Origin of the sequence: Streptomyces sp. NPDC058880, from assembly GCF_042742535.1 — a bacterium.
GTDB lineage: Bacteria > Actinomycetota > Actinomycetes > Streptomycetales > Streptomycetaceae > Streptomyces.
In genome coordinates this window covers 1-55,425 of sequence record NZ_JBHYMC010000024.1, presented here as the reverse complement: position 1 = coordinate 55,425, position 55,425 = coordinate 1, and the positions used below count along the sequence as shown (strand labels likewise).

Below are 55,425 nucleotides of genomic sequence, written 5' to 3'. Positions count from 1 at the left end.
GAAGGGGTCACCCACTTCCGGCTCGCCGTCGCCCATCTCGCGGCGCGCCGGCCCACCCTGGCCGCGGCGCACGCCGAGCAGGCCATCGCACTGCGCGGCATCGGCGGGGAGTGGCGGCGCGCGACGGTGCTGACGGTGCTGGGCAAGGCGCTGCGGCGGCTGGGGCAGACGGACCGGGCGCGGGCGTGCTGGCGGGACGCGGAGGCGGTCTTCCAGCAGCTCGGTTCGGCCGAACTGGCCGAGGTGCAGACCTTGTTGGCCACAGAGATTGCCGCCTGACCTGCGAAGACGCCGGTTGAACGAGGCGTTCATCGTTCGTTTATCGCCGAACGGCACGATAGGTGCATCGACCCGGTGCGTCGGGGGACATCCGGGCCGTTTGGAAGGATCACCCGTTCGGCGGTCATCGGGGGAATCGCCGAACGGGTCCCACCCATCCATCAGGAGAACCGATGACGACGAACGAGAACATCCTGCCGAACGACGGCACCGTCAAGCCGCTCGACAACCACGCCTCGGGCGCCGAGATCGAGACCCTGGACAACCACGCGTCGGGCATCGAGATCAAGCCGCTGGCCGACGACCCGTCCGAGGGCGAGGAGATCCGGACGCTGGACAACCACGCGTCCGGTCCGCGCCCGTAGGCAGCACACGACGTACGGGGGAGCCCACGGGGGAAACGGGGGCTCGGGGGAACAACGGGGGAACGGCGGTCGCGGTGGCCCGGAGGGGGAGCCACCGCGACCGCCGCACACGTATGCCGGGACGGATCCGGGCGGGCATAGGCTGGAGGCGTGTTCTCCTCCTACGGGCCGAGCGTCCGCGAACTGGCAGTGCAGGGCCTCTCCTCCGTCGAGCGGGGCTACGACCTGCTCGCACCGAAGTTCGACCACACCCCCTTCCGCACGCCGGACCGGATGCTCGACGCCGTCGAGGAGACCCTCGCCCAGCGGGAGGGCGGTTTCGGCGCCGGCCTGGACATGTGCTGCGGCACGGGTGCCGGAACCACCATGCTGCGGCGGCTGTGCCGGGACCGGGTCACCGGGGTGGACCTCAGTGCGGGCATGCTCGCCGAGGCCCGGCGCACGCACGCGGACGACGACCGGGTGGACTTCGTACGGGCCGACGCGCGGGCCCTCCCGCCAGAACTCTCGGACCGCTACGACCTGGCCGTCAGCTTCGGGGCCTTCGGTCACTTCCTGCCCTCCGAACGGCCCGCCCTCTTCTCGGAGGTGCACGCGGCGCTGCGCGGGGGCGGGCTCTTCGCCTTTCCGATCGGCGCCCCGATCCCGCCGAGCTCTCCGGTGTGGTGGGCGGTGGCGGGTTTCGACGCCGCGATGCGGGTGCGCAACGCGGTGTGGCGGCCACCGTTCGTCATGTACTACCGGACCTTCCCGCTGAGCGGGGTGCGTGCCGACCTGCGGGCCTGCGGCTTCACGGTGGAGACGGTCCCGCTGGAGCACTTCGGCCGCCGGCCCGACGGGGCTCCGCGCTGGCGGCTGGTGCTGGCCCGCCGCTCCTGAGAGTCGCGGAACGGCTGCGGCACCATCGGGACACCCGGCACAATCTGTGAGGAACCGCCAGGCGTCCTGCGCGCCAACCCCCCTCCCTGGAGCAGCCGGTGTCGTCACAGGACATGCTCATAGCGATCACTCCGGAGCAGGCCGCCCACGGCGCGATCGTCTCCGTGGAGCTGCCGTCCGGACCGGTCCGCGTGCGGATACCGCCCTGCCGGCACGGCGACCTCGTCAAGGTCCGGGTCGGCACCGAGGAGGTGCGGCTGCGCATCCACGTGTCCGGGGCCGGCGTGGCCTGGATCGCGGGGGCCGGCGGCATCATTCCTCCGCCCGCGGGGGACCCGGCACCGCAGCGGCCCGCGCCGGCCCCGCAGACGGGCGGCGGGCGCGGCTGCCTGGTGGGGCTCGCCGTCGCGGCACTGCTGGTCATCGGCTTCTTCCTGCTCCGTGACGGCGACGGCGGCGACGACGCGAAGCCCGCCGGCGACGCGACCCCCACCTGGTCCTCCTCCGGGAGCCCCTCCCCCACCCCCTCACCCCGGACATCGGATCCCGAGACCACCGAGACCACCCCGTACGACTCCGGGCCGAGCGAGGAGCCGAGCGAGGAGCCGAGCGAGGAGCCGAGCGAGGACCCGAGCCCCGAACCCACACCGTTCGACCGGGGCACCTGCCTCAACGGGCAGTTGCCCGACTCGACGACGCCCCGCAGCGTCAGCGGCGTCGAGGAGGTGCCCTGCTCGGCGTCCGACGCGCACTACCGGGTGATCGAGAGCATCCCCGGCACCTCGGACCTGGACCGGTGCAGCGGCAACCCCAGGACCCAGTACGCCTTCTCCTACCGCTACCTGCGCGGCTCGATCGTCCTCAACCAGTACGTCTACTGCCTGGTCGGCATCGGCTCCTACGCCCGCTGACCCGGGCCCGGCCCCGGGTCGGCGGCCCCGGCCCTCACGGGCGGGCGCGGAGTTCGCGTTTGAGGACCTTGCCACCGGCGTTGCGCGGGAGTTCGGTGACGAATTCCACCGCGCGCGGGACCTTGTAGTTGGCCATCTCCCGCCGGGACCAGGCGATCAGGTCGTCGGCGGTGAGTGTGGAGCCGGGGCGCCGGACTGCGTAGGCCTTGCCGACCTCACCCAGGCGCGGATCGGGCACCCCGACGACCGCCACGTCCGCGATGTCCGGGTGCAGGCCGAGGAGTTGCTCTATCTCGGCCGGGTAGGCGTTGAAGCCCCCGACGATGAACATGTCCTTGATCCGGTCGGTGATGCGCAGGTTCCCGTCTCCGTCGAGGACGCCCACGTCCCCGGTGCGCAGCCAGCCGTCCGGGGTGATCGCCGCCGCCGTCCCGTCAGGGTCCTCGAAGTAGCCCTGCATGACGTGGTGGCCGCGGACCGCGATCTCGCCGGGCCGTCCGGCCGGCAGGGGCCGCCCGTCGCCGTCCAGGACCGCGACCTCCGTGTCCGGAATGGGCCGGCCGGAGGTGGCGGAGACGACCTCGGCCGGGTCGCCCCGCCGGCACATCGTGACGATGCCTCCCGCCTCGGAGAGCCCGTAGGCGGTGAGGACGGTGGGGATGCGCAGCTCGCCGCGCAGGCGCTCGACGAGCCGGAGCGGGACCACGGCCGCGCCGGTGACGACGAGCCGCAGGGCGGACAGGTCGTGGTGGGCGCGCTGCGGGTGGTCCAGGAGGGACTGGTGCAGGGTTGGCGGCCCGGGCAGCACGGAGATCCGCTCCGCGGCGACGTTGGCGAGGACGGTGTCCGCGTTGAAGACGGGCTGCGGGACCATCGTCGCCCCGCGCATCAGGCAGGCGATGATCCCGGCCTTGTAGCCGAAGGTGTGGAAGAAGGGGTTCACGATCAGGTAGCGGTCGCCCTCGCGGAGTCCCGCGAGCTCGCTCCACACGTCGTAGCAGCGCAGGGACTGGGCGTGGGTGATGACCGCGCCCTTGGGGCTGCCGGTGGTGCCCGAGGTGAAGATGATGTCGGAGGGGGCGTCGGGGCTGATGGCGTCGGCGCGCTCGCGCACCGCCTCCGACGTGATCCGGTCCCCGCCCGCGAGGAAGTCCTTCCAGGTGCGGAAGGAGTCGGGGGCGTCCTCGGCGAGGACGACGACCTGTTCCAGGTGCGGCAGTCCGGGCAGGGGCCCCCGGCCGGGCCCCTCGGCGGCGGCCCGACGCAGCGAGGCGACGTAGGAGGTGCCGAGGAAGGCGCCGGTGACGAAGAGCAGCCGGGCCCGGCTGCGCCGCAGGACGTAGGCGGCTTCCGTGCCCTTGTAGCGGGTGTTGAGGGGGACCAGGACGGCACCCGCCGAGACCGCGCCGAGCGCGGAGACGATCCAGTCGAGGGTGTTGGGCGCCCACACGGCCACCCGGTCGCCCGGCTCCACCCCGGCGGCCACACAGGCCGCCGCGGCGCGCTCGACGCGCTCCCCGAGCTGCGCGTATCCGATCCGGACGCGCCCGTCGACGACGGCTTCGAGGTCGCCGTACCGTGCCGATGCCGACCGGACGAGCCCCGCGATGGTGCCCCAGCGCAGGTCTCCGCGCGGGTCCTCGCCCACGCCCGCGGGCGCGTCCTCGCGTACATGCCCGCGCAGCCCGTCGTCGCCCATGCGTGCCACCCTCCCGCGAACCCAGTAGCTGACTAACCGTCAGATTAGCTGTAGCCTTCGCGCCTGTCAGTACTGGCGCACTCCCCGGAGGTGGCGATGGCGGCAACGCTCAAGGACGCTACGGCGATAGTCGGCATCGGCCAGACCGCCTTCGCCAGACGACTGCCGCAGTCCGAGAAGGAACTGGCCTGCCGGGCGATCCTGGCCGCACTCGCCGACGCCGGCATCGACCCCGGCGAGGTGGACGCCTTCTCCTCCTACACCATGGAGGAGACCGACGAGGTCGAGGTCGCCAAGGCCATCGGCGCCGGCGACGTCACCTTCTTCTCCAAGATCGGCTACGGGGGCGGCGGTTCCTGTGCCACGGTCGGCCACCTCGCCGCCGCCGTGGCCACCGGCCAGGCCACCGTCGGGGTCGCCTGGCGCTCCCGCAAACGCGGCTCCGGCCCCCGCCCCTGGAAGAACACCGCCGTCCAGCTGCCCACCCCCGGCCAGTGGACCCGGCCCTTCGGCCTGCTCCGCCCCGCCGACGAGATCGGCATGCTGGCCCGCCGCTACATGCACGAGTACGGCGCAACCCGCGACCACCTCTTCAACGTGGCCATGGCCTGCCGCAACCGGGCCAACGAGAACCCCGCCGCGATGATGTACGAACGCCCGCTGACCCGCGAGATGTACATGACCTCCCGCATGATCAGCGACCCGCTCTGCCTCTTCGACAACTGCCTGGAGACCGACGGCGCACTGGCCTGCGTGATCGTCTCCGCCGAACGGGCCCGCGACTGCCGCCACCGGCCGGTCTACGTCCACTCCGCCGCCCAGGGCCTGCCCGCCCAGCACCACGGCATGGTCAACTACTGGAACGACGACCCCCTGTCCGGGCCCGCCTGGACCGCCGCCCGCCACCTGTGGAAGCAGGCCGACTTCGGCCCCCAGGACGTGGACGTCGCCCAGATCTACGACGCCTTCACCCCGCTCATCCCGCTCTCCCTGGAGGGCTACGGCTTCTGCGGGCGCGGCGAGGGCGCCGCCTTCACCGAGGGCGGCGCCCTGGAGCTCGGCGGCCGGCTTCCCCTCAACACCGGCGGCGGCGGACTGTCCGAGGCGTACGTACACGGCTTCAACCTGATCAACGAGGGCGTCAAGCAGCTGCGCGGCACCTCCACCGCCCAGGTGCCGGACGCCGCGACCTGCCTGGTGACGGCGGGCGAAGGCGTCCCGACGTCCGCGATCCTGCTGAGGAGCTGACCCGCCGATGACCCCCGCACCCGAAGCCGCCGCGTCCGCGGACGCCCTGCTCCTGCCCGTGCCCGACGAGGACGGCGCCCCCTTCTGGGAGTACGCCGCCCGCGGCGAGCTGCGCGTCCAGGCCTGCGCCGCCTGCGGCAGGCTCCGCTTCCCGCCCCGCCCTTGTTGCCCGCACTGCCGGTCCTTCGACAGCGAGTGGCGCCGCATGAGCGGCCGCGGCCGCATTTGGTCCTACGTCCGGCCCCACCCGCCGCTGCTGCCCGCCTACGCCGCGCAGGCCCCGTACAACGTGGTCCTCGTCGAACTCGCCGACGCCCCGCACATCCGACTCGCCGGGAACCTGGTGACCTCCGCCGACGCCCCCCTCGACTCCATGGACCCGGCCCGGCTGCGCATCGGCGCACGGGTCCAGGTGACCTTCACCGAGACGGGCGGAATGACCGTGCCCCGCTGGCTCCTGGAGAAGTCGTGACGCTGCGCGTGGAACGGGATGGGGCCACCGGGGTCGCGGTGGTCACCCTGGACCGGGAGCACCGGCACAACGCCGTCGACCTGGCCACCGCCGCCGAGCTGGGCGAGGCGTGGCGCGAACTCCGCTTCGCCGAGGAGGTCCGGGCGGTCGTGCTGACCGGCGCCGGAAGGGCCGCCTTCTGCACCGGCATCGACCGCGGCGCCGAGGTGCCGCAGCCCGCCTCCCCCTACTCCGCCGACGACCCTCTGATCGCGATCGGCCCGAAGTCCTGCGACCTGTGGAAGCCGGTCGTCGCCGCCGTCAACGGCATGGCCTGCGGCGGGGCCTTCTACCTGCTGGGCGAGTCGGAGTTCCTCATCGCCTCCGAGACGGCCACCTTCTTCGACCCGCACACCACCTACGGGATGGTCAGCGCCTACGAGGCCGTCCACATGGCACAACGCATGCCCTTCGGCGAGGCCGCCCGGATGTCCCTGATGGGCACGGCCGAACGCCTCTCCGCCCGTCGCGCCCACGAGATCGGCCTGGTCTCGGAACTGGCCGCGCCGGACGGACTGCTCCCGGCGGCCTTGCAGGCGGCGCAGACCCTGGCCGGCTTCCCGACCCGGGCCGTGCAGGGCACCGTACGGGCCCTGTGGTCGGCGAAGCAGGCCGCCCTCCAGCAGGCCCTCGCACAGGCTCCGGCCCTGATCGCCCTGGGGAACCTGCCACCACGACGACAGGCGGAACTCTTCGCGGACCGCCGCACGGCCCCCGAACCCCGACTGCGCTGACGCGTCCGCCCGAAGGAGGGTCTCCCGTGTGTCTCCCAGGGCCCCGGCACCGCGCCGCGTGATACTCGGCTGGTGCTGAGAACCCTCCGTGACCGCATGCTGCCGGACCGCCAGCGAAGATCTCTGGAGGATCTGGAGGAGGACCTCGACCTGTCGCAGGGGGACCGGCAGGCGAAACAGTCCGCGTTCTGGACCATGCTGTTCCTGTCGGCGGTGATCGCGGCCGGCGGAGTGCTGACCGACTCCACCGCCACGGTGATCGGGGCGATGATCATCGCCCCGCTGTCCACGCCGATCATGGGCATCGCACTGGGCGCGGTGCAGCGGAGGCGTTCCACCGCGCTCCTGTTCGTGGCCTCGGGATGCCTGCTGGTGACGGCCGTCGGCATGCTGGCGTCGCTGGTGGTGCCCTCCTCCTTCGACCTGCTGTCGGACAGCCAGATCTCCAGCCGCACCTCCCCCGGGCTGTTGGACCTGGTCGCCGCGCTCGCCACCGGCTTCGCCGGCGCTGTCGCCCTCGCCCGCAAGGACGTCGCGGCCGTCCTGCCCGGGGTGGCGATCGCCATCTCGCTGGTGCCACCGCTGGTGGTGACCGGAGTCTGCGCCGGACAGGCCGCGTGGTGGCTGGCCCTGGGCTCGTTCGTCCTGTTCGTCTCCAACCTGCTCGCCCTGGTCTTCGCGGGCATGGTGGTGTTCGGCGCGCTCGGATACGCGACGGCCGGCCGGCGGGGCGAGACGGGTTCGACGCGCAGGACCTACCTGGCGCTCGGCCTGCTGTTCGCCGCGGTCGGCCTTCTGCTGGGAGCGAACACGGTGGGTACCGTTCTCGTGAACCTGTGGACCACACGCGCCACGAACGCCGCCGCGGCCTGGCTGGCCGGAACGCCCGGCGCCTCCGTCCAGAGCGTCACGGCCCAGTCCCAGACCCTCTACATCCAGGTCCGCTCGCCCGGGGAGCTGCCCCCGGTCGACTCGCTCCTGGCCGACCTCCAGGGGCAGGTACCGGACGGTGTGCCGGTGGTGGTGGTGACCACCCAGGGCCGCCAGATCCAGGCCGGGCACGTCGGTAGCTGAGGCAGGGACCCGAGTACGGGGAAACGGCGGCGGCCCCGGCCCCCGAGCGGGGGCGGGGCCGACCGGCCGGGCAGGCGGGTGTGATCAGGCCTCGACGACGCCGGAAGCGGCGATCTCGACCTTGCCCTTGGGGGCGCCGGACTGGGAGCCCAGGGCCTCGATCTGGTCGACGAGCTCCTGGCCCGAGACGACCTCGCCGAAGACGACGTGCTTGCCGTCGAGCCACGAGGTGACGACCGTGGTGATGAAGAACTGCGAGCCGTTGGTGTTGCGGCCGGCGTTCGCCATCGACAGCAGGTAGGGGCGGTCGTGCTTCAGCTGGAAGTTCTCGTCCTCGAACTTCTCGCCGTAGATGGACTTGCCGCCGGTGCCGTTGTGGTTGGTGAAGTCACCGCCCTGGAGCATGAACTGGGGGATGATGCGGTGGAAGCCAGAGCCCGCGTAGCCGAAGCCGTTCTGGCCGGTGGCCAGCTCACGGAAGTTGCGCGCCGTCTTCGGGACGACGTCGTCGTACAGCTTGAAGACGATGCGGCCCGCGGGGGCGCCGTTGATGTTGATGTCGAAGTAGACGTTGCTCATGGGGTCCATCCTGTCACTCCCGGTGCGGTGCGCTACCCGGCGGGGCCCGACCCGGCCCCCGCCGGGGTCACCCGCCCGTACGGGTGCCCGTGCCCTTCGCCGCATCCAGGGCGTACACGCAGCGGTCCTTGCTGCACGCGTACACCACGCCCGCCTCCGCGACCGGGGCGCCCGTGATCTCGCCGCCCGTGGCCAGCTTCCAGCGGAGCTGGCCGCCCGCGGCGTCCAGCGTGTACAGGCAGTGGTCGGCCGACCCGAAGTGCACCCGGCCGTCCGCGACCGCCGGCAGGCCCGTGATCTCGCCGCCCGCCGCGAACCGCCACTTCGGGGTGCCGGTGACCGCGTCGAGCGTGTAGAGCGCGCTGCCCGCCCCCAGGTGGACGTTGCCGCCCACCACCAGCACCGGGTCGGAGGACTGCCGCGACTCCGTCGCGATCCGCCAGCGGTCCTGGCCGGTGACCGCGTCGAGGGCGTAGACGGTGCCCAGGTAGTCGGCGAGGTAGACCCCGCCGCCCGTGACGGCCGCACCCGGCGCGAAGGCCGGCGGAGCCAGGAAGACCGCGGGGGCCTCGAAGTGCCAGCGGACCCGGCCGGAGGCCCGGTCCACGGAGATCACCCGGGTGCCGGCCGCGACGTACACGTTGCCGTCGGGAGCGGGGGCGACCCGTACGGGCACGTTCCCGCAGGAGGCGGCGTCGCCGATCGGGTACGACCAGGCCTCCCGGCCGCTGCGGGCGTCCAGGGCGCGCAGCCGCGCGTCCTGCCACACGTACACCGTGCCCTCGTGGAGGACGGGGGCCGCCTCCGGGGTCTCGAAGTCGCTCTGCGCGCCGGTCAGCTCCCACAGCTTCTGGCCGCTGGACGCCTCCCAACCCTGTACACCACCGCCGCGCGTGGCGGTGACGACCGTGCCGTGCTCGGCGCGCACGGCGTACACCCAGGCATCGGTGGACAGCCGCCACCGCTCGGAGCCGTCGGTGGCGTCGAGCGCGTAGAGGGAGGGCCCGTCGGAGGCGTGGATCCGGCCGTCGGCGACGGCCATGGACCAGGCGACGTCGCGGGTCTTGAACTGGCGGCGGCCGCTGGCCACGTCCAGCGCGTGCACCTCGAAGGAAGTCACGTACAGCAGGTTGCCGGCGACGGCCGGGGTGCCCCAGACCTCGTTCGACATGCGGAAGCGCCAGGGCCGCCAGCGGCCGCTGTCCGGGGCCGCGCCCGGTCCCGGGACGGACGGGGTGACCGGTCCACCGGCCGGGGAGGGCGCCGACCCGTCGGGCGGGCGCACCCAGCCGGTCGCCGCGTCCGCGGCGGGGGTGTGCGCCGCCGACGCCGAGGCCGTCGCGAACGGGCCGGGCCCGATCGGCACCGGCGAGCCGCCCAGCCGCACCGGCTCGCCCGAAGGCACCGCGGAGCGCGGCGGATGGTGCGGACGCTGCGGCACGGCCTGGCCGGTGCGCGGGTCCACCCAGCCCTCGGCGCCCCGCGGGCGGCGCTGCGTGGCCTGCTCGGACGCGGGCCCGCGGGCCCCGGCGCCGCCGCCCCGGCCGTCACGGCCGGGTGCGGGCACGGCGACGGCCGTGCGGTTCCCCGCGCGCCGGGCCTCGATCATCGCGACGGCCCGCGTCGGCAGCCACGCCGAGGCGGTACCGCTGTCGTCGCCGCCGTCGAAGAGGTGCGGGGCCAGCTGCGCCTGCAGGTCGGCCGGGGTCGGCCGCAGCGAGGCGTCCATCTGCATGCAGGATTCGATCAGCGGCCGCAGCTCCTCCGGGAGCCCCTCCACGTTCGGGCCCTCGCGCAGCAGCATGAAGACCGTCTCGACCGGGTTCGCCCCGTGGTAGGGCGGGTGCCCGGTCGCTGCGAAGACCAGCGTGGAGCCGAGCGAGAAGACGTCGCTGGCGCCCTTGACGCTGCGGGAGTCCTTCGCCTGCTCGGGCGACATGTAGGCGGGGGTGCCGACGGCGACGTTCGTCATGGTCAGGCGGGTGTTCGAGACACCGCTCGCGATACCGAAGTCGATCACGCGCGGGCCGTCCTCGACGACGAGCACGTTGGACGGCTTCAGGTCGCGGTGGACGAGCCCGGCGCCGTGGATGGACTGCAGGGCCTCGGCGATGCCGGCGGCGAGCCACCGTACGGCCTGGGCGGGCATGGGCCCGCACTCGTTGACGATCTCCTCCAGGGAGGGCGCCGGGACGTACGCGGTGGCCAGCCACGGCACGGCGGCCCGCGGATCGGCGTCGACCACGGCCGCGGTGTAGAAGCCGGACACGGCGCGCGCCGCCTCCACCTCGCGGGTGAACCGCACGCGGAAGAGTTGGTCCTCGGCGAGCTCGGTGCGCACCGTTTTGATCGCGACTCGCCGTCCGGACGCGGACCGTGCGAGATAGACCAGCCCCATGCCGCCGGCGCCGAGCCGTCCCAGCACCTCGAAGGGGCCGATCCGTCTCGGGTCGTGCTGCGTCAGCTGCTCCACCACTCGCCTCCACACCTCCCCGTACGGGCCACGCACCGGGCCCGCTCCCACCGGCACAGCGCCCTGCCCGGTGCAGCGTCTCATCCCGGGGCGCAGCCCGGGTCGCGCAACCCCGATTCTGTCAGGCCCGAACGGGGTCCGGCCCCGGCACGGCGAGCAGCCCGGTGTGATCTGCCCGGCGATCCGTCCGGCGATCCGTCCGCGGCGCCTACGCGTCCGCCTCGGCGCGGGGCTGCGACAGGAGCCCGAAGACCGCTCCCTGATTGTCCGCGACGACCGCGATCCGGCCGTAGGGGGTGTCGAACGGGTCCGCGGTGACCCGGCCGCCGAGCCGCTGCACCGTGGCCACGGACCGGTCGCAGTCCGGGACGGCGAAGTAGACGAGGAAGTGCGCCGGCATGATCTCCGGGAAGGCGTCCGTGATCAGGCTGCGCCCGAGGACGGCGGTGTCGGTGCCGGGCGCCTTGCCCGGCGGCGACCAGATGCGGTACTCGACGCCGGCGTCGTCCTGGTCCTGCGGCACGTAGCCGAAGACCTTCGCGTAGAAGACGTCCACGGCGTCGCGCGCCCGTGTGTAGACCTCGCTCCAGCAGTACGTGAAGGGCTCCTGCTGGGCCTCGAAGCCGTGGTGCGTGCCGGGCTGCCACAGTCCGAAGACGGCCCCGCCGGGGTCGGCGGCCATCGCGGCCGTGCCGTACGGGCCGACCGGCATCGGGTCCATCACCATCTGGCCGCCGGCGGCGCGGATGCGCTGGGCGCAGGCGTAGGCGTCGGCGGTGTAGAGATAAACGCCCCAGACCGTCGGCATCCGGCCGTCGGGCTTGGGGGCGAGGGCCGCAACGTTGCGGCCCTGGCTGTAGGCCTGCGTGTAGTGGCCGTATTCGGCCCCCGCGCTGTCCGCGAAGGTCCACCCGAAGAGCTCACCGTAGAACCGCTTGCCCGCCTCGACGTCCGGAAGCGAGGCGTCCACCCAGCAGGGTGCGCCTTCCACGAATGCGGCCATGGGCCTGGTTCCTTCCGTTCTGCGGGGGTGTGTACCCTCCCACCTCTCCCAGCCATGATCCGCCCGAAAACTTGTCCACAGCCTGTTGATAAGACTATTCGGGGGAAATCCCGCGGAACGGGGCGACACGCCCGGACCGCGACCGGGCGGCGACGACGGGCCGCCCACGGGGCGGATCCGGCCGGAATTCGCCTGCGCGGCCGCCCGGGACGGCGCACCGCCCAGGCCAGGGAGCCCGTAACCCCATTTGCAGGCGGCCGAATAGCGCGCCGATCCCCCCTCGGTAAGCTGACGGCATGACAGGACAAGTACGCACCGTCGACGGGCGTGTCGCCGGCCGGCGCGGCCAGGCGACGCGGCAGAAACTGCTCGACTGCCTCAGCGAGATGCTCAGCTCCTCGCCGTACCGCGACGTCAAGGTGATCGACGTCGCCCGCAAGGCCGGTACCTCCCCCGCGACCTTCTACCAGTACTTCCCGGACGTCGAGGGCGCCGTCCTGGAGATCGCCGAGCACATGGCCGCCGAGGGCGCGCAGTTGACGTCGCTCGTCGAGGGTCGGACCTGGGTCGGCAAGTCAGGGTGGGCAGCCGCCGAGGAACTCGTCGACGGCTTCCTGGAGTTCTGGCGCCGCAACGACGCGATCCTGCGTGTGGTCGACCTCGGCGCGGCCGAGGGCGACAAGCGGTTCTACAAGATCCGCATGAAGATCCTGAACTCGGTCACCAACTCCCTCACGGAATCGGTGAAGGAGCTCCAGGCCAAGGGCAAGGTCGACAAGGACGTCAGCCCCGCCGCGATGGCCGGTTCGCTGGTCGCGATGCTGGCCGCGGTCGCCTCGCACCAGAAGGGCTTCCAGACCTGGGGCGTCAAGCAGGCCGAACTCAAGCCGAACCTGGCCCTGCTCGTCCACCTCGGCATCACGGGCAAGAAGCCCACCAGGTAACGGCGGACCCGCTCCGGGTCCGCCGCCCCGGGCCGGCTCCGCGCCGGCACCACGCCGCCATCCGCCCGGGATCAGCGACGCTCCAGGCGGAACAGCCGGATCTCACGCTCGATGCGTGCCTGGTACGTCGCGTACGGCGGCCAGAACCCCAGCACCGCCCGCCACACCGCGGCGCGCTCCTCACCCGTCAGCAGCCGGGCCCGTACGGCTATGTCCCTGCCGCGCCAACTCACTTCCGCATCAGGGTGTTTGAGCAGGTTCCCGGTCCATGCCGGGTGCCCGGGGCGGCCGAAGTTGGACCCGATGAGGATCCAGCTCGTCCCGCCGTCCTCCGGCATGCACGCGAGGGGCGTGGTACGCGGTTCGCCGCTCCGGGCGCCCTTGGCGGTGAGGACCACGCCCGGCAGCATCCGCGCGCTCAGCATGACCCTGCCGCGAGTGAGCCGGTGCACCGCCTTGTCCACGGCGGGAATGAAGTGCGGTGCGATCTTGGCGAACAGCACGGTCGAGGAGACCTTCTGCATCAGCTTGACGCCGGGAGCCACACGAGCCATCAGACGGCCACCTTCTGCGGTGCGGGCGGGGACGCTTCGGGAGCTGCGGCGGCGGGCGCGACGGCGGGCGCGGTGGACGGTGCGGGCGCGAACAGGCCCGCACGGTCCGCGGCGTGTGCGCGCAGCCGGTGCACCGGGCCGAACAGCAGCTCGTCGGAGGCCGCCCGCTTGAAGTAGAGGTGCGCGTCGTGCTCCCAGGTGAAGCCGATGCCGCCGTGCAGCTGGATCGCCTCCCCCGCCGCCGCCCTGAGCGCCTCCAGGGCCTGGGCGAGCGCGAGGCCGCCCTGGTCCGGGTCCCAGGCGGCGTAGTAGGCCGCCGAGCGGGCCGCCTGCACCTGCACGTACAGGTCGGCGAGCCGGTGCTTGACGGCCTGGAAGGAGCCGATCGTCCGACCGAACTGCTCGCGCTCGCGCACGTACTCCACGGTGCGCGCGAGCGCCCGGCCGGCCGCCCCGACCGCCTCGGCGGCCAGCACGGCGGAGGCGGTGCGCCCGGTCGCGGCGAGGGCCCCGAGCACGTCGGCGTCCCGCCCCTGCTCGCCGATCAACTCCGCCGGAACGTCCCGCAGCTGGATCCGGGCCTGCGGACGGGTCTCGTCGAGCACGGCCTGCCGGGACCGCACGAGGCCGGGCGCATCCTCCCGTACCAGGAACAGCAGGGTGCGGCCGTGCGCGAACCCGCCGGCGTGGGCGGCGACCAGGAGCAGCGGGGCACTGTGCCCGTCGAGCACCTGGGCGACTTCCCCGTACAACCGCCAGCCCTCACCGACGGCGCCGGCGCGGGCCTGGACCCCGCCGGCCCGGCCGCCGCCGCACCAGTGGCCCGCGGCGTCCTCTCCGGTCAGCGCGAGGGCGGTGGCCAGCGCCGGACCCGGTACGGCGAGCGCGGCGGTCAGCCCGCCCGAGGCCAGCGCCGGGAGCAGCGCCGAACGCTGGGCGCCGCTGCCGAGCGCGGCGATCAGGGGCGCGCACAGCACGGCGGTGGCCAGCAGCGGCGAGGGGAGCAGTGCCCGTCCGGTCTCCTCGCAGGCCAGGGCCAGGTCGGCCGGACCGCAGCCGGCCCCGCCGTACTCCTCGGCGACGGCGATGCCCGGCAGGCCGAGCTGCCGGGAAAGCTGCTGCCACAGGTCGCCGTCATAGCCGGCGGTGGTGCGGACGGCGGCCTTGACCTCGCCGGGTCCGCAGCGTTTGCCCAGGATCTCGCGCAGGGTACGCCGTATCTCGTCCTGCTCCGCGGTGAAGGCGGCATCCATCGTCGGGCTCCTCCCCGTATCTGACGGGCCGTCATGTTAGGGCGCCGGGCGGCAGATGCACAGGGGGCGGCGAGACCGGCTTGCCGGGGCGGGGGAAGGTGGGCGGCGGGCCCCGTGGAGCCGGCGGGGGCTGGTATCTGACGATACGTCAGATGTACCGTTCTCGCATGTCTGGACTCACACCTGGAACCGCCCTCCGGCCCCGCCGACGGGTCGCGGTGGTCGGCGTCGCCCTCTCGGACTGCGGCCGGGTGGACGGCCCCACCCCCTACGCCCTGCACGCACAGGCCGCCCGGCGCGCCCTGGCCGACTCAGGCCTCGACCGCTCCGCCGTCGACGGCTTCGCCTCGGCCGGCCTCGGCACGCTCGCCCCGGTCGAGGTGGCCGAGTACCTCGGCCTGCGCCCCACCTGGGTCGACTCCACCTCCGTGGGCGGCTCGACCTGGGAGGTCATGGCCGCGCACGCGGCGGACGCGATCGCCGCCGGCCACGCCGAAGCCGTCCTACTGGTCTACGGCTCCACGGCCCGCGCCGACATCAAGGCCCGGCGCCGCACCTCGAACCTCTCCTTCGGGGCGCGGGGACCGCAGCAGTTCGAGGTCCCGTACGGCCACACCCTGATCTCCAAGTACGCCATGGCCGCCCGCCGCCACATGCACCAGTACGGAACGACCCTGGAACAGCTCGCCTCGGTCGCCGTCCAGGCCCGGGCGAACGCGGCGACCAACCCCGACGCGATGTTCCGCGACCCGATCACCGTCGACGACGTCCTGTCCGGCGAGATGATCGCCGACCCCTTCACCAAGCTGCACTGCTGCATCCGCTCGGACGGCGGCTGCGCGGTGCTCCTGACCTCGGAGGACCACGTACCCGACACCGCGAAGGCACCGGTGTGGATCCTGGGGGCGGGCACCTCCGTCTCCCACACCACCATGTCGGAGTGGGAGGACTTCACCGTGTCCCCCGCCGCCGTCTCGGGCCGTATCGCCTTCGAGCGGGCGGGGCTCACGCCCGCGGACGTGGACCTCGCGGAGATCTACGACGCCTTCACCTACATGACCCTGGTGACCCTGGAGGACCTCGGCTTCTGCCCGAAGGGCGACGGCGGGGCCTTCGTGGAGAAAGGCCGCCTGCTGCGCGACGGGGAGCTCCCGGTCAACACGGACGGGGGCGGCCTCTCGGCCTGTCACCCGGGCATGCGGGGCCTGTTCCTCCTGGTCGAGGCCGTCCGCCAACTACGCGGCGAGGCCGGAGCCGGGCAGGTCACCAAACCCGGCGGCCGCCTCCCCGAAGTCGCCCTGACGTCGGGCACGGGCGGCTGGTTCTGCTCCTCGGGCACGGTACTGCTGGGGCGGGAGTAGGGGACACGACCGGTCCCTGACCACCGCCCCAGCGCAACACCGCCCACCGAAGCCCCAGCCCCACCTCCCGCAAGCCCCCGCCCCGCGGGATGCGCTCCCGAAGCCGCCCGGGGCTTCTACTTGTCCTCCGCCAGCGTGTCGGCCACGAGGGCGTTGGCGTGGCCGTGGCCCAGGCCGTGCTCCGTCTTGAGCCAGGAGACGAGCTCCATGTGCCTGGTCAGCGGCGAGGACCTGATGAGGTCCTTCCACTCGGCGATCGGTCGGCCGTACTTCTTCTCGATCGACGGGAAGTAGCTGGCGGGGCCCTTCGCGGTGTCGGCCATGACGTGTCTCCTTCGTTGCGGTGCCGTCGTAGGTACGACCGTCGGCGGAGCGGAAACAGAGCGCCGATCCGACGTGACCTGCGTCACGCGCAGGGCCGCACGCCCGGCCCCTCCGGGATCGACCCTCGACCGGCGCACCGCCCGCTTCGGCCGGACCGCGTGACCGCACCGTCCCGGGGTCCGGTCGCGCTTAGCCTGGGCGCCATGAGCAGCAACGCAGCCAGTGACAAGAGTGGTGACGAGGCGGGCCGCGCGGTCGGCGGGGAGGAGTTCCGTACCGTCCTGCACGCCCTGCGCGTGTGGGACTCCCCGCTCCCCGGGTTCGACACCGCGGCGGCTCCGGGCGAGCCGGTGGCGCTGTTCCGGGAGTGGTTCGTGCACGCCGCTCGGGCCGGGCAGCCGGAGCCGCACACGATGAGCCTGGCCACGGTGGACGGCGAGGGGCGGCCCGACCTACGGACGCTGATGCTGCACGACGTCGATGCGCGGGGCTGGCACTTCGCCTCGCACGCCACGAGCGCCAAGGGCGTGCAGTTGGCGGCGCGTCCGGAGGCCGCGCTTGGTTTCTACTGGCCGTCGGTGGGCCGACAGGTCCGGGTGCGGGGCGAGGTCACCGCATGCGGCCCGGAGGAGAGCCGGGCGGACCTGGCGGTCCGTTCGCGCGGCGCGCTCGCGGCGGCGCTCACGGGGCGGCAGAGCGAGGTGTTGGGGTCCGTGGAGGAGCTGGTACGGGCCTCGACGGCCGCCTGGGAGCGGGCCGGATCGGAGCCGGACGCGCCGGCTCCGACCTGGACGCGGTACGTACTGGCCCCCGTCGAGGTGGAGTTCTTCCAGGGCGACGCGGCCCGCAGGCACATCCGTCTGCGCTACCGGCGCACGGCGGGCGGCTCCTGGGCGCGCGAGCTGCTCTGGCCCTGAGCGGGCCGGAAGACCGCGACCCGCACCCCGTCCGCCGCCTCGCGGAAGGTGACCGTCAGGGGCATGCCGATGCGCAGGTCGGCCGCCTCGCAGTCGACCACCTCGGTCATCATCCGCGGGCCTTCGGCCAGGTCGACGACGGCCGCCGTGTAGGGGACGCGCGTGCCGAACGGAGGGAGGTCGTTGCGGTGGATCACCGACCACGTGTAGAGGGTGGCCCGGCCGCTCGCGGTCTCCCAGGCCACCCTGTCTTCTCCGGCCCAGCAGTGGGGGCAGAACTCGCGCGGGTAGTGGTGGGCCCGTCCGCAGTCGCGGCACCGGCGCAGCAGGAGCCGGCCCTGCCCGGCCGCGTGCCAGTAGGGGCGGGTGAAGTCGTCGATCTCGGGCAGGTCGTGGCGCACGGCGCCGCCGGTCCCGGCCGCCCTGCCGGTCCCACCCGTCCCACTGGTGCTGCTGGTGCCGCCAGTGCCGCTCACAGGAACAGCCCGATCGCCGCGTCGAGGGACCAGGTCTGCCACGACAGGGCGAGGAGTGCGACGAGCGAGATGAGCGCCATCATCGCGTTCTGCCCCTGCTCGGCCCAGTCGTGGATCATCAGGACCAGGTAGAGGAGGTTCAACAGCAGTCCGCCGGCCAGCGCGACCGGGGTCAGAAAGCCGAACACCAGGCCCAGCCCGAGGGCGAGTTCAGCGGAGACGACGAGGTACGCCATCAGCTTCGGCCGTGGCGCGACGACCCGCTGAAAGCCGCCCCTGACGAAGGTCCAGCGGTGCTTGTCTGCGACGTCGGCGGCCCACGCAATGCCGGTACCGCGTTCGAACCAGCCCTTCTTGTCCTTGTGCCGCCAGCTCTCCAGCCACCACAGGCCGAGGCCTATCCGGAGGACGGCGAGCCACTCGGCCCCACTGAGCCAGACGGTCTGCATCGGCAGCCCCACCCCTCTCACCCTTGGATCTGACGGTACGTCAGTTCAGCGGATACGGAGCGATACCGCAAGGCCCCGGCCCGTCGCGACCGCCACCCCGCGCGACGGCGAGGTCCCGCCCGTGACCGATCCGCAATCGATTCCCTCCTCGTCCGAGACCCATCAACCCAGCGTGGCGATACGATCACACCTCATGCCCGCAGCACCCACACCAGCAGTCGACATGACCACCCAGCCCCGGCCCGTGTACATCATCGGGGCCGGCCCCGGCGGCCTCGCCGCGGCCGCCGCGCTGCGCGCACGCGGGATCCGCGCCGTGGTCGTCGAGAAGTCCGACACCGTCGGCGCGTCCTGGCGGCGCCACTACGACCGGCTGCACCTGCACACCACACGCCGACTGTCGGCCCTTCCGGGCCTGGCGATGCCCCGCCGGTTCGGCCGCTGGGTCTCCCGCGACGACGTGGTGCGCTATCTGGAGAAGTACGCCGAGTTCCACGAGCTGGAGCTCGTGACCGGCGTCGAGGTGACCCGGATCGAGCCCGACCCCGGGGAGGAGGGCGGCTGGACCCTGCACGCCAGCGGCGGGCGGGCGCTGACCGCCGCGGCCGCCGTCGTCGCCACCGGCTTCAACCACACGCCCAGACTGCCCGACTGGCCGGGCCGGGAGTCGTACGGCGGCCGACTGCTGCACGCCGCGGACTACCGCAACCCCCAGCCGTACGCGGGCCAGGACGTCCTCGTCGTCGGCGTAGGCAACACCGGCGCCGAGATAGCCGTCGACCTCACCGAGGGCGGCGCGGCCCGGGTGCGGCTCGCCGTGCGCACCGCCCCGCACATCATGCGCCGCTCCACGGCCGGCTGGCCGGCCCAACGCAGCGGGATCCTCGTCCGGCGACTGCCGGTGCCGCTCGTGGACCGGCTGGGCGCGCTCGTGGCCAGGGCCTCCGTCCCGGACCTGTCGGCGTACGGGCTCCCGCGCCCCGCCACGGGCCTGTACAGCAGGGTCGAGGAAGGGGCGATCCCGGTGCAGGACGTGGGCCTGGTCGAGGCGGTGCGCACCGGGAAGGTGGAACCGGTGGCCGCCGTGGAATCCTTCGACGGGCCGGAGGTGGTGCTCGCGGACGGCTCGCGCATCACACCGGACGCGGTGATCGCGGCCACCGGCTACCGCCGCAGCCTGGAGGGTCTGGTCGGCCACCTCGGCGTACTGGACGCGCGCGGCCGGCCGCGCGCACACGGCGCCCGCACCTGCGAGGAGGCCCGCGGCCTGTACTTCACCGGCTTCACCAACCCCATCAGCGGGATGTTCCGCGAGATGGCTATGGACGCGGAGAAGATCGCCAAGGCGGTGGCGCGCGAGGCGGCCGGCCGCTGAGTCCCGCCGGCCGCGGCGGCCCGACAGGCGCCCCGGGCTGTGCCCGGACCGCGCCACCGGGCTCCGCCGCGATGCGCCCGCCCGCGGGCGGGCGCGGTCCGGGCACAGCCCGCCGCACGGTCCAGGCGTGGCCCGGGCGGGTGATCTCGGCCGGAAGTGCGCTCTGGACCCGCTCCGCGGCGATCTGCGACCGTTCACCACACCACCTCCATCAGCTTTCCCGCGCAGCACTGTTCCTGACGGCACGTCAGTTCAGTAATCTGACTACACGTCAGTTATTGAGTTCCATCGAGGTTCATCGAGCAGGAGCGGGCGGAACGATGCTTGGATCTACTCACGGCACCCTCACCACCGACTTCCGCGCACGCGTCGAGGCCTGCGGGGAGACCCCCCGGACGGCCGTCCATTCGTCGGCGGCGCCCTCCGCCGACGACGCGATCCCCATGGACGTCAGCGGGCGGCCGCTGCACGCCGACGTGCCCGACCTGGACCGGTTCTTCCGGCCCCAGTCCGTCGCGGTCGTCGGCGCCTCCGACGCCGAGGGCCGGCCCAACACCGGGATCACCCGCCAGCTCATCGCCTGGGCGGAGCGCGTCGGCGCCCGGATCCACCCGGTGCACCCCACCCGCCCCGCCGTCTTCGGGCTGGCGTGCCACGCCTCCGTCGCCGACCTGCCCGAACACGTGGACCTCGCCGTCCTGCTGGTCTCCGACCCGCTGCCGGTCATCGAGGAACTCGCCGACACCAAGGTGAAGTTCGCCGTCGCCTTCGCCTCCGGCTTCGCGGAGACCGGCGGTGCGGGCGCCGCGGCCCAGGAGCGCCTCGCCGCCGCCGTGCAGCGCTCTGGCCTGCGCCTGCTGGGCCCGAACACCAACCTCAACGCCTTCGAGGAGTTCCGTGACGACCTCGACGGCCCGGCGATCGCCCTGATCACCCAGTCCGGCCACCAGGGCCGCCCCGTCCACACCCTCCAGGAGCTCGGCATCCGCCTCTCCCACTGGGCGCCCACGGGCAACGAGGCCGACCTGGAAACCGCCGACTTCATCTCCTACTTCGCCCAGCAGCCCGAGGTCGGCGCCATCGCCTGCTACGTCGAGGGCCTGAAAGACGGCCGGTCCTTCCTCCTGGCGGCCGACCGGGCCGCCCGCAACGGCGTCCCCGTCGTCGCCGTCAAGGTCGGCCGCACCGAGACCGGCGCCCGCATGGCCGCCTCCCACACCGGGAAGCTGACCGGCGCCGACACCGTCGTGGACGCCGCCATGCGCCAGTTCGGCGTGATCCGCGTCGACGGCCTCGACGAGCTCCAGGACACGGCGGCCCTCCTCGCCCGGGCCCGCAGGCCGCAGGCCGACGGCGTCGTCGTGTACTCCATCTCCGGCGGCACCGGAGCGCACTTCTCGGACCTGGCCACTGAGGCGGGGCTGACCCTGCCCACCCTCCCGCAGGCCAAGCAAGACGAACTCCACCAGTGGATCCCGCATTACCTGAACGTCGCCAACCCCGTCGACAACGGCGGCCACCCCGTCGGCGACTGGCGCGGCCGGAAGATCATCGACGCGCTCCTCGCCGACCCCTCGGTGGGGGTCCTCATCTGTCCGATCACCGGCCCCTTCCCGCCGATGAGCGACAGGCTCGCGCAGGACCTGGTGGACGCCGCCGAGCAGACCGACAAGCTGGTCTGCGTGATCTGGGGCTCCCCGGTCGGCACCGAGGACGCCTACCGCACCACCCTCCTCGGCTCCTCCAAGGTGGCCACCTTCCGCACCTTCGGCAACTGCATCACCGCCGTACGCGCCTACCTCGGCCACCACCGTTTCACCACCCGCTACCGCTCGCCCTTCGAAGACGCACCGCGCACGCCGTCGCCCTCGTACCGCAAGGCGCAGGCCCTCATGCGGCCGGGACAGCAGCTCAGCGAGCACGCCGCGAAGCAGCTGCTGCGCGCCTACGGGATACGCGTGCCCCGCGAGCAGTTGGTGACGAGCGCGGCGGCGGCCGTACGGGCCGCCGGGCTGGTCGGCTACCCGGTGGTGATGAAGGCCTCCGGCCCGCAGCTCGGCCACAAGACCGAACTGGGCCTGGTGAAGATCGGCCTGACCTCCGCGAGCCAGATCCGCGACGCGTACCGGGAACTGACGGACATCGCGCGGTACGAGAACGTCCCGCTCGACGGGATCCTGGTCTGCCAGATGGTGGAACGTGGCGTGGAGATGGTCGTCGGGGTCACCCAGGACGACCTCTTCGGGCCGACCGTCACCGTCGGACTGGGCGGCGTCCTCGTCGAGGTCCTGGACGACGCGGCGGTCCGCGTCCCCCCGTTCGGCGAGGACCAGGCCCGCGCGATGCTCACGGAGCTGCGCGGCCACGCCCTCCTGGAGGGCGTCCGGGGTGCGCCCCCGGCCGACACGGACGCGCTGGTGGAGGTCGTCCTCCGGGTGCAGCGCATGGCGCTGGAGTTCGGCGACGAGCTCTCCGAACTGGACATCAACCCGCTGATGGTCCTCCCCCGCGGCCAGGGCGCGGTCGCCCTGGACGCCCTCGCCATCTGCCGCTGATGCCGCACCGGCCGGCCCGGCCGCACCGAACGGGAGCTACGCGATGACCGCCGCACCCGAGGACGATGTCCTCCACCGCACCGAGAACAACGTCTCGTGGATCGTCCTCAACCGCCCCGAGGCGATGAACGCCGTCACCTGGGACCAGCGCGAGCGCGTCATCGCGCTGCTCGCCGAGGCCACCGCCGACCCCGCCGTCCGGGCGGTCGTCCTGACCGCCACCGGAAAGGGCTTCTGTGCGGGTGCCGATCTGCGCGGCGGCCCCGTGACCGGCGGCGATCGCGTCGCCGGGGACGTGGCCCGCATGATCCGCCTCGGCGCGCAGCGTCTGATCACCGCGGTGCTCGACTGCGAGAAGCCGGTGATCGCCGCGGTCAACGGCACGGCCGCCGGCATCGGTTCGCACCTCGCCCTCGCCTGCGACCTCGTCATCGCCGCCGCAGGGGCCCGCTTCATCGAGGTGTTCGTACGCCGCGGCCTGGTCCCGGACGGTGGTGGCGCGTACCTGCTGCCCCGCCTGCTCGGCCCGCAGAAGGCGAAGGAGTTGATGTTCTTCGGCGACGCCGTCCCGGCGGCCGAGGCCGAGCGGCTCGGCCTCGTGAACAGGGTGGTTCCGGCGGAGGAGCTGGAGGCGGCCGCCCGGGAGTGGGCCGAGCGGCTGGCCCAGGGCCCGACCCGGGCCCTGGCCATGACCAAGCAACTGGTCAACGCCTCTCTGGACGGGGACCGGGCGGCCGCGCTGGCCGCCGAGGCCGCCGCTCAGGAGATCATCATGACCACGGCCGACGCCAACGAGGGCGTGGCGAGCTTCGTGGAGCGCCGCGCGCCCACCTACCGGGGCCGCTGACCAACGCCGGCTCCGCCCCGGGGCCTCGGCGTACTCGCGCGGTCCGACAACGCAGCGAGGTGCCGTGCCGGGGCCGTGCGGCGGTGAGCCTTCCCGGTCACCGCACTCACTAGCTGCGCGGTTCGGGCCTCAACAGCGCGAACACCGCGCCGAAGGGGTCCGCGAGCCAGCCGATCCGCCCGACGTCCGGTACGTCGGCGGCCGGCATCAGGACGGTCCCGCCGCTCTCCTCGGCCCGGGCGGCGGTGGCGTCGACGTCGCTCACATGGAAGTAGGGCACCCAGCGGGCGTCGCCGCCGTCACCGCCGCCCGCGCCCTCGCCGAGCGGTGCGACCCCTCCGAAGGAGGCGTCCGCCAGGTCACCGTCGGCGGTGCTCAGGACCCGGTACGTCATGCCGGGAACCTGCATCTCGGCGTGGCGCCATCCGAACAGCCCGGCGTAGAAGGCGATGTCGGCGACCGGGTCGGGTACGTGGAGCTCCGCCCAGACCAGCGTGTTCTCGGCGGAGGCGACCTCGAAGCCGGCGGTGTTTCCCGGCTGCCAGCAGGCGAACTCGGCGCCCTGCGGGTCGGTGAACTGCGCCAGCCGGCCCTCTCCCATGACGTCCATGGGCTCCGTCCGGACCGTCCCGCCGCCCGCCCGTACGGCCTGGGTGGTGGCCTCGATGTCGGGGGTCATGAAGTGGTGCATCCAGGCCGAGCGGGCGCCTTCCTCGGTGAGCGGTCCGAGGGCGGCGACGGTCTTGCCGTCCTGCCGGAAGAAGCCGTACCCGCCGGCCTCAGGTCCGGCGGAGACGAACTCCCAGCCGAAGACGGCGCCGTAGAACGCGGCGGCCACTCCGGTGTCGGGGCTCCCGAGGTCGAGCCAGTTGGGTGATCCGGTGCGGAAGTCGGTGCCGAGCATGGGCCCTCCCGGGGTACGGCGGCGGTACGGGGTCGCTGCCACGATGCCGAGCCTGCCTCGCCGACTGCGCCCACGCCCCCGCCCGGACGGCCGGTTTCACCCGTGCGGGTGCGTCCGCGGTGACCAGCGTCGGGCCCGGTACCGAAGGGGTGGCCGCCCACCCCTTCACATCTGACGAACCGTCAGTTTCAATCGGAGGTGTGATGGGACACGCAGGGATGGCGGCCACCGTCGTCCGATACCTCAGGTCAGCCGGCTCCCCCACCGCCGCCTCGGCACAGCGGGACCCCGAGTCCGTCGACGCCCTCCCGCGTCCCGATCTGCGGGCCGTCGGCGACGACGAGCGCGCGCCGGTCGGTCCGGCCGAGTTCCGGACCGTCCTGGGGAACTTCGCGAGCGGTGTCACGGTCATCACCGCGCCGCCCGGTGGGGAGGCGGACCGGGACCGGGACGGGGGCCGGGAAGCGAACGCGGACCAGGAAACGGACGGGCCGGCCGGGTTCGCCTGCCAGTCCTTCGCCTCGCTGTCCCTGGACCCTCCCCTGGTCACCTTCATGGTGGCCCGTACCTCGACCACCTGGCCGCGGATCGCCCGCGCCGGGGTGTTCTGCGTCAACATCCTGGGAGCCGAGCAGAGCGAGCTGTGTCGGGCCTTCGCCGTCAGCGGCGCGGACAAGTTCGCCGGGGTGGCCCACACCCCGGCCCCCGTCACCGGGTCCCCGCGGCTCGCCGCCGTGCCCGCATGGATCGACTGCCGGATCCACGCCGTCCACACGGGCGGCGACCACCTCATCGTCGTGGGCCGGGTCGTGGCCATGGGTGCGGCAGGGGAGGGCGATCCGCTCCTCTTCCACAAGGGTCGCTTCGGCCGCCTCGCCGAGTGACGAGCGCCGGACCGCCCGGCCGGCGCGGCGCCACCGGCAGCAGAACGCCGACTGCCGGTCCATCCCCGGGGGCGGACCGGCGGCCGGCGCCGGCGGCGGTTCAGAAGGTGAGCACCCCGCGGGCCACCCGCCCGTGGTGGGCGTCGTCGACGGCCTTCGCGAAGTCCTCGACCGGGTAGACCTCGGTCACCAGCTCGTCCAGCAGCAGCCGGCCCTGCCGGTAGAGCTCCGCGTACAGGGCGATGTCGCGCTGCGGGCGCGAGGAGCCGTACCGGCAGCCCATGATCGTCTTGTCGAGATACATGGACGAGACGCGGAAGGACGCCTCCTCCGTGAAGCCGGGGACGCCGAGCAGCACCGCCTGACCGTGCCGGTCGAGGAGGTCCACGGCCTGGCGGATCAGCGTGACGTTGCCCACGCATTCGAAGGCGTGGTCCGCGCCGGTCGGCAGGATCTCGCGGACCGCGGCCGAGGAGTCGGCGACCGCGGACGCGTCGACGAAGTGCGTGGCCCCGAACTTTCGTGCCACCGCCTCCTTCGCCGGATTGGCGTCGACCGCCACGATCGTCGTGGCGCCGGCGATCCGGGCGCCCTGGAGCACATTGAGCCCGATGCCGCCGGTGCCGATCACGACCACCGTCTCGCCGTGGTCGACGCGGGCCCGGTTGAGGACCGCGCCCACCCCGGTCAGGACCCCGCAGCCGATCAGCGCCGCCGACGTCAGCGGGATGTCGGCCGGAATCTTCACCGCCTGCACGGCCCTGACGATCGTCCTCTCCGCGAAGGCGGAGTTCGAGGCGAACTGGAAGAGGGGCGTGCCGCCCCGCGAGAACGGCTGCCCGGGCGCCCCGATCGCCTTGCGGCACATCGTCGGCCGGCCCCGGTCGCAGTCCGCGCACGCCCCGCAGTTGGCCAGTGTGGACAGCGACACGTGGTCGCCGGGGGCCACGTGCGTGACGCCCTCGCCGACGGCCTCCACGACCCCGGCGCCCTCGTGCCCGAGCACCACCGGCGGCGGGAACGGGATCGTCCCGTCCATCACCGACAGGTCGCTGTGGCACAGTCCGGCCGCGCCGATCGCGACGAGCACCTCGCCCGGCCCCGGATCCCGGACCTCCAGGTCGTCGACCACCCGGGCCTGCTTGCCGTCGAACACGACGCCTCTCACCTGGACTCCTTCGGCAGGCCGAGCACGCGCTCGGCGATGATGTTGCGCTGGATCTCGTCCGAACCGCCGTAGATCGTGTCGGCGCGGGTGAACAGGAACAGGCGCTGCTCCTCGTCGAGTCCGAGCTCGTACGGGAGCTCCGGCGCCCAGCTGCCCGGCCCGGCCGCGGCCGCCGCCCCCCGGACCTCCACCGCCAGCTCCCCGAGCCGCCGGTGCCAGCCGCCCCACAGCAGCTTGGCCACGCTGGGCGCGCCCGGACCGCCCTGCGCGCCCAGGGTCCGCAGCGCGTTCCAGCGCATGGTGCGCAGCTCGGCCCACTGCCGTACGAGGCGGTCGCGGACCACCGGGTCGGCCGTGCCCGAGGCGGCGTACCGGCCGAGGACGCGTTCCAGCTCGGCCGCGAAGCCGATCTGCTGAACCAGCGTGGACACCCCCCGTTCCAGGGCGAGCAGGCTCATGGCCACGGTCCAGCCGTCGCCCTCCCCGCCGACGGTCTCCGCGGCCACCGCCCCGTCGAAGAACACCTCGTTGAACTCCGCGGTCCCCGACATCTGCCGGATCGGCCGTACCTCCACGCGGCCGGGCTGGTCCATCCGTACGAGCAGGAAGGACAGCCCGCGGTGACGCTTCGACCCGGGCTCGGTGCGGGCGAGGACGAAGCACCAGTCGGCCTCCCGGGCCAGGGAGGTCCAGATCTTCTGCCCGGTGACGCGGTGGAGCCCGTCGGCCGGGTCGCGGACGGCCGCGGTGCGGATGCCCGCCAGGTCGGAGCCTGCGCCCGGCTCGCTGTAGCCCTGGCACCACAGCTCCTCGCCGCGCGCGATGGCGGGCAGGAAGCGGCGCTGCTGCTCCCGGCTGCCGTGGGCGATCAGGGTGGGCGCGAGGAGGTTCTCGCCGATGTGGCCGACCCGGCCGGGGGCGCGCAGCGCCGCGTACTCCTCGGCCCACACCACCTGCCCGGTCAGTGAGAGCCGCCGCTGCCCGTACGTCCCTTCCGGAGCCTCCCAACCCTGTCCGATCCAGCCGCCGCGGCCGAGCTCCCGCTCCCAGGCGCGCCGGGCCTCCACGCCCTCGTGCTCGCTGCCCGGCCCGCCGAGGCCGACGGCGTGCGCGTACGGGCCCACGAGGTGCTCGGCCAGCCACGCGCGGGCCCGTCCGCGCAGTTCCTCGTCCTCGGTCCCGAAGCCGAAATCCATGCCGCGCCCCCCGTCAGGCGTTGGGACGGTCCTTGGCGGATGCCGCCTTGGCCATGGCGTCGAGCTGCGCCAGCATCGGCATGGGGTCCGTGCCGACCGTCCCGGGCAGGAAGTCCGCGATCTTCTCCGGGGTCCAGGAGCCTTCGGCGTATCCGGCGCGCAGCTCGCGCGGCTGCGCCCAGACGGCGATCTTCGGGCCGGCGATCGTGTAGACCTGCCCGGTGATCCGCTCACCGCCGATGGCGACGGCCTTGTCGGAGAGCAGGTAGGTGACCAGCGCCGCGACGTCCTCGGGCTCGCCGATCTCCTTGAGCTCCATGGGGACGTTCGCGGACATGCGGGTGCGGGCGACGGGCGCGACCGCGTTGGCGGTGACCCCGTACTTGGCCAGGCCCAGGGCCGCGGAGCGGACGAGGGAGATGATCCCGCCCTTGGCGGCGCTGTAGTTGGCCTGGGCGACCGAGCCCTGGTGGTTGCCGCTGGTGAAGCCGATCAGGGTGCCCGATCCCTGGCGGCGCATGACGGCGGAGGCGGCGCGGAAGACGGTGAAGGTGCCCTTGAGGTGGGTGGCGAGAACCGGGTCCCACTCCTCCTCGCTCATGTTGAACAGCATCCGTTCGCGCAGGATGCCGGCGACGCAGGCGACCCCGTCGAGGCGTCCGTACCGCGCGAGGGCGGTGTCGACGACGCGCTGGCCGCCCGCCATGGTCGAGATGTCGTCGGCGACCGCGACGGCCTCCCCGCCTGCGGCGAGGATCTCCTTGACGACGCCGTCGGCTATCTCGCTGGTGGGCTCTGCGCCCTCGATGCCGACGCCGTAGTCGTTGACGACGACCTTGGCGCCCTCGGCGGCCGCGGCGAGTGCCACGGCCCGCCCGATGCCCCGGCCGGCGCCGGTGACGGCGACGACCCTGCCTGCCAAGAACTTCCCCACGCCCGGCCCCTTCCCGCGTTTTCTGACGGACCGTTAGATTCTATGGGTAGCCGGATGCACGTGCACAAGACCTCGTTGCCGCATTCACCCAAGGAGCTGTCGAAGCCCATGACCCTGCCCGCCGAGTTCCACGACATCGCCAAGCGCGTCAACAACTGGGGGCGCTGGGGCGCCGACGACGAGACCGGCACCCTGAACCTGATCACCGGCGACGTCGTGCGGCGCGCGGCCGCGGAGATCCGCAGCGGCCGCCGCATCCCCCTCGCACTACCTCTGAAGGAGGACGGGGTCCAGGTCGGCATGATCCCCGGTCGGATCAACCCGCTGCACGCCATGGTGCAGATCAACCAGGAGCTCTTCGGACCGGGCACGGTGGCGTGCAGCGACGACGCCGTCAGCATGGGCCTCCAGGCGGGCACCCACTGGGACGCCCTCACCCACGTCTCGCACTCGGGTCGGATCTACAACGGCCGACCGGCGGGCACCATCACGGCGCACGGGCGGGCCGAGTTCAGCGGCATCGACAAGGCCGCCCCCATCGTCTCGCGCGGGGTGCTCCTGGACGTGGCCCGCGCCAAGGGCCTCGACCGGCTGCCGGGCGGCCACGCGGTGACCCCGGCGGACCTGGCGGAGGCCGAGGAGTTCGGCCGGGTCGCCGTCCGCCCCGGCGACATCGTCCTGGTGCGCACCGGCCAGATCCAGGTTTACCTGGCGGGCGACAAGCACGGCTACGGCTTCCCGTCCCCCGGGCTGTCCGTCCGCACACCCGAGTGGTTCCACGCGCGGGACGTGGCGGCCGTCGCGAACGACACCCTGACCTTCGAGATCTTCCCGCCGGAGATCGAGAACCTGTGGCTGCCGGTCCACGCCCTGGACCTGGTGGAGATGGGCATGCACCAAGGCCAGAACTGGAACCTGGAGGGGTTGTCCACGGCCTGTGCGGAAGAAGGCCGGTACGCCTTCCTCCTGTCCGCCATGGCCGAGCCGTTCGTCGGCGGCACCGGCACCCCGGTGGCCCCGGTGGCCGTCCTCTGAGACGCGTCCGCGCAGCGGGCGGGGGCGGGAGCACCCGGCGGCCGGGGCCCGCACCGGATGGGAACCATGATGTGTCCATGACGCGTCACCGTTCTCGCGTCACCCCCCGCTCCTCACCACCCCCAGCACTGGAGAAGCACATGTCCAACCCGTACCAGGCGCCCCCACCCCCACAGCCGCCGCCCTTCACCCCGGGGGCCCCGCAGCGGCGCGGGAGCAACAAGTTCGTCGTCTTCCTCGTCCTCGCCCTGGTCGTCGGCGGCGCCTACGGCGCCTCCAAGGTGCTGCGCGAGGACGACGGCAAGCCGTCCGGTTCGGTGTCCGCGTCCGCGTCGCCCTCCGCCAAGCCAACCGCCAAGGACCCCGGCTCCCCCGAGTCCTCCTCCGACACCTCCGGCGCCTGGAAGGTCGGCGACTGCGGCGGCCCCGACCCCTCCAAGGGCGCCGACGCGTACAAGCGGACCGGCTGCTCCGACTCCGGAGCCTCCTTCAAGGCCATCGACATCAAGGACGCCAGCTTCCTGCCGGGCTCCATCCAGTGCCCGCCGGGCACCGACGTGATGATCGAGGTGAGCATCTCCTACAACGGCGGCGCGTCGAGCGGCATCCCCACCAACACCGTCTGCGGCCGCAACCTGTCCAACGACCACCCCGGCGACGCGGGAGCCGGCGGCGGCCAGCTCGTCAAGGGCGACTGCGTGACCTCCCAGGCGAAGGAGGTCCCCTGCGGCAGCTCGGGCGCGCAGAAGGTGCTCGGCCTGGTCGAGACGAAGGAGGAGTGCCCCTCCGGCACCACGAACCCCATCCGGCTGACCATCGCCGTGGGTCGCCCCTACGACGTGATCTGCACCGACGGCTGAGCTCCGACCCGGCGCCGCCGCACTCCGCCACCCGGATCGCCGGGCCGCGGCGCGCGCCGCGGTGTACTGCGGGTGGCGGCGGCGCGCATGCACGCCCCGAGCACGGCACGGCAGCCGCCACCCGGCGACCCGCACTCGTCAAGGCGTGTCCTTGGCGTCCCCTCGCGTCGAATCGCTCGACACCAGGGTGATCAACGGGTGACGAACCGTCAACACCTCGTTAGAGGTACACGCGCGGTTCCCGCCCCGGAGTGTGAACTTCGGCAGGGCGGCAGGAGGCTTCGTCCGACGCACTGCTCGTCGCGGCGTCCGCCTCCTCCTTGTGGCCGCGGTCGACCTCGCACCAGATCCGCTTGCCGGCACCCTCGCGTTGCCAACCCCACCGGTCCGCGAGTCCGTCCACCAGCTCCAGGCCGCGCCCGCCCGTGTCCTCGCCGCACGCCTGCCGGCGGGCCGGCGCACGGTCGCTGGCGTCGGCCACCTCGACCCGCACCCCCGGCCCCCCGAACAGCATGCGCAGCACGGCCGGACAGCCCGTGTGCACGACGGCGTTCGTGACCAGCTCGGAGATCAGCAGGATCAGCGTCTCGGCGAGCGGTTCGTCATCCCCTATGCCCGACCCCGCGAGCCGGGACCGCGCCCACCGTCGGGCCCGGCCGACTTCGGCCGGATCCACACCTACTTCCAGCTGAACCTGAAGCACCTGCACCGCTCACACCATCCGAACCGGCGGACACTTCGCCTCGCGACAGGACGGGATCACCGAACGTGACCCCCTTCCGTAGCAGCATGGTTGACCTACAGTCACCACAACAAGCGCTTCGGGCATATTCACGCGCGAAGGAGTGGGCGTGATGCATACTGTGCGACGCTCACGCCGCTCAACCGCTCGCATTCGTCGGAGCGTACCGGAGCAGCCGCCCGACTCCGGGCCGTAACGGGGTGGGCGAAGGACACAAACCGATATCAACTCTCTGTAATCGGACATGCGTCCCGCGTCGTTGCTCCCGTGCCCCTCTCGACCCACCCGTCACACGCCACACACCGCCGCTCCCCCGGCCTGTCACCCCGCCGGTCACCCCGCCGGTCACCCCCTGGCCATCCCGTCGGTCAGCCCGCCGAATCCAGCAGCTCCTCCGCCAGCAGCTCCTCCGCCGCCGCCGCCGTCCGCCACTGCTCGGCCCGCACCCAGGCCCGCTTCAGATGCAGGTGCACGTCCGCCTCCCAGGTGAAGCCCATCCCCCCGTGCACCTGCAGACAGTCCCGTGCGTTGCGCACGGCCGCCCCGTCCGCGAGCAGCTTCGCGCCCGCCGCCTCCCCCCGGTCCCCGGTCACAGCCGCCGCGTACACCGCCGTACGGGCCACCTCCGCCCGCACCAGCATCTGCGCGCACAGGTGCTTGACCGCCTGGAACGCCCCGACGGGCTGCCCGAACTGCTCGCGCTCCCCCGCGTACCGCACTGCCAGCTCCAGCGTCCGCAGCGCGCTCCCGACCTGGAGCGCGGCCGTCAGCAGCGCCCCCTGCGGCACGTACGCGTCCAGGTCGACGCCGTCCGGTCGCACCACCCGGTGCAACGGCGTCAGCGGGTCCACCGCCCGCACCGGCTCACCCTCCGGGAGCGCGGCCGCCCCCAGCACCGCGTCCGCCTCGCCCAGGTACGCCACCAGGTCCCCGCCCAGGTCGAACGCGGTCACCACGGCCGTTCCCGCCGCGGCCCCCGGCACCACCCCGGCCGCCAAGTGCGTCGCCACCAGCGGCCCCGGCACCAGGGCCCGCCCGGCCTCCTCGAAGACGATCACCGCCTCCGGCAGCGCCAGCCCCACTCCGCCCTCGGACTCCGCCAGCCGCAGCGCGAAGAGGCCCGCCTCCCCCAGCTCGCGCCACAGCCCGCGGTCCACGGCCGCGCCCGCCTCCACCGCCGCCCGCAGCTCCCGGCGGCCGTACCGGCCCTCCAGCAGGGCTCGTACGCCCGCCCTCAGGTCCCTCTGGTCCTGCGTCGGCTGGAAGTCCACGCCCCTCACCGGCCCTTCGGGAGGCCGAGGATCCGCTCGGCGACGATGTTCCGCTGGATCTGCGAGGTGCCCGCCGCGATCGTGTACGAGAGGCCGGAGAGCCGGCCCTGCACCCACTCCTCGTCCAGGGACAGCGCCGAAGCCCCCAGCACCTCGGCCGCCACGTCGTACAGATCCTGGCGGGCGTGCGAGTAGGCGAGCTTGAAGACCGACCCTCCAACGCCCGGCACCCCGCCGGAGCGCTCCGACTCGCTGACGTTCCACTGGGTCAGCCGCCACAGCGCGCCGAACTCGCCGTGCAGCCGGCCCAGTCGGCGCCGCAGCACGGGGTCGTCCCAACGACCGTTCGCCTTCGCCGTCCGGGCCAGTTCGCGCAGGGTCCGGCGGCACGCGACGACCTCGCCGACGAAGGCGGTGCCCCGCTCGAAGGACAGCGTGACCATGGTGACCCGCCAGCCGTCGTTCTCCGCGCCCACCCGGTTGGCCACCGGGACGCGCACCTCGTCGAGGAAGACCTCGGCGAACTCGGTGGATCCGGCGAGCGTGCGCAACGGCCGTACCGTCACCCCCGGCGCGTCCATCGGCATGGCCAGCCAGGAGATCCCCCGGTGCTTGGGCGCCCCGGGATCCGTGCGCACGAGCAGCTCGCACCAGTCGGCGACCTCCGCGTGCGAGGTCCAGATCTTCGAGCCGCTGATCACGTAGTCGTCACCGTCGCGGACCGCGCGGGTGCGCAGGGCGGCCAGGTCGGAGCCCGCGTCCGGCTCGCTGAAGCCCTGGCACCACACCTCCTCGCCGCGCAGGACGGGCGGCAGCCAGCGCGCCCGCTGCTCCGCCGTCCCCTCTGCGGCGACCGTCGGGCCGGCGTGCAGCAGACCGACGAAGTTCGCGCCCACGTACGGGGCCCCGGCCCGCTCCGTCTCCTCCAGGAAGATCAGGTGCTGGGTCGGGGTGGCGCCGCGGCCGCCCGCGTCCACCGGCCAGTGCAGTCCCGCGTACCCGGCCTCGTACAGCCTGCGCTGCCAGCCCAGGTCGTAGGCGCGCCGGCCGGGCCAGTCGTCGGGGGATGGCCTGGCGGGCAGCTCGGGCAGGGCCTTGAGGAGCCACGCGCGCAGACGCGCCCGGAAGTCCTGCTCCTCGTCGGTGTAGGTCAGGTCCATCAGCGGGCCGTGTTCCCGCCCGTGTTCGGACTGCGGTCGAGGTTGCGGTCCGCGCCGCGGTCCAGGTCGAGGTCGAGCATGCGGATGGCGTTGCCGCGCATCAGCTTGTAGACGGTCTCGTCGTCCAGCCCCCGCACGTGGTCCAGGGCGACCTCCTTGGTGTGCGGGAAGGTCGAGTCGACGTGCGGGTAGTCGGTCTCGAAGGTCGCGTTGTCGCGGCCGACGACGTCGAGCGAGGCGATCCCGTGCTTGTCGCGGAAGAAGCAGCAGAACATCTGCCGGTAGTAGTACGTCGACGGCGGCTCGGGAATCAGGTCGCGCACCCCGCCCCACGCCCGGTGCTCCCGCCACACGTCGTCCGCACGTTCCAGGGCGTACGGGATCCAACCCATCTGCCCCTCGCTGTAGGCCAACTTGAGCCTCGGGAACGTCACCAGCACGCCGCTGAAGAGGAAGTCCATCATCGAGGCCATCGCGTTGTTGAAGCTGAGCGAGGCCTGGACGGCGGGCGGCGCGTCCGGGGAGGCGGCGGGCATCTGCGAACTGGACCCGATGTGCATGTTGACCACCGTCCCGGTCTCCTGGCAGGCCGCGAAGAAGGGGTCCCAGTAGCCGGAGTGGATCGACGGAAGCCCCAGGTAGGTCGGTATCTCGGAGAAGGTCACGGCGCGCACCCCGCGGGCGGCGTTGCGCCGGACCTCGGCCACCGCCAGGTCGATGTCCCACAGCGGGACGATGCACAGCGGGATCAGCCGGCCGCCGCTGTCGCCGCACCACTCCTCGACCATCCAGTCGTTGTAGGCGCGCACGCAGGCGAGGGCCACCTCCTTGTCGTGCGCCTCGGCGAAGGTCTGCCCGCAGAAGCGCGGGAAGGTCGGGAAGCACAGGGAGGCCTCGACGTGGTTGAGGTCCATGTCGGCGAGGCGCGCCTTGGGGTCCCAGCACCCCTGGCGCATCTCCTCACGGGTGATCCCCTCCAGCGTCATGTCGTCGCGGTCGAAGCCGACGGCGGCGATGTTGCGCTTGTACGGGAACTTCAGGTCCTCGTAGATCCACCAGTCGGTCGGCGGGCCGTCCGGGTCCATGGAGATCACGTACTTGCCGCCCGTGTACTGGAGCTCGCCGATGCCGGCCGTGAGCGCCTTGGGGCCGCGGTCACGGTACTTCGCGGGCAGCCAGACGTCGAACAGGTGCGCGGGCTCGATCACGTGGTCGTCGACGCTGATGATCCGAGGAAGTTCCATGGGCTCCCCAATCCGGTGCCGGTCCGAGGCCGGTCCGAGGGGGCCGGTCCAAGCGATCTGATGGATCGTCAGAAACAAGCTAGCCCCGCCACCCCTGGACCGACAAGCGCACGCGCTCTACGCTCTGCGCTTGATCTGACTAACCGTCAGCTACAGCGAGGGGGAGGTCCGGGATGACGGACACCGCGACCGCGACAGAACTGAGCCGCTCCCGCACCCTGTGGGAGCTCGTCACCCGCAGGGCCGCACTCACCCCGGACACCACCGTCCTCATCGAAGCGGCCGAGGACCCCGCAGCCGACCGCACGCTCACCTTCGGAGAACTACGCGACCGCGCCGAGCGCGTCGCCGCGGGCCTCCACGACATGGGAGTGCGCCCCGGCACCGTCGTCGCCTGGCAGCTCCCCACCCGCATCGAGACCGTGCTGCTCACCGTTGCCCTGGCCCGGATAGGCGCCGTCCAGACGCCGGTCATCCCCTTCTACCGGGACCGCGAGGTCGGCTTCGCGCTGCGCGAGTCCAAGGCGGGCTTCTTCGCGACACCCGGTGTGTGGCGCGGCCACGACTACCCCGCCATGGCCCGGCGACTCGGCGCCCGCGGCGTCTTCGACGCCTACGACTCCCTCCCGGACGGCGACCCGGACGTACTGCCCCCACCGCCCGCCACCGGCACCGACGTCCGCTGGATCTACTGGACCTCCGGCACCACCTCCGACCCCAAGGGCGTCCTGCACACCGACCGCTCCCTCATCGCGGGCGGCTCCTGCCTCGCGCACTCCCTGCACCTGACCCCGTGCGACGTCGGTTCGATGGCCTTCCCCTTCGCGCACATCGCCGGACCGGACTACACCGTGATGCTGTTGCTCTACGGCTTTCCCGCGGTCCTCTTCGAGAAGTTCGCCATGCCGGACGCCCTCGACGGCTACCGCCGCCACGGGGTCACCGTGGCCGGCGGATCGACCGCCTTCTACTCGATGTTCCTCACCGAGCAGCGCAAGGACCCGGACGTCCCCCTCATTCCGACCCTCCGCCTCCTCGCGGGCGGCGGCGCCCCCAAACCGCCGGAGATCTACCACGCCGTGGTCCGCGAACTGGGCTGCCAGCTCACCCACGGCTACGGCATGACCGAAGTCCCCATGATCACCATGGGTGCCCCCGACGACACCCCCGAGCACCTCGCCACCACGGAGGGGCGGCCCCCGGAGGGCATGTCCATCCGCATCACCACCCCAGACGGCACCCCGCTGCCTCCGAACACCGACGGCGAGGTGCGACTGCGCGGCGAGGCGGTCTGCCAGGGCTACCTGGACGGTGGCCAGTCCGCCGAAGCCTTCGACCCCGACGGCTACCTGATCACCGGCGACCTCGGCCACCTCACTCAGGAGGGCTACCTCGTCCTCACCGGCCGCAGCAAGGACGTCATCATCCGCAAGGGCGAGAACATCTCCGCCAAGGAGATCGAGGACCTCCTCCACCGCCTTCCGGGCGTCGCTGACGTGGCGGTCATCGGCCTCCCGGACCAGAGCCGGGGCGAACGCGTCTGCGCGGTCGTCGAACAGCCCGAGGGAGCGCCTCCCCTGACCCTCCCCCAGGTCACGTCGTACCTCCGCGCCGAAGGCCTCGCCACCCACAAACTCCCCGAGCAACTGGAGCTCCTGGCCGCCCTGCCCCGCAACGAAGCCCTGCGCAAGGTCCTGAAGTACAAGCTGCGCGAGCGATACGCGTAGGGGGCGGGGCGGGGCGGAACACGGCGGGTGCTGGTGGGGCGGAGGCGCTGGGTGCGGGGGTACGCACTCCCTACAGGCGGCTCAGGGAGGCCGCCGCGAAGAGCACGTCGCGGATCGCCTCGCGGTCGCCGTGCTGGCCCGCCGCCACGTCCTCCGGGGCGATGTGGCCCGCGGCCAGCTGGCAGAACTCGATGCCGTCCAGGGCGATCTCCGCCACCGTGCGTTCCGGCGACGGCATCGCTCCCGGTGAGTCCAGCGCGATGTCCCAGCCGCCGCCACCCGCACCCTCGATCTCCAGGTGCAGGGTCCGCCCGGGACTTCCCGCCGCGACCAGGCCCCGCGCCGGGGCGGCCAGGCCCGCGCGCCGCCGCTGCGCCAGCGCGCCCGGCAGCAGCCGCGCCGCAAGGTCGATCATCCCGTGCAGGTGGGGCCCGGAGGGCGGCTCGTACGGGTAGTCCACCGCGTCCGCGATGTCCCATGCGTGCACCCAGCACTCGAAGGCCCGCTCCAGGAAGGCGTCACCGAGCGGAAGGGCGAAACCGCCGTAGTCCACGGCGAGTTCGGCAACACCACGACCTGCGAAGGACACCGTGCGGACCAGGGTGTGGCTCTGTTCTCGCCACGGCTCGCGCACCTGCCGGGTCGTCGGGTACGGCGACGCGCCCCAGAAGTACTCCGTCCGTGCGGTCGGACCTCCCGGCGGCGCCTCCGCGCCCAGCGGGTCGTCCAGACCGAGAGCCATGGCGATCAGCCCGTCGACCGTCATGAGGTGTCCGATCACACCCGCGACCGTGGTCCGCTGCGACCGGCTGCGTTCCTCCTCGAACCACTTCAGGCGCACCGGGGTGTGCCACTCGGAGTCGCCGAAGTCCTGGAGCAGTGCGTCCAGCCGCGCGGCCTCGGTGTCGTACGGACTCGCCCAGGACGGCACCGGAATGCGGGCCGGCCGCTTGCCGAGGCAGTCTTCCAGGACCCGCGAGCGCAGCAGGGGTTTGAGGTCGAGGCTCTCCTCCGGGTGCAGCAGCCCGACCGCGTCGCGCAGTCGCAGCGCCTCCTCGGCGCAGGGAGCGCACTCGGTGAGGTGGTCCTCGACCGCCCGGGTCTCCTCGGCCGAGCACGCGGCGAGAGCCCACGCGCCGAGCAGGGACTTCAGCACGGCGTGCGAGGGCGGCGGTGCCGGCTCCGTCGGCGGCGACAGCGGCAGGGGGCGGGGCGCGTGTGCCGGGTCGAGGTCGTCGGCGGCTCCGCGCGGGCCCGGTATGCGCGCCTGGCCGCCGGGACGTTCGTATCCGTCGTCGGGCGACTGGGCGGGGCCGTTCATCGGGGTGTTCCGTATTCGCGCGGGCCGTAACCGGGCGGGGCGGTGTCCTCCTGCGGGAGGGCGTTGGCGGTCGACAGCAGCTGGAGCCCGAGACGGAGCCTGCGGCGCGCTTCGTCCTCGCTGATCTGGAGGTCGGCGGCGGCCTGCCGGTAGTCGCGCCGCTTGAAGTACGCGAGTTCCAGGGCGGCCCGCAGCGGCGCGGGCATGGAGGTGACGATGTAGTCGGCGCGGGCGGCGGCGTTGGCGCTGCGCACCTTCTGTTCCAGCTCCTCGCGGGAGCCCCGGCCCAGTTCGGCCTGGCGCAGCCGGGCCACTGCCTGCCCCTGGGTGATCCGGGCGACCCAGGAGCGCATGGAGCCCTGCTTGGGGTCGTAGGCGTCCGGGTTCTCCCAGATATAGCCGAAGACTTCGCGGGTGATCCGGTCCGCCGCCTTCTCGTCGCCCAGCACGCGGTGCGCCAGGCTGTGCACGAGCGAGGCGAACCGGTCGTAGAGCTCGCCGAGCGCGGCGGCCTCGCCACGGGCGAGGCGCTGCTGCATGCGGCGGTCCCACCGCGGTGGTACGTCCTTCGGCATAAGTGCCCCCAGCCGTGTGTCGACGCATCGAATGTAGTGGGCACATGGCCGATCGCGCCTGTTTTGGCCGAAGCTCCCCTCGGAAGTGCGCCCTGCGTGATAGGGGCGTCGCAGGGCGTGAACGTTGGTGCGGTCGAGGGCACATGGGTACACGCGTACGCGCCCCGCCGCGCTCCCCGTGCGCGGGTTCGATGCGGCCGCCTGCTTGACCGCTTCGCTTAACGTGCAGGCCACCGAGGCCTTACGCTCCTGCCTTGTCTTGATCTCAACCCCACGCACACGTGAAGGTGGAACGCCGCATATGGACAGCGCAGAATACGAGCGCAAGATCGCCGCCCGATTCGCCACCTTCGACCAGGACGGGTCCGGCTTCATCGACCGGGAGGACTTCAGCACGGCCGCGAAGGCCGTCCTGGCCGAATTCGGTACCACCGCAAGGTCGGAGAAGGGCCAGGCCGTCTTCGGCGGAGCCGAGGCGTTCTGGCAGGGCATGGCCGGGATCGCGGACGTCGACGGGGACCAGCGGGTGTCCCGCGAGGAGTTCATCACCGGTGCGGCCAAGCGGCTGCGCGACAACCCGCAGCGGTTCGCGGAGATCGCCCGCCCGTTCCTGCGGGCCGTGATCGCGGTGGCGGACGAGGACGGCGCCGGCGCGACGCCGAAGGCAGCGGCCCGGGTGCTGCGCGTCCTCGGCACCCCGCCCGAAATCGCCGAGCAGGTGGCACTCGCCCTGGACACCGACGGCGACGGTCGCATCTCGGAGGACGAGATCCTGGCCGCCTTCGCGGGGTACTGCGGTGTGGAGGCCCCCGACGCGTAACGCCTGCGGCGAGCCCGCGCGGACCGGCGGAGCGTACCGAGCGGACGGAGTACCCGACGCCACGCCGCCCGCCGGGCGGTGACGGACCGGCGGGCCGACCGGGTGGTGCCGTACCTCGGTCCGCGGACCGGGATCCGGGGCACGGTCCCCCGCCCCGGCGCGCGGTCCTGCCCTCGCCCCGCGCACGGCGCACTGCGAGCCCAGGCGCACCGCGGGCCGGTGCCGGCCGCCGCCGGTCACGGGCCGGCCGTCCCGGTCTGCCGGCCCTGGCCGCCGGCGCCTGCGGCGCGCGGGTCACCACCCGCGCGCGGCCCGTACGTCAGGCGAAGACGACGGTGCGGGAGCCGTTCAGCAGCACACGGTGCTCGCTGTGCCACTTCACCGCGCGCGCGAGCGCCTGGCACTCCACGTCGCGGCCGACGGCCACCAGCTGGTCCGGGGTGACCTCGTGGCCCACCCGCTCGACCTCCTGCTCGATGATCGGCCCCTCGTCGAGGTCCGCCGTCACGTAGTGGGCGGTCGCACCGATCAGCTTCACACCGCGCGCGTGCGCCTGGTGGTACGGCTTGGCGCCCTTGAAGCTCGGCAGGAAGGAGTGGTGGATGTTGATGATCCGCCCGCTCAGCTCCTTGCAGAGGGTGTCCGACAGCACCTGCATGTACCGCGCCAGCACGACCAACTCGACGTTCTCCGCGCGTACGAGTTCCAGCAGCTGGGCCTCCGCCTGGGCCTTGGTGTCCTTCGTCACCGGGATGTGCACGAACGGCACCTCGTAGGAGGCGACCAGTTCGGCGAAGTCGGTGTGGTTGGAGACCACGGCCGCGATCTCGACCGGCAGCGCCCCGATCCGCGAGCGGAAGAGCAGGTCGTTGAGGCAGTGCCCGAACTTGGACACCATCAGGATGATCCGCATGCGCTCCTCGGAGCGGTGGATCTGCCAGTCCATCTTGAAGGAGTCGCCGATGGCGGCGAAGCTCGCCCGCAGCTTCTCCACCGTCACCGCAGGCTCGGCCTCGAAGTGCACCCGCATGAAGAAGAGCCCGGTCTCCCGGTCTCCGAACTGCTGGCTGTCCACGATGTTGCAGCCGGTCATGAACAAGTAGCTCGACACGGCGTGCACGATGCCCTGCTTGTCGGGGCATGACACGGTCAGGACGTACTGGGGCTGCTGCTGGGCCTGGGCCTCGTTGTGCGGGTCGCTCATGACCGCACAGCCTTTCACACCGCGCGGGTGAGCATCCTCAACGCTTCCAGCGAGGTGGGCCGTACGTCCGGGTCGTCCCCGTCGGCCTGCGCCAGCCGTACGTGCGCCTCGCGTGCGGCGCGGACGGCCTCGGGCCACGCGTGGTGCTCCAGGTAGACCGAGACGGGTGCGTCGGGGCCGACCTGGTGGAGGATCCGGAGCACGCGCAGCACGGCGAGGTCCACGAGGGCCGCCTCCTGCGAATCGCGGAAGATCGTGCCGACGTACTTCTCGGCCGACCAGCTGTCGAGCCAGGTGTCCTCGACGAGCCGGTAGACGGCGTCGGTGACGTCGCCGTACCCTTCGCCGCCGGCCAGCCAGGTGTCCTCGTGGAAGGCCGGATCGGAAAGCATGTGCAGCGCCGAGCGCACGTTGCTGCGCCAGCGCCACCACGGCATGTCGTTCAGGGGCATGCCGCCCATGGTGGAGGAGCGGCCGCCGCGTTTGGAAGAGTTCTTCGAACCTTGGGCGAATGTCACGCTTTCGATCGTACGTTCCCGTTCGGCGCGATCTTGAAGGGCCCGCATGCGACGGCGCCCCCGCAATTCACCTCGACGTCACCGAATGTTGTGTCCGTCTCACTCGACAGTTACCGGTGGGGCGGAATGGTGCTTGGACATGACCATCTCGCGACGCGCAGTGTCCCTCTCCCGCACCTTCGCGGCCACGGCGATGGGTGCATGCCTCGTGGCCGGGTGCGGGACTCTCCCCGGGGGCTCGGGGGGGTCCGGCGGCACCATCACCGTCATGACGTTCGCCCCGGAAGGGACCGGCGCCACGAACATGCCCGGCATGACCGGAATGGCCAAAGCCTACGAGCGCTGGGTGAACACCCAGGGTGGAATCAACGGCCACAAACTACGCGTACTGACCTGCAACGAGAAGAACACGCCCAGCGGCGCCGCCGACTGCGCCCGCGAAGCGGTCGCGGAGAAGGCCGTCGCCGTCGTGGGCTCCTACAGCCAGCACGGACGCGCCTTCATGGCCCCCCTGGAGGTGGAGGGAATTCCCTTCATCGGCGGCTACGGGGTCTCCTCCGAGGAGTTCCAGTCCCCGCTCTCCTACCCGGTCAACGGCGGCCAGTCGGTCCTGATCGCGGGCGCCGGCCACCAGCTCGGCCGCGTCTGCGACCAGGTCGCGCTGGTCCGCCCCGACACCATCGCGGGCGACACGCTGCCGGTCCTGCTCAACGCCGGACTACGGGCCAACAAGATGGCCGACGCCGCCGACATCCGGGCCGCCGAGGACTCCGCCGACTTCAATCCGCAGGCGAGCGCGGCACTCGCGCACCTCACCGGTGCCGGCACCGGCACCGGCAAGGAGAAGGAAAAGGAGAAGGAGAAGGAGAGGGGCTGCGTGACCGCGGTCCTCGGCGAGCGCACCGAGACGTTCTTCGACGCGTTCCGCCGCACCGAACCGCAGCGCAGGAAGCCGCAGATCTCCTCCGTACTGGGCAGTGTCAGCCAGTCCCTGGTGGACCGCACGGGCGGCCGGGAGAGCCCCTTCGAGGGCGCCTACCTCACGGGCTGGTACCCGGTGGCCTCCGATCCCGCCTGGGAGCCGATGCGCAAGGTCGTCAACGACTTCGCCTTCGGCGATGACACCGTCGACCCCGACGACACCGGCGCGCAGACCACCTGGATCGCGTACACGGTGCTGAGCGAGATCGTGAAGCGCCTCGACCCGGACGAGGTCGTCGACGCCCACAGGGTCAAGCGCTCGCTGAACGAGTCCCAGCCCGTGCAGACCGGCGGCCTCACCCCGGACCTGAGCTGGCGCTACCAGGACATGCGCGCCGTCGCCGGCTTCCCCCGCATCGTCAACGGACGGGTCACCTTCCAGATCGTGCAGTCCGGGCGTCTCGTGGCGCAGCCGGGCGAGCCGAGCCTGGACATGACCCCGACGCTGGTGGGATCCCCGCACACGGCGTGAGTGCGGCCCGTACCGGCGTCGGGGGAAGGCCCGGGGAGGCCGGGTCGCTCCGGAGTCGCCCCGGGGAGATCCCGGGGAGGCTCAGAGCTGGGACTTGTCTCGCTTGGTGAGTCCGTACTTGGCCGCGATCGTGTTCCACATGCCCGCGGCCGACTCCTTGGCCCTGGTCGCCTCACCGCTCGACTTGTTGCCTTCGGAGGCGTTCTTGGTGGCCTTGGCCTTGCCACCCTTGCACTTGTCGTCGTGCACCTCGTCCGCCCACTCCGCGTAGCTGTTGTCGGCGTCCGCCGAGGCCTGCCAGGCCTTGGTGAGGGCAGCGGACAGCCTGGCGTGGTCGGGCAGCTTGTCGACCTTCAACTCCTCCAGCCGGGTGATGAGTTCCTCGCGCTGACGGGCCGCGTCGCGCAGGTCCGAGGCCGCCTGGTCGAGGTTGGCGCAGCCCTTGATGTCCTCCACGGCCTTGATCACCGCGGCCCGGCTGTCGTTGCTGTCCGCGAGCAGCTTGTCCAATTGGACGGCTTGCGAGCGGGCCGGATCGACCGGGGCCTCGCCGGCAGGGGCCGAACCGCCGCTCGCGGTCGGCGCGACGGGCACGGCGCCCGGGTCGCTGTTGCGGGGCTTGCCGTCGCCGAGCAGCGAGCCCACGCCGAGACCGACGACGGCGAGACCGATCACGACGGCGCCGATGATCGCGGGCGAGACCTTGCGGGAGGAGTCCGCCGGCGGGGGCGGGGCGTACTGCTGGTTCGGGTGGGGCTGGTGCGCCTGCGGCGGTACGGGGGCCTGCGCGCGCGGCGGGTAGGGCCGCTGCGGCGGACGGCCCCGCAGCACGGGCTCCTGCACGGGCGGCAGCTGCTGGGTGTGCCCGGCGGAGTCGTCACCGCGGAACAGGCCGTCGAACCCTTCGACGGCGGAGGCGGCGGGAGCACCGGGGCCCGGATCGGAGGGGACCGGCGGGATGTACTGCGTCGCCGCCTCCGCCGGAGCGGGGCCCGCGGGGCCCGCCGACACCGGGGGGATGAATTGGGTCGCCGCCTCGTCGTGCCCGGGATACTGCGGGACGGGCGGTATGTACTGCGTCGCGGCCTCCGCGGGAGCGGCCGGGACGGGCGGTATGTACTGGGTGGCGGCCTCGGGCAGCGGCGGATAGCCGTAGCCGTGCGGTGCACCAGGACCCTCGTAGCCGGGCCCGACCACGTGCCCGGGCGCCGCCTCTTGACCGGGGTAGGCCTGCGGGTAACCGTAGGCGGCCCCGGGCTGCGGCTGCTCGGGGTACGCCGGATACCCAGACGCCGGGTCCGGGCCCCACGGAGCACCCGGCTGTGGGGCGCCCCCTTGTCCGCTCTGCGTCACCGGGACTCCTTCTCCGACTCGCCCGACCGTACGGAACCCCGGCCACGCTACCCGGTCACGCACCGCCACCGTGAGACCACCCGCACCCCGGGAACCAGCCCCGCCGGGCATCGAGGCCCGGGGGCCCGCACGCGGCGCCCGCGCAGCGGCGCCGCGGACGGATACCCGGTCCGCGCTCCGGACCGGCCGGCCCGGCCGCCGCACCCGCCGCCGCACCCGCCGCCGGGCGAGCCGTCAGGCGACCCGCGCGGCGAATTCCCGTACCGCTTCCTCCTCCCGGTACGGCCCCAGCCTCGTCCTGAAGTCCTCCAGGTACTCCGCGCCCCGGTTCGAGCGCAGCCCCTCCAGCAGTTCCGACGCCTGGGTGGCCGTCCGGCAGGCCTGTTCCACCTCTCGCTGCTGCACCTGCGCGGCCGCCAGCAGCAGCAACCCGATGGCCCGGCGGCGCGCCTTGCCCGCCGGGAGGTGGCGCAAGGCCTCCTCGGCCTGCCGGGCCGCCGCGTCCGCCTGTCCCAGATCGCGGTGGCAGTGGGCCAACTCGTCGGCGAGGTAGGCCTCGTCGAAGTGCCGGATCCACACCGGGTCGTCGCCCGACTCCGGCTCCGCCCGCTCCAGCGCGCTCAGCGCACGCGCCGACAGCACCCCCGTCGCCCGGGCGTCGCCCAGCAGCGCGTGCCCGCGCGCCTCGGCGGCGTAGTACATGGCCTCGACCCGCGGGGTGACCTGCCCGCGGGTCCCCTCCTGCGCGGCCCGCGCCAACTGCGCGATCTCCCGCGGGTTGCCGAGCTCCGCCGCGAGGTGACTCATGGACGCCGCCAGTACGTAACCCCCGTACGCGCGGTCCCCGGCCGCCTGGGCCAGCCGTAGCGCCTGGATGTAGTAGCGCTGCGCGAGGCCCGGCTGGCCCGTGTCCACCGCCATGTAGCCGGCCAGCTCCGTCAGCCGGGCGACCGCCGCGAACAGGGCCCGTCCGACGGGTTCCCGGTAGGAGCCGCCGATCAGCCCCGACACCACCGAGTTGAGGTAGTGCACGACCACCGGCCGGACGTGGCCGCTGCCGAAGCGGTGGTCGAGGTCCTTGAGGGCCTCGGTGGTCGCCCGTACCGCCTCCACATCCGACATGCCGACCCGTGCGCCGCCGCTGCGCGCCACCTGGGTGTCGGCGCCGGTGATCAGCCAGTCGCGGCTCGGCTCGACGAGCGCCGAGGCGGCCACGTTGGAGCCCGCGAGGAAGTCGCGTCGTCCGACGTCGCTGCGCCACAGCTCGCAGACCTGCTCGATCGCGCCGATGACGGTCGGGGAGAACTGCAGGCCGACGCCGGAGGCGAGGTTCTTGCCGTTGGCCATGCCGATCTCGTCGATGGTGACGGTCCGGCCGAGTTTGCGCCCGAGCGCCTCGGCGATGATGCCGGGAGCCCGGCCGCGCGGCTGCTGGCCGCGTAGCCACCGGGCCACGGAGGTCTTGTCGTAGCGCAGATCGAGGCCGTGTTCGGCCCCGCACATGTTGACGCGCCGGGCGAGCCCGGCGTTCGAGCACCCGGCTTCCTGGATGAGCGCCTGAAGCCGTTCGTTCGGCTGGCGGGCGACGAGAGGCCTGGCTGCCATGAAAACCCCCTGCTGGACGCGGGTGGATCCGTTGGAATGATCACTTCCCGCCTGATGTGCGGAGAATCTTCCGCTCTGCGTCGTGTCGCTACCCAGCGACAGCGCCCCGGCCTCCTACGCGCCCCCACGCGTGCATCAGTGCGCCCCGTTTGCAGGATCGATGCTCCGCGCGCGGGCGGGTTGACGCCCGTAACCACGGGTGACGCGGGCAGTTGTGATGGTCGTGGAAGAGACCATGGGAGTCACGGAGACCGCACCCATCCCCACGCAGCGCGGAGAGCAGCTGCTGGACCATGCCGTGCGGTACGCGGAAGAACGGCACTGGGATGTCTTCGCCGGCACCTGGCTGGAGCCCGGGGACGGCCGCGAGCTCTGTTCCTGCGGGGCCGCGGACTGCCCGGCGCCCGGCGCGCACGCGGCGGTGAAGGACTGGGCGGCGCACGCCACGGGCAGCGCGGTGCAGGTGCGCCGGGTGTGGGGGAAGAACCCGGGGGCGTCGATCCTGCTGCCGACGGGTCGGACCTTCGACGCGCTGGACGTGCCGGACTCGGCCGGCTTCCTGGCGCTGGCCCGGCTGGAGCGCATGCAGCGGACCCTCGGACCGGTCACGCTGACGCCCGACCACCGGATGCTGTTCTTCGTGCTGCCGGGGGCCGGCGTCAAGGTCGCCGACCTCGTGCGCAAGCTGGGCTGGTCGCCGTCCGCGATCGACCTGACGGCGCGCGGCGAGGGCGAGTACGTGGCCGCCCCGCCGACCCGCTTCGGCGGCCGGGGCGCGGTCCAGTGGGCGCGCCGGCCCACGCCCGCGAACCGGTGGCTGCCGGACACGGAGGAGCTGATCGACGCGCTGGCGTACGCGTGCGGCAGCGAGGCCGCGGCGGAGCGCAAGCGACGCCAGGGCTGAGACCCCGGCGCGGGGCCGGCGGCGTGGGGTCCCGGGCGCGGGGCCGACGGTGTGCGATCTGCCCCGGAAACTCATGACATACGTAACGGACAGGGCCTCTCCCCCTCCTCCTATCGTGAGGGAAGAACGACCAACGGGGACGTGTGACGAGAGGCAGGCGCATGCCGGACCAGGGCGATGCGACGGGTGGGACGTACGGGGCGGACGGCGCGCGAACCGCGCCGTCCGCCGTGCGCGTGGAAGGTCTGTGGAAGCGGTTCGGCGACCAGGTGGCCGTCGCCGGCATCGACCTGGAGCTTCCCGCGGGGAAGTTCATCGGCCTCGTGGGGCCGAACGGGGCGGGCAAGACGACCACGCTGTCCATGGTGACCGGGCTGCTGCGTCCCGACCTGGGGCGGGTCGTCGTCGCGGGGCACGACGTGTGGACGGACCCGGCCGGGGTGAAGGCGCGGATCGGCGTACTGCCCGAGGGGCTGCGGCTCTTCGAGCGGCTGTCGGGGCGCGAACTGCTCGGCTACATGGGCCGTCTGCGCGGGCTCCCGGGCGAGGAGACCGACAAGCGGGCCACTCAGCTGCTGGACATCCTCGACCTGGCCGGTTCGCAGCACAAGCTGGTCGTCGACTACTCGACCGGCATGCGCAAGAAGATCGGCCTGGCCGCGGCCCTGTTGCACAATCCCGAAGTGCTCTTCCTGGACGAGCCGTTCGAGGGTGTCGACCCGGTGTCGGCGCAGACCATCCGCGGAGTGCTGGAACGTTACACCGCGTCCGGTGCCACGGTCGTCTTCTCCTCCCACGTGATGGAGCTGGTGGAGTCGCTGTGCGACTGGGTGGCCGTGATGGCCGCCGGCCGCATCCGCGCCGCGGGCCCGCTGGCCGAGGTACGGGGCTCCGCACCCTCCCTCCAGGCCGCCTTCCTCGAACTGGTCGGCGCGCACGGGCGGGACACGGCCGGGGAGTCGCTGGACTGGCTCGGCGGCAACCCCGGGACCTCCGGGACGGTCACGCGATGAGCGCGCCCGCCGCCCCCGCCGGGACCGGTGGCGCCTCCGGCACCTCCCGGAGCTCCGACGCAACGGCGGTCCCCGCCGCTCCGCCCGCGCTGACCCCGATCTTCCTCCGCATCAAGCTGTCGCTGCTGCGCAACGGGCTGAAGGGCTCCTCGAAGCGCAAGGCCGCCTACTTCTCGACGCTGGCCTTCGCGCTGGTGGTCGGCTTCTTCATCACCCTCGGGCTGAGCCTGCTGCGCGGCAACGCGCACGCGGGCACCGTCGTGGTGATCGTGGCCGCGATCCTGGCGCTCGGCTGGGCGTTCATGCCGCTGTTCTTCCCCACCGGGGACGAGACCCTGGACCCGAGCCGGCTGGTGATGCTGCCGTTGCGCCCACGTCCTCTGGTACGGGCCCTGCTCGCGGCCTCGCTCGTCGGCATCGGGCCGCTGTTCACGCTGTGCCTGGCGATCGGCTCGGTGGCAGCCGTCGCCCGCGGCGCCGCCGGCGCGGTGGCCGCCGCGGTGGCTGTGCCGCTCCTGCTGCTGGGCTGCGTCACCCTGGCGCGGGCCGTGGCGACGGCCAACGTGCGCCTGCTGACCAGCCGCAAGGGGCGCGATCTGGCGCTCCTCAGCGGCCTGGTGATCGCGGTGGGCGCGCAGCTGGCCAACTTCGCCAGCCAGAGCCTCTTCCAGGCGGGGGGCCTGTCGACGCTGGAGCCCGTCGAGGCGGTGGTGCGGTGGCTGCCGCCGGCGACCGCCGTCGGCATGGTGGACTCCGTCAGCGAGGGCGCGTACGGCCGGGCGGCGGCCCAACTGGCGCTGAGCGTGGCCGCCGTGGCCGGCCTGACCTGGGCTTGGGAGCGCAGCCTGACCCGGCTGATGGTCACGCCGGACGGTTCGACGATCGCGGCCTCCGGACCGGTCAAGGACCGCGGTGGTGCCGGCGGCGGCTTCTGGTCGCTGTTGCCGGGCGGGCGGACGGGCGCCTCCATGCAGCGCACCCTGCGCTACGTCGCGCGTGACCCGAAGACCAAGTCGGCCTGGGTGACCGCGCTGGCCATCGGTCTGATCGTGCCGGTCTTCAACGCGCTGCAGGGCACCGGGTCGGTCTACCTCGGCAGCTTCGGCGCGGGCATGCTCGGCGTGCAGATGTACAACCAGTTCGGGCAGGACACCTCGGCATTCTGGATGGTCGCGCAGACCATCTCGAACGCCCGTGAGGCGTACGTGGAGCTGCGGGCCCGTGCGGCGGCGCTGGCGCTGGTCACCGTCCCGTACACGGTCCTGGTCACGGCGGTCACCGCCGCCCTGGTGGACGACTGGCAGGCCTTCCCCGCAGGGGTGGGCGTGGCCCTCGCGCTGCTGGGCTCGATGCTCTGCACGGGAGCGCTGGCCTCGGCCCGCTTCCCGTACTCCATCCCGACGGACGGCGCCTTCAAGAACGTCGCCCCCGGACAGGCCGGGCTCGCCTGGGGCGGCATCGCCGGCGGGATGCTGGGGTCGGCGCTGGTGTGCGCGCCGGTGATCGTCCTGGCGATCTGGCTGAACACCGCCGGCCTCCGGGACGTCTCCTGGGTGGTGCTTCCGGTCGGCGTCGCCTGGGGCTGGCTGGCTGCCTGGGCGGGCCTGCGGCTCGCGGCCCCCACGGTGTCGCGCAAGCTCCCCGAGATCCTCCTGGCGGTCAGCAAGGGCTGACGCCGCCCGGCGCCCCGCTCCCGCACCGGCCTACGGATCCGGCCGGGAGAGGGGCGACCCGGCGCGGGGGACGCCCGGTGGGGGGCTGGGTCGGGGCCGGGTGGGTCAGGGCGCGGGGGCCGGGATGTCGTCCAGGAAGGGTTCCAGGACCGCGCGCCAGGCCGCGGGCTGGTCGTAGTGGAGGTAGTGGCCGGCGTCGGGGATCTCCGCGTACCGGCCGGCCGGGAGGACGCGGACCATCTCCTGGGCCTCGGCGCGGCCCAGTTCGCCGTCGAGGCCACGGACCACGAGGGTCGGGCAGCGGACCTGGGCCAGCTCCTCCCAGTGGGCGTCGTGGACCCAGGTCTCGCGGGCCGTCAGCATCTGGCGGCGGGAGAAGAGCGGGCGCCAGCCGTCGGCGGCCTCGTGCATGACCTCGGCGAAGAAGGCGCCGCGGCCGGGGTCGGGGCGCTCCACGCGGGGGTCGTCCTCGCCGAACCAGCGGCGGGCGGCGTCCTGGGTGGGGAAGGGCAGGGGCCAGAGGTGGAACCACTCCTCCCAATCGCGCTGGGAGGCCGCGCCGAGTGCCGAGGCGCGCATGTCGCAGATGACGAGGGCGGCGACCAGGTCGGGGCGGCGGGCGGCGAGCTGCCAGGCGGTGAGCGCTCCCATGGAGTGGCCGATCAGGGTCACGGGGGCGAGGCCGAGCTGTTCCACGGCGGCTTCGGCGTCGGCCACGAAGGCCTCGCGGCCCAGGGCGGTGTGCGGGGCGGCGCCGTCGGGCGGGCGGTCGCTGTGACCGTGTCCGCGCTGGTCCAGGGCCACGACGCGGCGGCGTTCGCCGAGCCAGCGGGCGGTGGCGGCCCAGTGGGAGGCGCGCCCCATCAGCCCGTGCAGTAACAGCACTCCGGGGCGGGGAGCTGTCTCGGCGACCGGTTCTCGGAACTGCCAGGCGGCCAGCCGAACACCTTGGGCCCCTGTCACATCAACGCGCTGTACCACCGCAGATGCACCCCCTTCGCTCCCCGCCAGATTATCGAACCCTCATTCGAAAACGGGGTTCTCGCCCACAACACCGCTCTTTCGAGTGACCTTGCTCAAGGATTGACCGCCGCTGCCGATGGAGATCCTTTCAACAGGGAGGCGGGCCGCTCGGGGAAGACGGTCCGAGGGGACGACCTTGAGAGCTCGGGGCTCCAGGTCACACCGGGGAGGACCGGTCCCGGCGCCGCGAGGCGCCGGGACCGAACCCTGCCGAGGGCCGATCCGTAGAGGTGGGGACCCTACGGGATCAGCGCTTCGCCACGAACACGTGCGAGGCGATCTCCGCCTCCAGCTCCGCGGCCTCGCCACCACTGCCGACCAGCACACCGCCCGGCGACTCGGTCACGCTCACCACGGAACCGGGCTGTACGCCCGCCCGGCGCAGCGTGTACATCAGCTGGGCGTCCGTCTGGATCGGCTCCCCGATGCGCCGCACGACCACCGTCTTGCCCTCGGTGCCCGGGTCCAGCTCCGACAGGCTGATCATGCCGTCCTCCAGGAACGGCTCCGCCTCGGCCTTCTCCCCCAGCTCCTCCAGCCCGGGGATCGGGTTCCCGTACGGCGACTCGGTCGGGTGGCGGAGCAGCTCCAGCACCCGCCGCTCCACCGCCTCGCTCATCACGTGCTCCCACCGGCAGGCCTCGGCGTGGACCTGCTCCCACTCCAGCCCGATGACGTCGACGAGCAGGCACTCGGCGAGCCGGTGCTTGCGCATCACGCGCGTCGCGAGCCGCCGGCCTTCGTCGGTCAGCTCCAGGTGGCGGTCGGTGGCGACGGCCACCAGGCCGTCCCGCTCCATGCGCGCCACCGTCTGGCTCACCGTCGGCCCGCTCTGGTCCAGCCTTTCGGCGATCCGGGCGCGCATGGGTACCACGCCTTCCTCTTCCAGCTCGAGGATGGTGCGGAGATACATCTCCGTGGTATCGATCAGTCCGGACATTCGTGCCCCTCGGATTGCGTGCGCTGGCCCTGCCCCAATTCTGACGCATGAGGCCGACAATCGTCCCGTGCCAAGGGGTCAAGACCCGTCCCGGACATCGCCCCGCGCTTCGGACACGGCAGGGACGGCGGTATTGACAGGCCCTTGGTCCAGACCGCACGGTGAGCGGCGGACACGGACGCACCCCACCTCTGGAAGGGCCATCGGCGTATGAGCGAGAGCAAGCTGGCCGGTCAGTTCTTCGACGCCGCCATCGGCCTGCTGGAGCGGGTACGGGACGAGGAGGCCCCGCACATCGCCGAGGCCGGCAGCCTCGTCGCCGACGCCGTCGCAGCCGGCAACCGCCTCTTCGCCTTCGGCGCCGGACACTCCTCGCTGCCCGCACAGGACGTCGTCTACCGGGCCGGCGGCCTGGCCCTGATGAACTTCCTGGCCGTCCCCGGCACGGCCGGCGTCGACGTCATGCCCGCCACCCTGGGCAGCGCGCTGGAACGGGTCGACGGCCTCGCCGGCGCCGTCCTCGACAGCAGCCCCGCCTCCGAGGGCGACGTCCTCGTGATCATCTCCCTCTCCGGGCGCAACGCCCTGCCGGTCGAGATGGCCATGAACGCCCGCGCCATCGGCCTCAAGGTCATCGGCGTGACCTCCGTCGCGTACGCCACCGGAACCAGGTCGCGACACACCTCCGGCACCTTCCTCAAGGACCACTGCGACGTCGTCCTCGACAGCAAGATCGCGGTCGGCGACGCCGAACTGAGCCTCGACGGCATCGACGCCCCCTTCGCCCCCGCCTCCACCGTCATCACCAGCGCGATCATGCAGGCGGTCATGGCGACAGCAGCCGGGGAACTGGCCGCCCGCGGCCTGGAGCCTCCGCTGCTGCGCTCGGGCAACGTCGACGGCGGCCACGAGTGGAACGGCCGCGTCATGCAGGAGTACGGCGACCGGATCTTCTTCCGCCACTGACCGCCCCGGCCGACACCGGCGGCCCCTGACCGCCGGGCCCGCTCGAAACGGCCCCGACCGCGCCCGCCGCCGGGCCCGCCCGCGTCAGTGGCCCGGCGGGCGCGTCGCCAGATCCAGGTCCGCCGCGACCCGAGCCGCCACCTCCTCCGCGTACGCGGCGTCCGCGCGCTCGAACGCCACCCGCGAGGGCCCGCGCAGGAACGTCAGCGCCCCCAGGGTCCGACCCCGGCTGCGCAGCACCGTGCACAGCACGTGCGCCACGTCCTCGGGCCACTGCCGGGCCCGCGCCCACTCCGCGTCCGCCTCGCCGCGCGGGGCGCTGGTGCGCACCGAGCCGATCCGGTCCAGCGCCTGCAGCGCCGGGTGCCCGGCCGCGTACCGCACGGGGATCGAGCCGGGCCCCGGCAGTGCGGGCGGCGACGCGGCGCACCGCAGGAGCCTGCGCCGCTCGGAGTCGACCGCCGGGTCCAGGACGTCCAGCAGCGCGTGCTCGGCGAAGCCGGCGAGCGCGAAGTCCAGGCGCACGGCGGCCGCCTCCGCCGGATCCTCGCATTCGGCGGCGGCCCGCCCGGCGCGGTGGAGCTGGTGGGACCGGAACCGCGCCTGCGCGGCATCGAGCTGTTCCTGCCGGGCCTCGGTGACGTCCTGGATCAGCCAGCCGACGCCGAGCGGCACCGGTTCCTCCGCGAGCGGCGAGGCCAGCCGCAGGAACCCGCACCGCCAGCACCGGCGCCGCACGCCCTCCGCCGTACGCACCGAGACCCATATCTCGACCGGCGCGGGCGGCGCCCCCTCCGCGAGCACGTGCTGGAGCGCACCCTCCAGCTCCTCCACCCCCTGGGTCAGCAGTTCCCCGAGGGGCCGACCGAGCAGGGCGGTGCCGGTGGTCCCGAAGGCCCGCGCGGCGTGCGTGTTGACCACGGCGGGCCGCAGGTCGACGTCGACGAGGACGACGCCCCAGGAGGCGTCCTCCATCAGGGCCTCGCTCAGCGCGATGGACCGCTCCAGGTCGATCTGCGCGTGCACCTCGCTGAAGGCGCAGTACACCCCCGCGGGCGAGCCGTCGGCACCCGGCACCCCGGCGGACTGCGTCCGTACCAGGACCCGCCCGCCGTCCTTGGTGAGCAGCGCGAATTCGTGGACGTGGCGGCCGGGGACGTGCTGGGCGGACATCAGTCTGTCCTGCACGTCCTGCGCGTCGGCGGCCCGCACGGCCCACCCCTCGAATCCCTTGCGCCCGACGGCCTCCCCGGCCGACCAGCCCAGGATCCGCTCGGCCTCACGGTTCCAGTGGGTGATCACCCCGTCGGAATCGAAGGCGCACAGCGCGGCGTCCATCCCGTCCAGCAGCGCGGCGAGCAGGTCGTCGGCGGTCTCGTCACGTCCGGAAGCACTCACCTGGAACCCCCAGCAGGTGTTCGCGTATGCGGCACGTCAGATCATTGAACTCGAACGTGACCCACACCACACCGCTTTCGCCGGATTGGGGACACGAAATCCGGTCGGGCCGGGCGGGGCGGTCGCACGGTCCGGCGGCGAGCGCGGGAAATAAAACGGTTGTGGCCGCCGCCGGGGCTACCTAGGCTCTGAGGCACACGAGAAGGGAGGTGGTTCCCGAAATGTACGGAAACCGGACGCGTGAGGTGGCTGCGGGCTAGGGCCCGTCGTCAGCAGCGCACCCAGTGCGGTGCCCGGCGGATCGCCCGGCGCCAATCCCAAGCAGTCACCCGACCCGCGGGCTCGCCGGCACGTCCGGCCGGCTCCTCTCACTGCAGGAGAGGAACCCGAGCTCGCGGGTCGTCTGCGTCCACGCTCCCGCGGGACGGGCCCCGGGGCCCGGGGCCCGTTGCGAAGGTCCCGCCCACCCGCCCGCCCCTCGACGCCCTCCGCCGTGCGATCGCACGCCCCGGACGCCGCGGGGCCGCCCGCCCTCCGGGCGGACGACGCTCCCGGGGACAGAACGCCTGACGCCTAGGGGCAGAGCCGCTCCAGACGCCACTTCTCGTCACCCTCCAGCACGTAGTGGAGGCGGTCGTGCAGCCGGTTCTCGTGGCCCTGCCAGAATTCGATCTCCCGGGGCACCACCCGCAGACCGCCCCACTCCGGCGGCACCGGAACCTGCTCGCCCTCCGGGTAGCGCGCCGCGAGCTCGGCGTAGCGGCTGTCCAGCTCCGCGCGCGAGCCGATCACGCTCGACTGCTCGCTGGCCCAGGCGCCCAGCTGCGAGCCGTGCGGCCGGGACCGGAAGTACGCCGCCGTCTCGTCGCGGCCGATGCGGGCCGCCGTACCGGTGACGATCACCTGGCGGGCGATGGGGTGCCAGGGGAAGAGCAGCGCGACGTGCGGGTTCCGCGCGAGCTCCCGCCCCTTGCGGGACGCGTAGTTGGTGAAGAACACGAACCCCCGGCTGTCGAACTGCTTCAGCAGCACCGTGCGCGAGCTGGGCCGCCCGTCGGGGGTGGCCGTCGAGACGACCATGGCGTTCGGTTCGAAGAGGTGCGAGTCGGCCGCCTGCTGGAACCACCGGGCGAACTGTTCCATGGGGTCCTCGGCGAGGCTCTCCTCGTGGACGATCTCCGAGCGGTACTGCTTGCGCATCATTGCGGGGTCAATGTCCTGATCGGTCACGTCGGCCATCCTGCCGCAGGTGAACCCGCGGCGGTGTGCCGTATGTCACGCTTCCGCAGCCGGGGCGTAGCGGCCAAAATCTTGGGGCCGGTCCGAAGGTCCCCGCACGGATGACCATCGGCCCTGCCGGGCATCAACGGGGATGACCGCGCCGGACCGCGAGTCACGCCGGGAGCCGCGCGTGTTCGCACTATCTGAGGAGCCGCCTGATGTCCGACTTCGTACCCGGGCTCGAAGGGGTCGTCGCGTTCGAGACCGAGATCGCCGAACCGGACAAGGAAGGCGGATCGCTCCGCTACCGGGGCGTCGACATCGAAGACCTCGTCGGCCACGTCTCCTTCGGGAACGTCTGGGGCCTGCTGGTCGACGGGGCGTTCAACCCAGGTCTCCCGGCCGCCGAGCCCTTCCCCATCCCGGTCCACTCCGGTGACATCCGCGTCGACGTGCAGTCCGCGCTCGCGATGCTCGCCCCCGTGTGGGGTCTGAAACCGCTGCTGGACATCGACGTGCAGACCGCCCGCGACGACCTGGCGCGCGCGGCCGTGATGGCGCTGTCGTACGTCGCCCAGTCCGCCCGCGGCCAGGGCCTGCCCATGGTCCCCCAGCGCGAGATCGACAAGGCCGAGTCCGTCGTCGAGCGGTTCATGATCCGCTGGCGGGGCGAGCCGGACCCGAAGCACGTCAAGGCCGTCGACGCCTACTGGACCTCCGCCGCCGAGCACGGGATGAACGCCTCCACGTTCACCGCCCGCGTCATCGCCTCCACCGGTGCGGACGTGGCGGCCGCCCTCTCCGGCGCCGTCGGCGCCATGTCGGGCCCGCTGCACGGCGGCGCGCCGTCCCGCGTGCTCGGCATGATCGAGGAGATCGAGCGCACCGGTGACGCCGTGGCGTATGTGAAGAAGGCCCTCGACAAGGGCGAGCGCCTGATGGGCTTCGGGCACCGCGTCTACCGCGCCGAAGACCCGCGCGCCCGGGTGCTGCGGCGCACGGCCAAGGAGCTGGACGCGCCGCGCTACGAGGTGGCGGCCGCCCTGGAGAAGGCCGCCCTGGAGGAGCTGCACGCGCGCCGCCCCGACCGGGTGCTCGCCACCAACGTGGAGTTCTGGGCCGCGATCATGCTGGACTTCGCGGAGGTCCCGGCGCACATGTTCACCTCCATGTTCAGCTGCGCCCGTACCGCGGGCTGGTCGGCGCACATCCTGGAGCAGAAGCGCACCGGCCGCCTGGTGCGCCCGTCGGCCCGCTACACCGGTCCGGGCCGGCGCGACCCGCAGGAGATCGAGGGCTACGCGGACATCGCCGAGACCGCCTGACCGGCCCGGCCTCCCGCCACCACGGGGGCGCCGCGCCCCGGACCACTCCGGGCACGTCCCCTCGATCGCCGGCGCGGGCCTGTCCGGCCTCAACTACGCCTCCGGCGACATCGACGGGATCTTCGGCGGGAGCCCGCAGACCTACGTCCGCGACCTCCAGTGGAAGGCCTTCACTCCG

Annotated in this window: 52 protein-coding genes (1 of these 52 only partly in view); 25 read left to right on the top strand and 27 right to left on the bottom strand. The window is 72.9% G+C overall.

Going from position 1 to position 55,425, the window contains the following annotated elements; translation table 11 throughout:
• From ACFW2G_RS16465 to ACFW2G_RS16450, 4 genes are all read left to right on the top strand, one after another.
• Positions 1–279, top strand: partial view of a BTAD domain-containing putative transcriptional regulator gene (locus ACFW2G_RS16465; RefSeq protein ID WP_384584753.1) — the end only. 2,844 nt of this gene lie to the left of the window's left edge; 279 of the gene's 3,123 nt are visible here — the last part of the coding sequence; its start codon lies beyond the left edge, outside the window; the stop codon is at positions 277–279.
• Between the two features lie 173 nt (positions 280–452).
• Entirely contained in the window at positions 453–644 is a 192-nt protein-coding gene (locus ACFW2G_RS16460) for a hypothetical protein (protein ID WP_037924937.1), read from the top strand.
• A gap of 150 nt (positions 645–794) precedes the next feature.
• Positions 795–1,523 (top strand): class I SAM-dependent methyltransferase, encoded by a 729-nt coding sequence (locus tag ACFW2G_RS16455; protein ID WP_384584120.1) that lies wholly within the window; start codon positions 795–797, stop codon positions 1,521–1,523.
• A gap of 98 nt (positions 1,524–1,621) precedes the next feature.
• A complete protein-coding gene (locus ACFW2G_RS16450; protein WP_384584123.1) occupies positions 1,622–2,434 on the top strand; it encodes a hypothetical protein in 813 nt (270 codons plus the stop codon).
• Between the two features lie 34 nt (positions 2,435–2,468).
• On the opposite strand, the gene ACFW2G_RS16445 is transcribed toward ACFW2G_RS16450, so the two are convergent.
• Entirely contained in the window at positions 2,469–4,133 is a 1,665-nt protein-coding gene (locus ACFW2G_RS16445; RefSeq protein WP_384584126.1) for a FadD3 family acyl-CoA ligase, read from the bottom strand.
• Positions 4,134–4,229: 96 nt separating this feature from the next.
• Between ACFW2G_RS16445 and ACFW2G_RS16440 the strand changes: the two genes are divergently transcribed.
• The 4 genes from ACFW2G_RS16440 to ACFW2G_RS16425 all read left to right on the top strand — a co-directional run bounded on the left by ACFW2G_RS16440 (position 4,230) and on the right by ACFW2G_RS16425 (position 7,700).
• Positions 4,230–5,381, top strand: coding sequence for a lipid-transfer protein (locus ACFW2G_RS16440; RefSeq protein ID WP_037924930.1), 1,152 nt, complete (start codon positions 4,230–4,232; stop codon positions 5,379–5,381).
• Between the two features lie 7 nt (positions 5,382–5,388).
• Positions 5,389–5,853, top strand: coding sequence for a Zn-ribbon domain-containing OB-fold protein (locus tag ACFW2G_RS16435; protein ID WP_384452848.1), 465 nt, complete (start codon positions 5,389–5,391; stop codon positions 5,851–5,853).
• Positions 5,850–6,626: an enoyl-CoA hydratase/isomerase family protein gene (locus tag ACFW2G_RS16430; RefSeq protein WP_384452851.1), complete on the top strand. Its 777-nt coding sequence runs from the start codon at positions 5,850–5,852 to the stop codon at positions 6,624–6,626. Before ACFW2G_RS16435 ends, ACFW2G_RS16430 begins: the two co-directional genes overlap by 4 nt.
• Before the next feature lie 72 nt (positions 6,627–6,698).
• Positions 6,699–7,700, top strand: a complete 1,002-nt coding sequence (locus ACFW2G_RS16425; protein WP_384452854.1) for a DUF389 domain-containing protein — start codon at positions 6,699–6,701, stop codon at positions 7,698–7,700.
• Positions 7,701–7,784: 84 nt separating this feature from the next.
• On the opposite strand, the gene ACFW2G_RS16420 is transcribed toward ACFW2G_RS16425, so the two are convergent.
• The 3 genes from ACFW2G_RS16420 to ACFW2G_RS16410 form a co-directional block, all read right to left on the bottom strand.
• Positions 7,785–8,279 carry a peptidylprolyl isomerase gene (locus ACFW2G_RS16420; RefSeq protein ID WP_037924924.1) on the bottom strand — a complete coding sequence of 165 codons (495 nt, stop codon included), beginning with the start codon at positions 8,277–8,279 and terminating at the stop codon, positions 7,785–7,787.
• Positions 8,280–8,346: 67 nt separating this feature from the next.
• A complete protein-coding gene (locus ACFW2G_RS16415; protein WP_384452857.1) occupies positions 8,347–10,752 on the bottom strand; it encodes a PQQ-binding-like beta-propeller repeat protein in 2,406 nt (801 codons plus the stop codon).
• Between the two features lie 208 nt (positions 10,753–10,960).
• Positions 10,961–11,755, bottom strand: coding sequence for a VOC family protein (locus ACFW2G_RS16410; RefSeq protein ID WP_037924920.1), 795 nt, complete (start codon positions 11,753–11,755; stop codon positions 10,961–10,963).
• 296 nt (positions 11,756–12,051) lie between these two features.
• Here ACFW2G_RS16410 and ACFW2G_RS16405 point away from each other — a divergent pair, with 296 nt between their 5' ends.
• Positions 12,052–12,699: a TetR family transcriptional regulator gene (locus ACFW2G_RS16405; protein ID WP_037924918.1), complete on the top strand. Its 648-nt coding sequence runs from the start codon at positions 12,052–12,054 to the stop codon at positions 12,697–12,699.
• 71 nt (positions 12,700–12,770) lie between these two features.
• On the opposite strand, the gene ACFW2G_RS16400 is transcribed toward ACFW2G_RS16405, so the two are convergent.
• The gene (locus tag ACFW2G_RS16400; protein ID WP_384452862.1) at positions 12,771–13,253 is read right to left on the bottom strand and encodes a nitroreductase family deazaflavin-dependent oxidoreductase; all 483 of its coding nucleotides are present in this window, start codon (positions 13,251–13,253) and stop codon (positions 12,771–12,773) included.
• Positions 13,253–14,506, bottom strand: a complete 1,254-nt coding sequence (locus ACFW2G_RS16395) for an acyl-CoA dehydrogenase family protein (protein WP_384584128.1) — start codon at positions 14,504–14,506, stop codon at positions 13,253–13,255. Before ACFW2G_RS16395 ends, ACFW2G_RS16400 begins: the two co-directional genes overlap by 1 nt.
• Before the next feature lie 167 nt (positions 14,507–14,673).
• Here ACFW2G_RS16395 and ACFW2G_RS16390 point away from each other — a divergent pair, with 167 nt between their 5' ends.
• On the top strand, positions 14,674–15,867 hold the full coding sequence (locus ACFW2G_RS16390; RefSeq protein ID WP_384584131.1) for an acetyl-CoA acetyltransferase: 1,194 nt from the start codon (positions 14,674–14,676) through the stop codon (positions 15,865–15,867).
• Between the two features lie 116 nt (positions 15,868–15,983).
• On the opposite strand, the gene ACFW2G_RS16385 is transcribed toward ACFW2G_RS16390, so the two are convergent.
• The gene (locus ACFW2G_RS16385; protein WP_384452871.1) at positions 15,984–16,190 is read right to left on the bottom strand and encodes a DUF4287 domain-containing protein; all 207 of its coding nucleotides are present in this window, start codon (positions 16,188–16,190) and stop codon (positions 15,984–15,986) included.
• 204 nt (positions 16,191–16,394) lie between these two features.
• Between ACFW2G_RS16385 and ACFW2G_RS16380 the strand changes: the two genes are divergently transcribed.
• Entirely contained in the window at positions 16,395–17,108 is a 714-nt protein-coding gene (locus ACFW2G_RS16380; RefSeq protein WP_052031080.1) for a pyridoxal 5'-phosphate synthase, read from the top strand.
• Here ACFW2G_RS16380 and ACFW2G_RS16375 read toward each other — a convergent pair.
• Together ACFW2G_RS16375 and ACFW2G_RS16370 are read right to left on the bottom strand one after the other, a co-directional pair.
• The gene (locus ACFW2G_RS16375) at positions 17,057–17,497 is read right to left on the bottom strand and encodes a Zn-ribbon domain-containing OB-fold protein (protein WP_236647759.1); all 441 of its coding nucleotides are present in this window, start codon (positions 17,495–17,497) and stop codon (positions 17,057–17,059) included. The genes ACFW2G_RS16380 and ACFW2G_RS16375 overlap by 52 nt on opposite strands.
• Before the next feature lie 83 nt (positions 17,498–17,580).
• Positions 17,581–18,033 (bottom strand): DoxX family membrane protein, encoded by a 453-nt coding sequence (locus ACFW2G_RS16370; RefSeq protein WP_037925423.1) that lies wholly within the window; start codon positions 18,031–18,033, stop codon positions 17,581–17,583.
• A gap of 193 nt (positions 18,034–18,226) precedes the next feature.
• Between ACFW2G_RS16370 and ACFW2G_RS16365 the strand changes: the two genes are divergently transcribed.
• From ACFW2G_RS16365 to ACFW2G_RS16355, 3 genes are all read left to right on the top strand, one after another.
• A complete protein-coding gene (locus ACFW2G_RS16365) occupies positions 18,227–19,408 on the top strand; it encodes a flavin-containing monooxygenase (RefSeq protein WP_384584135.1) in 1,182 nt (393 codons plus the stop codon).
• 320 nt (positions 19,409–19,728) lie between these two features.
• Complete coding sequence (locus tag ACFW2G_RS16360; RefSeq protein ID WP_384452880.1) at positions 19,729–21,963, top strand: acetate--CoA ligase family protein; 2,235 nt, start codon at positions 19,729–19,731, stop codon at positions 21,961–21,963.
• Positions 21,964–22,006: 43 nt separating this feature from the next.
• Positions 22,007–22,810 (top strand): enoyl-CoA hydratase/isomerase family protein, encoded by an 804-nt coding sequence (locus ACFW2G_RS16355; RefSeq protein ID WP_037924906.1) that lies wholly within the window; start codon positions 22,007–22,009, stop codon positions 22,808–22,810.
• Positions 22,811–22,919: 109 nt separating this feature from the next.
• Here the strand turns inward: ACFW2G_RS16355 and ACFW2G_RS16350 are convergent, their stop codons facing one another.
• Positions 22,920–23,714, bottom strand: coding sequence for a VOC family protein (locus tag ACFW2G_RS16350; RefSeq protein WP_037924903.1), 795 nt, complete (start codon positions 23,712–23,714; stop codon positions 22,920–22,922).
• A gap of 203 nt (positions 23,715–23,917) precedes the next feature.
• On the opposite strand from ACFW2G_RS16350, the gene ACFW2G_RS16345 reads away from it, so the two are divergent.
• Positions 23,918–24,598, top strand: a complete 681-nt coding sequence (locus tag ACFW2G_RS16345) for a flavin reductase family protein (RefSeq protein WP_384452886.1) — start codon at positions 23,918–23,920, stop codon at positions 24,596–24,598.
• A gap of 100 nt (positions 24,599–24,698) precedes the next feature.
• Here ACFW2G_RS16345 and ACFW2G_RS16340 read toward each other — a convergent pair whose 3' ends face one another.
• The 3 genes from ACFW2G_RS16340 to ACFW2G_RS16330 are packed head-to-tail and all read right to left on the bottom strand — an operon-like array spanning position 24,699 to position 27,896.
• The gene (locus ACFW2G_RS16340; RefSeq protein ID WP_037924898.1) at positions 24,699–25,766 is read right to left on the bottom strand and encodes a Zn-dependent alcohol dehydrogenase; all 1,068 of its coding nucleotides are present in this window, start codon (positions 25,764–25,766) and stop codon (positions 24,699–24,701) included.
• On the bottom strand, positions 25,763–26,962 hold the full coding sequence (locus ACFW2G_RS16335; RefSeq protein WP_384584139.1) for an acyl-CoA dehydrogenase family protein: 1,200 nt from the start codon (positions 26,960–26,962) through the stop codon (positions 25,763–25,765). Before ACFW2G_RS16335 ends, ACFW2G_RS16340 begins: the two co-directional genes overlap by 4 nt.
• Before the next feature lie 13 nt (positions 26,963–26,975).
• A complete protein-coding gene (locus tag ACFW2G_RS16330; RefSeq protein ID WP_384452895.1) occupies positions 26,976–27,896 on the bottom strand; it encodes an SDR family oxidoreductase in 921 nt (306 codons plus the stop codon).
• 108 nt (positions 27,897–28,004) lie between these two features.
• Here ACFW2G_RS16330 and ACFW2G_RS16325 point away from each other — a divergent pair, with 108 nt between their 5' ends.
• Positions 28,005–28,931 (top strand): cyclase family protein, encoded by a 927-nt coding sequence (locus ACFW2G_RS16325; protein ID WP_384452897.1) that lies wholly within the window; start codon positions 28,005–28,007, stop codon positions 28,929–28,931.
• Positions 28,932–29,008: 77 nt separating this feature from the next.
• Positions 29,009–29,791, top strand: a complete 783-nt coding sequence (locus ACFW2G_RS16320; protein WP_384584142.1) for a hypothetical protein — start codon at positions 29,009–29,011, stop codon at positions 29,789–29,791.
• A gap of 220 nt (positions 29,792–30,011) precedes the next feature.
• Here ACFW2G_RS16320 and ACFW2G_RS16315 read toward each other — a convergent pair whose 3' ends face one another.
• From ACFW2G_RS16315 to ACFW2G_RS16300, 4 genes are all read right to left on the bottom strand, one after another.
• The gene (locus tag ACFW2G_RS16315; protein WP_384452904.1) at positions 30,012–30,500 is read right to left on the bottom strand and encodes an ATP-binding protein; all 489 of its coding nucleotides are present in this window, start codon (positions 30,498–30,500) and stop codon (positions 30,012–30,014) included.
• Positions 30,501–30,901: 401 nt separating this feature from the next.
• Positions 30,902–31,804 (bottom strand): acyl-CoA dehydrogenase family protein, encoded by a 903-nt coding sequence (locus ACFW2G_RS16310; RefSeq protein WP_384584145.1) that lies wholly within the window; start codon positions 31,802–31,804, stop codon positions 30,902–30,904.
• A 5-nt stretch (positions 31,805–31,809) separates the two neighbouring features.
• Complete coding sequence (locus tag ACFW2G_RS16305; protein ID WP_037924884.1) at positions 31,810–32,964, bottom strand: acyl-CoA dehydrogenase family protein; 1,155 nt, start codon at positions 32,962–32,964, stop codon at positions 31,810–31,812.
• Entirely contained in the window at positions 32,964–34,208 is a 1,245-nt protein-coding gene (locus ACFW2G_RS16300; RefSeq protein WP_384452913.1) for an amidohydrolase family protein, read from the bottom strand. Before ACFW2G_RS16300 ends, ACFW2G_RS16305 begins: the two co-directional genes overlap by 1 nt.
• Before the next feature lie 173 nt (positions 34,209–34,381).
• On the opposite strand from ACFW2G_RS16300, the gene ACFW2G_RS16295 reads away from it, so the two are divergent.
• Positions 34,382–35,935 carry a class I adenylate-forming enzyme family protein gene (locus ACFW2G_RS16295; protein ID WP_384452916.1) on the top strand — a complete coding sequence of 518 codons (1,554 nt, stop codon included), beginning with the start codon at positions 34,382–34,384 and terminating at the stop codon, positions 35,933–35,935.
• A 70-nt stretch (positions 35,936–36,005) separates the two neighbouring features.
• Here ACFW2G_RS16295 and ACFW2G_RS16290 read toward each other — a convergent pair whose 3' ends face one another.
• Positions 36,006–37,256 (bottom strand): maleylpyruvate isomerase N-terminal domain-containing protein, encoded by a 1,251-nt coding sequence (locus ACFW2G_RS16290; RefSeq protein ID WP_384452919.1) that lies wholly within the window; start codon positions 37,254–37,256, stop codon positions 36,006–36,008.
• Positions 37,253–37,831 carry a sigma-70 family RNA polymerase sigma factor gene (locus ACFW2G_RS16285; RefSeq protein ID WP_037924874.1) on the bottom strand — a complete coding sequence of 193 codons (579 nt, stop codon included), beginning with the start codon at positions 37,829–37,831 and terminating at the stop codon, positions 37,253–37,255. The genes ACFW2G_RS16290 and ACFW2G_RS16285 overlap by 4 nt, the downstream gene beginning before the upstream one ends.
• A 301-nt stretch (positions 37,832–38,132) precedes the next feature.
• On the opposite strand from ACFW2G_RS16285, the gene ACFW2G_RS16280 reads away from it, so the two are divergent.
• Complete coding sequence (locus tag ACFW2G_RS16280; protein WP_037924872.1) at positions 38,133–38,651, top strand: EF-hand domain-containing protein; 519 nt, start codon at positions 38,133–38,135, stop codon at positions 38,649–38,651.
• Between the two features lie 319 nt (positions 38,652–38,970).
• On the opposite strand, the gene purU is transcribed toward ACFW2G_RS16280, so the two are convergent.
• Both purU and ACFW2G_RS16270 read right to left on the bottom strand, forming a co-directional pair.
• Positions 38,971–39,855 carry a formyltetrahydrofolate deformylase gene (gene purU, locus ACFW2G_RS16275; RefSeq protein ID WP_037924870.1) on the bottom strand — a complete coding sequence of 295 codons (885 nt, stop codon included), beginning with the start codon at positions 39,853–39,855 and terminating at the stop codon, positions 38,971–38,973.
• Between the two features lie 14 nt (positions 39,856–39,869).
• Positions 39,870–40,421 carry a hypothetical protein gene (locus ACFW2G_RS16270; RefSeq protein ID WP_384680950.1) on the bottom strand — a complete coding sequence of 184 codons (552 nt, stop codon included), beginning with the start codon at positions 40,419–40,421 and terminating at the stop codon, positions 39,870–39,872.
• Between the two features lie 91 nt (positions 40,422–40,512).
• Here ACFW2G_RS16270 and ACFW2G_RS16265 point away from each other — a divergent pair, with 91 nt between their 5' ends.
• Positions 40,513–41,826 (top strand): ABC transporter substrate-binding protein, encoded by a 1,314-nt coding sequence (locus ACFW2G_RS16265; RefSeq protein WP_384584148.1) that lies wholly within the window; start codon positions 40,513–40,515, stop codon positions 41,824–41,826.
• An 81-nt stretch (positions 41,827–41,907) separates the two neighbouring features.
• On the opposite strand, the gene ACFW2G_RS16260 is transcribed toward ACFW2G_RS16265, so the two are convergent.
• Positions 41,908–43,179, bottom strand: a complete 1,272-nt coding sequence (locus tag ACFW2G_RS16260; protein WP_384452927.1) for a hypothetical protein — start codon at positions 43,177–43,179, stop codon at positions 41,908–41,910.
• 234 nt (positions 43,180–43,413) lie between these two features.
• Complete coding sequence (locus tag ACFW2G_RS16255; protein WP_037924863.1) at positions 43,414–44,784, bottom strand: transcriptional regulator; 1,371 nt, start codon at positions 44,782–44,784, stop codon at positions 43,414–43,416.
• Between the two features lie 235 nt (positions 44,785–45,019).
• On the opposite strand from ACFW2G_RS16255, the gene ACFW2G_RS16250 reads away from it, so the two are divergent.
• From ACFW2G_RS16250 to ACFW2G_RS16240, 3 genes are all read left to right on the top strand, one after another.
• Positions 45,020–45,688 carry a bifunctional DNA primase/polymerase gene (locus tag ACFW2G_RS16250; protein WP_236647731.1) on the top strand — a complete coding sequence of 223 codons (669 nt, stop codon included), beginning with the start codon at positions 45,020–45,022 and terminating at the stop codon, positions 45,686–45,688.
• 161 nt (positions 45,689–45,849) lie between these two features.
• Positions 45,850–46,701, top strand: a complete 852-nt coding sequence (locus ACFW2G_RS16245; protein WP_037924858.1) for an ABC transporter ATP-binding protein — start codon at positions 45,850–45,852, stop codon at positions 46,699–46,701.
• Positions 46,698–48,374 (top strand): transporter, encoded by a 1,677-nt coding sequence (locus ACFW2G_RS16240; RefSeq protein WP_384452935.1) that lies wholly within the window; start codon positions 46,698–46,700, stop codon positions 48,372–48,374. The genes ACFW2G_RS16245 and ACFW2G_RS16240 overlap by 4 nt, the downstream gene beginning before the upstream one ends.
• A gap of 105 nt (positions 48,375–48,479) precedes the next feature.
• Here the strand turns inward: ACFW2G_RS16240 and ACFW2G_RS16235 are convergent, their stop codons facing one another.
• Positions 48,480–49,355, bottom strand: a complete 876-nt coding sequence (locus ACFW2G_RS16235) for an alpha/beta fold hydrolase (RefSeq protein ID WP_037924853.1) — start codon at positions 49,353–49,355, stop codon at positions 48,480–48,482.
• 289 nt (positions 49,356–49,644) lie between these two features.
• Positions 49,645–50,337: a metal-dependent transcriptional regulator gene (locus tag ACFW2G_RS16230; RefSeq protein WP_030665907.1), complete on the bottom strand. Its 693-nt coding sequence runs from the start codon at positions 50,335–50,337 to the stop codon at positions 49,645–49,647.
• A 210-nt stretch (positions 50,338–50,547) separates the two neighbouring features.
• On the opposite strand from ACFW2G_RS16230, the gene ACFW2G_RS16225 reads away from it, so the two are divergent.
• Positions 50,548–51,303, top strand: coding sequence for an SIS domain-containing protein (locus tag ACFW2G_RS16225; RefSeq protein WP_384584151.1), 756 nt, complete (start codon positions 50,548–50,550; stop codon positions 51,301–51,303).
• An 84-nt stretch (positions 51,304–51,387) separates the two neighbouring features.
• Here ACFW2G_RS16225 and ACFW2G_RS16220 read toward each other — a convergent pair whose 3' ends face one another.
• Positions 51,388–52,701 (bottom strand): PAS domain-containing protein, encoded by a 1,314-nt coding sequence (locus tag ACFW2G_RS16220; RefSeq protein WP_384452940.1) that lies wholly within the window; start codon positions 52,699–52,701, stop codon positions 51,388–51,390.
• 573 nt (positions 52,702–53,274) lie between these two features.
• Positions 53,275–53,940 carry a pyridoxamine 5'-phosphate oxidase gene (pdxH, locus tag ACFW2G_RS16215; protein WP_384452943.1) on the bottom strand — a complete coding sequence of 222 codons (666 nt, stop codon included), beginning with the start codon at positions 53,938–53,940 and terminating at the stop codon, positions 53,275–53,277.
• A gap of 200 nt (positions 53,941–54,140) precedes the next feature.
• Here pdxH and ACFW2G_RS16210 point away from each other — a divergent pair, with 200 nt between their 5' ends.
• Positions 54,141–55,247, top strand: coding sequence for a citrate synthase 2 (locus ACFW2G_RS16210; protein WP_030964724.1), 1,107 nt, complete (start codon positions 54,141–54,143; stop codon positions 55,245–55,247).
• The last annotated feature ends 178 nt before the right edge of the window (positions 55,248–55,425 follow it).

What these genes read in the sequence shown, in the direction of transcription:
- ACFW2G_RS16460 (WP_037924937.1), top strand. Translation starts at nt 453, where the DNA reads ATGACGACGAACGAGAACATCCTGCCGAACGACGGCACCGTCAAGCCG.
- ACFW2G_RS16445 (WP_384584126.1), bottom strand. Translation starts at nt 4,133, where the DNA reads ATGGGCGACGACGGGCTGCGCGGGCATGTACGCGAGGACGCGCCCGCG.
- ACFW2G_RS16440 (WP_037924930.1), top strand. Translation starts at nt 4,230, where the DNA reads ATGGCGGCAACGCTCAAGGACGCTACGGCGATAGTCGGCATCGGCCAG.
- ACFW2G_RS16435 (WP_384452848.1), top strand. Translation starts at nt 5,389, where the DNA reads ATGACCCCCGCACCCGAAGCCGCCGCGTCCGCGGACGCCCTGCTCCTG.
- ACFW2G_RS16420 (WP_037924924.1), bottom strand. Translation starts at nt 8,279, where the DNA reads ATGAGCAACGTCTACTTCGACATCAACATCAACGGCGCCCCCGCGGGC.
- ACFW2G_RS16410 (WP_037924920.1), bottom strand. Translation starts at nt 11,755, where the DNA reads ATGGCCGCATTCGTGGAAGGCGCACCCTGCTGGGTGGACGCCTCGCTT.
- ACFW2G_RS16405 (WP_037924918.1), top strand. Translation starts at nt 12,052, where the DNA reads ATGACAGGACAAGTACGCACCGTCGACGGGCGTGTCGCCGGCCGGCGC.
- ACFW2G_RS16400 (WP_384452862.1), bottom strand. Translation starts at nt 13,253, where the DNA reads ATGGCTCGTGTGGCTCCCGGCGTCAAGCTGATGCAGAAGGTCTCCTCG.
- ACFW2G_RS16395 (WP_384584128.1), bottom strand. Translation starts at nt 14,506, where the DNA reads ATGGATGCCGCCTTCACCGCGGAGCAGGACGAGATACGGCGTACCCTG.
- ACFW2G_RS16390 (WP_384584131.1), top strand. Translation starts at nt 14,674, where the DNA reads ATGTCTGGACTCACACCTGGAACCGCCCTCCGGCCCCGCCGACGGGTC.
- ACFW2G_RS16385 (WP_384452871.1), bottom strand. Translation starts at nt 16,190, where the DNA reads ATGGCCGACACCGCGAAGGGCCCCGCCAGCTACTTCCCGTCGATCGAG.
- ACFW2G_RS16380 (WP_052031080.1), top strand. Translation starts at nt 16,395, where the DNA reads ATGAGCAGCAACGCAGCCAGTGACAAGAGTGGTGACGAGGCGGGCCGC.
- ACFW2G_RS16370 (WP_037925423.1), bottom strand. Translation starts at nt 18,033, where the DNA reads ATGCAGACCGTCTGGCTCAGTGGGGCCGAGTGGCTCGCCGTCCTCCGG.
- ACFW2G_RS16365 (WP_384584135.1), top strand. Translation starts at nt 18,227, where the DNA reads ATGCCCGCAGCACCCACACCAGCAGTCGACATGACCACCCAGCCCCGG.
- ACFW2G_RS16360 (WP_384452880.1), top strand. Translation starts at nt 19,729, where the DNA reads ATGCTTGGATCTACTCACGGCACCCTCACCACCGACTTCCGCGCACGC.
- ACFW2G_RS16355 (WP_037924906.1), top strand. Translation starts at nt 22,007, where the DNA reads ATGACCGCCGCACCCGAGGACGATGTCCTCCACCGCACCGAGAACAAC.
- ACFW2G_RS16350 (WP_037924903.1), bottom strand. Translation starts at nt 23,714, where the DNA reads ATGCTCGGCACCGACTTCCGCACCGGATCACCCAACTGGCTCGACCTC.
- ACFW2G_RS16345 (WP_384452886.1), top strand. Translation starts at nt 23,918, where the DNA reads ATGGGACACGCAGGGATGGCGGCCACCGTCGTCCGATACCTCAGGTCA.
- ACFW2G_RS16335 (WP_384584139.1), bottom strand. Translation starts at nt 26,962, where the DNA reads ATGGATTTCGGCTTCGGGACCGAGGACGAGGAACTGCGCGGACGGGCC.
- ACFW2G_RS16325 (WP_384452897.1), top strand. Translation starts at nt 28,005, where the DNA reads ATGACCCTGCCCGCCGAGTTCCACGACATCGCCAAGCGCGTCAACAAC.
- ACFW2G_RS16320 (WP_384584142.1), top strand. Translation starts at nt 29,009, where the DNA reads ATGACGCGTCACCGTTCTCGCGTCACCCCCCGCTCCTCACCACCCCCA.
- ACFW2G_RS16305 (WP_037924884.1), bottom strand. Translation starts at nt 32,964, where the DNA reads ATGGACCTGACCTACACCGACGAGGAGCAGGACTTCCGGGCGCGTCTG.
- ACFW2G_RS16300 (WP_384452913.1), bottom strand. Translation starts at nt 34,208, where the DNA reads ATGGAACTTCCTCGGATCATCAGCGTCGACGACCACGTGATCGAGCCC.
- ACFW2G_RS16295 (WP_384452916.1), top strand. Translation starts at nt 34,382, where the DNA reads ATGACGGACACCGCGACCGCGACAGAACTGAGCCGCTCCCGCACCCTG.
- ACFW2G_RS16290 (WP_384452919.1), bottom strand. Translation starts at nt 37,256, where the DNA reads ATGAACGGCCCCGCCCAGTCGCCCGACGACGGATACGAACGTCCCGGC.
- ACFW2G_RS16285 (WP_037924874.1), bottom strand. Translation starts at nt 37,831, where the DNA reads ATGCCGAAGGACGTACCACCGCGGTGGGACCGCCGCATGCAGCAGCGC.
- ACFW2G_RS16280 (WP_037924872.1), top strand. Translation starts at nt 38,133, where the DNA reads ATGGACAGCGCAGAATACGAGCGCAAGATCGCCGCCCGATTCGCCACC.
- purU (WP_037924870.1), bottom strand. Translation starts at nt 39,855, where the DNA reads ATGAGCGACCCGCACAACGAGGCCCAGGCCCAGCAGCAGCCCCAGTAC.
- ACFW2G_RS16270 (WP_384680950.1), bottom strand. Translation starts at nt 40,421, where the DNA reads ATGCGGGCCCTTCAAGATCGCGCCGAACGGGAACGTACGATCGAAAGC.
- ACFW2G_RS16265 (WP_384584148.1), top strand. Translation starts at nt 40,513, where the DNA reads ATGACCATCTCGCGACGCGCAGTGTCCCTCTCCCGCACCTTCGCGGCC.
- ACFW2G_RS16255 (WP_037924863.1), bottom strand. Translation starts at nt 44,784, where the DNA reads ATGGCAGCCAGGCCTCTCGTCGCCCGCCAGCCGAACGAACGGCTTCAG.
- ACFW2G_RS16250 (WP_236647731.1), top strand. Translation starts at nt 45,020, where the DNA reads ATGGGAGTCACGGAGACCGCACCCATCCCCACGCAGCGCGGAGAGCAG.
- ACFW2G_RS16245 (WP_037924858.1), top strand. Translation starts at nt 45,850, where the DNA reads ATGCCGGACCAGGGCGATGCGACGGGTGGGACGTACGGGGCGGACGGC.
- ACFW2G_RS16240 (WP_384452935.1), top strand. Translation starts at nt 46,698, where the DNA reads ATGAGCGCGCCCGCCGCCCCCGCCGGGACCGGTGGCGCCTCCGGCACC.
- ACFW2G_RS16230 (WP_030665907.1), bottom strand. Translation starts at nt 50,337, where the DNA reads ATGTCCGGACTGATCGATACCACGGAGATGTATCTCCGCACCATCCTC.
- ACFW2G_RS16225 (WP_384584151.1), top strand. Translation starts at nt 50,548, where the DNA reads ATGAGCGAGAGCAAGCTGGCCGGTCAGTTCTTCGACGCCGCCATCGGC.
- pdxH (WP_384452943.1), bottom strand. Translation starts at nt 53,940, where the DNA reads ATGGCCGACGTGACCGATCAGGACATTGACCCCGCAATGATGCGCAAG.
- ACFW2G_RS16210 (WP_030964724.1), top strand. Translation starts at nt 54,141, where the DNA reads ATGTCCGACTTCGTACCCGGGCTCGAAGGGGTCGTCGCGTTCGAGACC.